This window comes from Streptomyces panacea, assembly GCF_040560175.1.
GTDB classification, from domain to species: Bacteria; Actinomycetota; Actinomycetes; order Streptomycetales; family Streptomycetaceae; genus Streptomyces; species Streptomyces panacea.
The window spans coordinates 1-56,900 of sequence record NZ_JARJHW010000014.1 but is presented as its reverse complement, the minus strand read 5'-3'; the positions used below and the strand labels follow the sequence as shown (position 1 = coordinate 56,900).

Sequence of the window (56,900 nt, the reverse complement as noted above, 5' to 3'; positions counted from 1 at the left end):
AGGAGGAAGCCGATGCCGGGATGGTTGGCGAGGGTCCGCAGCAGCGCGGGGTGACGTTCGTCGATCTGCTCGCGGCTCATCCGCTCCGGGACGTCCGGGAAGGAGATCAGCCCCAGATTCCCCGAGGCGAGCACGATCGGGTCGGAGCCACGCGCCGAGCGCTTCTCGTCACCCTCCTCACCCTCGTCGCCCTCCACGGGGCGGTGGAGGGCCGTCCGTACGGCGTCACGCGCCGCGTCGCGCGCCTCGGCACCGCTTTTCGTACGCACCGCGCGGCGCGGCACGGGCAGCCCGCAGCCGGCCCGGACGAGGTCCCGGAGCGGCAGCCCGTACGCGCCCAGGAAGGTCTCACCGGGGCTCTGGCCGTGGTCCGAGAGGAGCACGAGGCGGTACGAGCGCGGCGCGTGGTCGGCGACCTTGGCCAGCAGCGCGATCGAGCGGTCCAGCCGCTCCAGGACCCGCGTGGCGTCGCGGCTGTGCGGTCCCGAGTGGTGGGCCACCTCGTCGTACGCGACGAGGTCGGCGTAGACGGCGGCGCGCCCGGCCAGCATGTCCCCTATCACCGCCGCGACCACGACGTCCCGTTCGACGACGGTCGCGAAGGCCCGGATGAACGGGTAGAGCCCGCCCCGGCCCACCCTGGGCCGGTCGCCGCGGATACGTGCGTGTGTCGACTGGCCGACCTCGCGGCCGACCTCGGCGACGAAGGAGACGGCCGTACGAACGGCGTTGGCCGGGTCGGTGAAGTACGCGAAGTAGCCGGCCCGGGAGCGGGTGGCCCTGCCGCGCCGCGCGGCCATCGACAGGACGAGCGCGAGCTGGTCGGCGCCGCCGCTGAAGAGGTTGCCGCGGCTGGCGCCGTCGAGGGTGAGGAGCCCGCCGTCACGGGTGTGTTCGACGGCCCTGCGCTGGAGTTCGGCGGCGCTGGCGGGCCGGTTGCTGACCATGATCCGCCCGCTCTCCTTCTCGTACCAGCGGAAGGCGGGAACGTCGTGGTTGCTGCCGTGCAGGATGCCGAGCTGGCTGGCGCCGGTCTGGCTGGACCAGTCGGTGCGCCAGGGGGTGAGCCGGTGCGTGGGGCGCTCGCCGAGCCAGCCCGCGACGGTGGGCATGTGGCCGTCGGCGACCGCGTCGAGCAGCACCTGGTGCCCGACGCCGTCGAGTTGGAGGAAGAGGGTGCCGGGCGATGCCGTGTAGCCGCGACGGGCGCTGGCCTCGCCGCTGCGGCGCCGGCGGCGTTCGGCGAGGCGCGAGAGCCTGCGCCGGTAGGCGTTGTCGTCGCGGACGGCGAGCGCGGTGGAGGTCGCCGACGCGACGGCGGACATGACGGCGGCGACCACGACGGCGTTCTCGGCGTTGGCCGCGCCGCCGCCGTCGGGGGTGAGTTTGAGCGCGACCAGCAGCAGCGAGCCGTTGAGGAAGAAGACCAGCAGACCGAGGACCAGGGCGGGCACGAGCAGCAGGGCGCGGACCAGAAAGGGCCAGACGAGCGCGCTGAGCAGACCGAAGGCCCCCGCTCCCCAGGCGGCGGTGATCGCGGTCCTGGTGAGGCTGTCGTCGGCGCCCTGGAGCTGGAAGTCGGGCAGGATGCCGGCGAGCGCCAGCATGGTCAGCGTGGACACCGCCCAGACGACGACCACCCGCACCAGGGCCCTGCCGGCGGTCCGCCATCGACCCTTGAACACCGCGTCTTCACCTCACGTCCAGGGCCCGCGCACCTCCACGGGCTCGATGCACAGCCTGACACAGCGCGCGGCGGGGCCGGTCTCCTCGAAAGGCTGACGCGTGACGAGGCGGGCGCGAAGGGGCGGGCTGGAAGGGACGTGCTGGAAGGGACGCGGCGGGACGGCCTCAGCAGCCGTCGTAGCCCGCGGTCGGCATGGAGAGCCTGCGATGGACCCTGGCCTTCGACGTCGCGTCGTACGAAGGTTCGTCCATCCCCACGGTCTCCAGGGGGATGCCACGGCGCTCGCACTCGGCGGAGAAGGCGGGGACCGACGCGAACGCCCGGTCGAGCACCCGTTCGCTGGGGACGACGAAGGCGTCGATCTCGCCGGCCTCGACATCGACCCAGAGGCCGCAGTGGTCGGAGCGCATCCCGTAGAGGAGGAGTTGTCGCGTGACGACGTATCCCTTGTCGGCGGCCCAGCGCGCGCACATCGCCTGCTGGCCGCGGATGTCGACCAGGAACGGCTCGCGGTCGAGTTCTTCGAGCGGGGTGAGGCTGGCTATGGCCGCCACTCGTAATTCGCCCATGTTTCTGGCCCCCCGCTTCGCTTCACCCGACCGCTCCCCCGAAGCCGCCCCCTGTCCCCCGGTGTTCGACGACCCTACTCCGATCGGGCCCTCATAAGGAGGCGCGTATCGGGCACAGGCAGGCGCACGGATGTGCCAGAGGCGCACGCCCTCAGGCGTGCGGGGCACGGGCCGGCCACCGGCCGCCGTACGCTGAGAGCTGGATACGGACGGAGCTGAGGTCCCGCTTTGGGAAATGTCATCACCTGGTGGGGTCACGCCACCTGCACGGTCGAGGACTCCGGTGTCCGGGTGCTGACCGATCCGCTCTTCGCCCGCCGCCTGGCGCACCTGCGCCGCCGGCGCGGTGATGTGCCGCCGCCGGAGGCCGCGGTCGCGGACGCCGTCCTGGTCTCGCATCTGCACTCCGACCATCTGCATCTGCCGTCGCTGGCGAAGCTCGCGCCGGGCACCCGGCTGATCGTGCCGCGCGGCGCGAGGCGGGCGGTGCCCGGACTGCGGCGGCTCGACGCCGTCGGACGGACGGGCGGTCTGCGGATCACCGAGGTCGACGCGGGTGACGAGGTGGAGATCGGGCCGCTGTGGGTACGGGCCGTGCCCGCGTGCCACGACGGGCGGCGGCTGCCGGTGGGACCGCAGCGCTCCCCCGCGCTCGGCTATGTGATCACCGGTGAGCGCCGGACGTACTTCGCGGGCGACACCGGGCTCTTCGACGAGATGGCGGATGTCGTGGGCCCGGTCGATGTGGCGCTGCTGCCGGTGGGGGGCTGGGGGCCGCATCTGGGCCACGGTCATCTGAACGCCGACCGCGCGGCCGAGGCGCTGGCCAGGCTGGCCCCCGGCGCCGCCGTGCCGGTGCACTACGGCACGTTCTGGCCGATCGGAATGGACGGGATCAGACCGCACGAATTCCATTCGCCCGGCGACGAGTTCGTCCGCCAGGCGGCCCGGCGCGCGCCCGAGGTCGCCGTGCACCGGCTGCGGCACGGCGAGAGTGTGCGGCCGGGGGCCGCGCTGTGATCGACCAGCTCATGAGCCAGCTGCCGTCGGAGTCCGCGCAGCAGGCCGTCACCTATCCGTCGCTGTTCCTGCTGGTGGCGCTGGGCGCGCTGGTGCCGGTGGTGCCGACGGGCGCCGTGGTGAGTTCGGCGGCCGTGGTCGCCTTCCATCAGACGGCGCCGCTCGCGCTGCTCTACATATTCGTGGTGGCGTCGTTCGCGGCGTTCCTCGGCGACATCACGCTCTACTGGCTGGGCCGGCGCGGGGTCAACTCGAAGAACGGCTCGCGCTGGCTGGCGGCGCTGGAGCGGCGGGTCTCCGACGACACGCTCGAACAGACGCAGCGCAAGCTGCGGGAGCACGGCGTGACGGTACTGGTGCTGTCGCGGCTGGTGCCCGCGGGACGGATCCCGGTGATGCTGGCGTGCCTGCTCACCCGGTGGCCGACGCCGCGGTTCGTCAAGGGGGCGCTTCCGGCCTGCCTGGCGTGGGCGGCGACGTACCAGCTGATCGGGATCCTCGGCGGTTCGCTCTTCGACGAGCCGTGGGAGGGCGTGGTCGCGGCGGTGGCGCTGACGGTGCTGATCAGCGGTGGCCCCGCCGTCTGGCGCGGGCTGCGGCGGCGCGGCAAGGGCGCGGACGGGTCCGCGCGGCCGGACGGGAAGGGCACGCCGGACGGGCCGGCCGCCTCGGACGCGCCGACCGAGTCAGACGGTCAGCAGGCGTGAGGATCCGACGGGCAGGTCCCACAGTTGGCCGCGTGGTCTCCCGGTCCGCTCCCAGGCGGCCCTGACCCGCTCCAGCGGCTCCAGCACGGGTTCGGCCGACAGCACGAACGTCGCCCAGTGCATGGGCGCCATGTTCCGCGCGCCGACGTCCTGGCACGCCTGTACGGCCTCCTCCGGGTCCGCGTGGACGTCACTGAGCCACCAGCGCGGTTCGTACGCACCGATGGGCAGCAGCGCGAGGTCGATGCCCGGGTGGCGGCGCCCGATCTCCGCGAACCAGTGCCCGTAGCCGGTGTCCCCGGCGAAGTAGACACGCTGCCCGGTGGTCCCGTCGCTCAGCACCCAACCGCCCCACAGGGAGCGGCAGGTGTCGGTGAGGGTGCGCTTCGACCAGTGGTGGGCGGGGACGAAATCGAACCGTACGGTGCCGGTGCCGCCGCCGGCCGGCAGTTCGACGGCCTCCCACCAGTCCAGCTCGGTGACATGGGTGAAGCGGCGGCGCCGGCACCAGCGGGCGAGACCGGCGGGCACGAACATCGGGGTGTTCCTCGGCAGCCGTCGCAGCGTGGGCGCGTCGAGATGGTCGTAGTGGTTGTGGCTGATGACGACCGCGTCGACGCGCGGCAGGTCCTCCCAGCGGACGCCGACGGGTGTGATCCGCGCGGGCGTGCCGAGGATCCGGCGCGACCACACCGGGTCGGTCAGGACGGTGAGCCCGCCGATACGGATCACCCAACTCGCGTGCCCCACCCAGGTGACGGCGACGGTGCCGGTGTCCGCGGCGGGCACCGGTCCCGGTTCGAAGGGCAGCAGCGGGACGGCGTCCAGCGCGCCGGGGCCCGGCCGCGCGGCGCCCTCGCGGGCGAGCCTCGCCATCGCGCGTACGCCGGGGAGCGGGGTGGTCAGCCGGTGGGCGAAGGAGCGGGGCCAGTGGCGGCGGACCTCGCCGGGCGGGCGGAGCGTGCCACCGGGCCCGGCGGGTCGGTCGGGCCTGTCGGGGCGTGCGGCCCCGGCGGGTGTCGTGCGGCGGGAGGGGGCGGGGGGCGTGCCGTGCCCGCGCCCGCGTCCTGTGAGGTCCGTCCCATCGGTCTGTTCCGTCATCGAAGCTCCGTTCAGCGCGGTGCGACGCGGTTCGTCGGGGCGGTGCTTCAGGGTCGTCGGGCGCTCGGTCGGTCGTCGGGCGGTCGGCGGTCGGCGGTCGGCGGTCTCAGCGCAGCTCTCCCAGAGCCGCCGTCAAAGCGCTGAGCCCTTCGGCGACATGCGGCAGTTCCAGCGGCTCCACTGCGGTGAGGGACTCCGTCCGCCGCTCCGGGGTTGACCCGAGCAGCGGTCCGGTGTCGAGCCGCACCCGCAGCGCGCCCAGTTCGTCCCCGAACCGGTGCCCGCCGGGCACCGGCACGCCCAGCCGTTCGCCCAGGAACTCTTCGAGTTCCATGGAGTCGCCGACCCCCCGCGCGCCGAGTCCGCGGCGCAACGGCCCGAGGTCCGCGTAGAGATGACGGCCCGCCTGCGGCGGCCTGGCCAGCGCCCCGGCGGTGAGGACGACGTGGTGCACGGCGGCGGCCACGCGCGCGTGCAGCGCCGCCGCCGCGGCGGCCCTCGCCGTCACACCCGCCGGCTCGTCCAGCGCGTGGGCGGCAGCGGCGGCGACCGGCCCGACGACGAGCGCGCCCAGCGCGGTGAGGTGGTCCACCGTCCTGGCCCGGCGGGCGGCGCCGGCGGGCGTGGCGGGGAAGCGGGCGACGGCGGCCGGCCACGACGCCGGGGTGAGCGCGCCCGCCAGGTCGCAGAAGACGGTCACGTCGTCGGGCCACATCTCGGCGGGGCTGAGCGGCACCGTCTCGTGCGGACGGTGCAGGGTGTCGCGCCAGGTCTCGTCGCTGATGATGTGCAGGCCCTCGCCGACGGCGGCCTCGCACGCCTCCCTGAGAAGTTCGGGCGGGGCGACGGTGCCGGTGGGGTCGTCGGCGATCGAGAGCAGCAGCAGCCGTGGGGTGCCTCCCTCGGCCCGTACCCGGCGCACCGTCTCGAGGAGGGCGTACAGATCGGGTACGCCGCCGCACTCCGCCGGGGTCGGCACCGCGAAGACCGGGCGGCCCAGGAGTCTGGCCTGCGGTGCCCAGGACGCCGGGTGCGGGCGGGGCATCAGGACGTCTCCGCCGTACGCGGCGAGCAGGGCGAGGAGCAGCGGCTGCGCGCCGGCCGCCGCGGCGACCTCCTGGGGATGCGCGGGCAGACCGCGCCTCGACCAGTAGCCGCAGGCCGCCTCCCTCAGGACCGGTCCGCCGCCGGGCGGCTCGGGCGAGGTCCGCCCGGCGGCGTCGGCGAGTACCGCGACGAGCTCGGGCAGGGCGGGCAGGCCCGAGTCCGGGGCCAGGGGCCCGAACCGTACGGGACCGCGTCCTTCGTGCACCGCCCCCGCCGTCTCCGTGGACCTCATGCGCGCCACCTCCGGACCGGGGCCGACAGGGCTACGCCTCGCGGCCCAGCATCGCCAGCAGACGGGTCTGGGTGTCGGCGTCCGGTGGGGGATCCAGCGGGGTGTCGAACAGACCGCTCTGCGACAGGCTCACCGCGTACGGCTCGACCTCCTCCAGCGCGAAGTCGACCAGCGGCAGGGGCAGCCGCTCGTTCACGCCGATCCCGCGCGACAGGTCCCAGGTGTGGACGACGGCGTCGAGCACCATCTGCGAGCAGTAGGCGTCGGCCGAGGTCGTGCCGTACGAGAGCTGTACCGGGCGGTCCAGCGCGCCCCGCTCGGCGAACGCGGCGCGCGCGCCCGCCGCCGCGCGGTCCCAGGCGGCGACCGGGTCGTCGCCGAGGACGTCGCCGGCGAAGGCGTCGCCGACCTCGGTCATGGTCCGGCCCTCGCCCACCAGCGGGGGCACCCAGAGCTGCTCGGCCGTCAGGTGGTTCACCAGGTCGCGTACGGACCACGCGGTGCACGGCGTCGACGCGCCCCACTGGTCCGCGCCGACGGCGTGCACCCGGTCGGTGAAGAGGTCGAGCGCCTCACCGTGGCGGTCCAGCAGTGGATTGTCCATGTCCCCCACTCTCCCCGGCCGCCCGGCCGCCCGCGAGTCCGGCCGGTCGCAGCCCGGTTCCGGCCGCTGCTTGGGGCCACGACGTTCGGGGTACCCGCGTTCCATGTCTGACATCTACGCGGGCCGTACCCCGGCCGGTCCCGGTACCCGGTCCAGAATCGCCACGCTGCTCACCGGCTGGGACCAGCAGGTCTTCCGGTCGGCGGCGGACCGGCACTGGCCGGGCGCCGGACCCGTGCTGCCCCGGCTCAGCCGCTCCGCCAACCACGGCCTGCTCTGGTTCGGCGCCGCCGCCGGTATCGCTCTCGTCGGGCGCGGGCAGCGCTCACGGCGCGCCGCCCTGCGCGGGGTGGCCTCGCTGGCCGTGGCCTCGGCCGCGATCAACACCGTCGGCAAGCGGTCCGTGCGGCGCCGGCGGCCCGTCCTGGACGCCGTACCGGTGATCAGGCAGCTGAAGCGGCAGCCGATCACCACCTCGTTCCCGTCCGGGCACGCGGCGTCGGCCGCCGCCTTCGCCACGGGGGTCGCCCTGGAGTCGAAGGGCTGGGGCGCGGTGGTGGCGCCGCTCGCGTTCTCCGTCGCGGCGTCCCGCGTCTACACGGGCGTGCACTACCCGAGCGACGTGCTGGTGGGCGCCGCGCTGGGGGTGGGGGCGGCGTTCGCGGTACGTGGCATCGTGCCGACCCGCTCCCAGCTGCCCTCGCCGGGCCGTCCGCACGCGCAGGCGCCGGCCTCGCCGGACGGCGAGGGCATGGTGATCGTGGTCAATCGCGCGTCGGGCTCGTCGGACTCAGCGGGCGTGCTGCACGACTCGCTGCCGCTCGCGGAGTTCGTGGAGTGCGATCCCGAGGAGGTGAACACGGAGCTGGAGAAGGCAGCGGAGCGGTGCGCCGCGCTCGGCATCGTCGGCGGTGACGGCACGGTCAACCGGGCCGCGGTGGTCGCCGCCCGGCACCGGCTGCCGCTGGCGGTGTTCCCCGGCGGCACGCTGAACCACTTCGCGTACGACCTCGGGATCGAGGACTTCCAGGACACGTGCCGCGCGATCGCGGCGGGCGACGCCGTGCGTGTCGACCTCGGGCGGTTCACCGGGCCCGACGGGGTGAGCGGCCACTTCCTCAACACCTTCAGCCTGGGCGTCTATCCGGAGCTGGTGCGTGTACGGGAGCACTGGTCGCCGCGGATCGGCGGCTGGCCCGCCGGGGTCGTGGCGGCGGTGAAGGTGCTGCGTGGCCAGCATCAGTTGGAGGCGGAGTTCGAGGGCCGGCGAAGGTCGCTGTGGATGCTGTTCGCCGGGAACGGCATCTACCAGCGCTTCGGGTTCACCCCCGGCCACCGGCTCGACCTCGCGGACGGTCTGCTGGACGTGCGGGTCGTGCACGGCGGGAGCTTCCCGAGCCTGCGGCTGCTCGCGGCGGCGGCGGCCGGGCCGCTGAGCCGGTCGCCGGTGCACGCGGCGGAGCGGATGCGGCGCGTACGGATCACGGGGATCGCGCCCGGTACGCCGCTGGCCTTCGACGGCGAAGTGGCTGAGTCCCCGGTCGAGTTGACGATCGACAAGGGGAACGAGGCGCTGACGGTCTATCGCCCGCGCGCGTTCCAGTGACCACCGCGCGTTCCAGTGACCGGCGTGCGTTCCAGTGACCACCGCGCGCATCGGTGACCGCCAGGCGTGTCGGTGACCGCGGCGCGCGTCGGTGACCCCCGCGCATATCGGTGGCGGGGACGGCGGTCCGGAGCCGAGGATCATGGACATGGAATCAGCGCCCACCCCCTCCCGCCCCTTCCTCGAAACGTCGCGACTGCGGTTGCGTGACTGCGTCGAGGCCGACCTCGGCCGGCTCCTCGCGCTGGACAACGACCCCGGCGTGAAGCGCTTCATCGACGGGGGCCTGCCCGCCGCGCCCGAGACGTTCCGGGCCGAGGCCCTGCCCCGGCTGCTCGGGCGCGGCTTCTGGGCGGCCGAGGAGCGGTCCACCGGCGAATGGCTGGGCTGGTTCGAGCTGAGGCCGCTGAACGACGCCGGCTGGGAGGTGGTGGAGCTGGGCTACCGGCTGCACCGGGCCGTGTGGGGTCGGGGGTACGCCACGGAAGGTGCTCGCGCGCTCGTGCGCAAGGCTTTCACCGAGCTGGGCACCGAGCGGGTCACGGCGAACACGATGACGGTCAACGTGGGTTCCCGGCGGGTCATGGAGAAGGCCGGGCTGCGCTTCGTCCGTACGTACTTCGAGGAGTGGCCGGAGACCGTCGAGGGCTCGGAGCAGGGGGATGTGGAGTACGCGCTCACGCGTAAGGAGTGGCGGCCCACGACTCCCGAGTGACCGAGTGACCCACGCCGCTCACATCGCGAGACGCGGGTCTCATATTCCGACATCGCGGCGTACCGTGACGGGACCACTTCACCCGAGGGAGTCCGGATCATGCCGAGAAAGACCGCCGTCTACACCCACGGCCATCACGAGTCGGTCCTGCGCTCGCACCGCTGGCGCACGGCGGCGAACTCCGCGGCGTATCTGCTCCCCGAACTCCGTTCCGGACTGGACGTACTGGACGTGGGCTGCGGTCCGGGCACCATCACGGCCGACCTGGCCGCGCTGGTGGCGCCCGGCACGGTGACCGCCGTGGACGCGGCGGCGGACGTCCTGGAACGGGCCGAGGAAGCGGTCGCGGCGCGCGGCCTGGACAACGTCCGTTTCGCGGTCGCCGACGTGCACGCGCTGGACTTCCCGGACGACTCCTTCGACGTCGTCCACGCCCACCAGGTGCTCCAGCACGTCGGGGACCCCGTACAGGCGCTGCGCGAGATGCGCCGGGTGTGCAGGCCCGGCGGCACCGTCGCGGCACGCGACAGCGACTACGGCGCGTTCACCTGGTACCCGTCGTCGCCGGAGCTGGACGGCTGGCGGGAGCTGTACCGCCGGGTCGCCCGAGCGAACGGCGGCGAACCCGACGCGGGCCGCAGGCTCCGCGCCTGGGCCCGGAGCGCGGGCTTCAGCGGCGTCATGTCCACGGCGGGGACGTGGTGCTTCGCGACGCCGGAGGAACGCGCCTGGTGGAGCGGCCTGTGGGCGGAGCGGACGACCGCGTCGGTCTACGCGGAACTGGCGGTACGCGGTGGCCACGCGGACGAGGAGCGGCTCACCGGGATCGCGGCGGCCTGGCGCGCGTGGGGCGCCGACCCCGACGCGTGGTTCATGGTCCCGCACGGTGAAGTCCTGTGCCGGGTCTGAGGGTTGGCCGGTCGGTTCCGCGAGGTTCATGGTCGCGGGGAACGGTGCTTCGATACCCTCACCGGTATGGAAATCCTGGGAACCACGCTGCGCATCTGCGTCGACGACCTGGAGACCTCGGTCGCGTTCTACGAACGGCTGACCGGTAGCCCCGCGCTCCGTTTCGAGCGCGGCGGGGTCTCCGTCGCCGCCGTCAGTTGCTTCCTGTTGATGAGCGGTCCCGCGGAGGAGATCGAGGTGCTGCGCAAGGTCACCGCCACGATCGCCGTCAAGGACGTCGACGAGGCGTACGCCGCGCTCACCGGCGTCGGCGCCCAGGTCCTCGCGGGCCCGGTCCGCACACCGGCCGGCCGCAACCTGATCGCCGTGCACCCGGACGGTTCGGTCTTCGAGTACGTGGACCGCAACCCGGTCCAGAGCGGCTGACCCGGCGGAGCGCCGGTCCGTCGACCTCCGACGGACCGGCCCCCGGCCAGGCCCTGTTCAGTCCCCCGGCCGCATCCGGTAGTCGTACGCCTCCGGCAGCGGATCGTCCGTCAGGGACGCCCATACCTCGTTGAGCGTCTCCGCGCCCTCCCGCAGGTCCGCCACCTCGAAGCCCGCGTCGAACAGCGCGCGTGCCGCCGCCTTCTCGCCCTCGGCGAGCAGCAGTTGGGCCTCCACCAGCCGGAACGCGCCGCGCTGCCGGATCTCCTCCGGGAGCCGGTCCCAGACCTGGCGCGCGTCGCGCGCGCGGTCGACGGCGAGCAGCGCGGCAATCGCCTCGCGCGCCAGCGCCGCCGTGGCCGCCGCCCAGGACTCGCCGTCGTCCTCCCGCTCCCGGCAGAGGTCGTCGAACGCCTCCGCGTACTGGTCGGCCGCCCGCTCCGGGTTGCCGCCCTCCCGGTCGGCGACGGCCAGGCAGCGCAGCAACGGCCAGCGGGACGAGGCCAGTTGGAGCCCACGTTCCCAACTCCGCACCGCCTGGGCCAGATCGCCCGCGTGCCACTGCGTGACTCCGAGGTGATACTCCGTCAGCGGCTCGGCGGGCGCGGTCTCCAGCATGTCGCGCCAGTGCGGGGCGACGAGCGTCGGCCCCGGCGGCTCGGCCTTGCGCGCCTTCGGGAACGTGCCCTGGGTGAACAGCTCGACCCACGGCTCCTGTTGGCCACCGAGCATGGACTCGTCGAACGGCGTACCGGGCAGCTGGTATCCGCCCCTCATCGTGCCGCGCATGACTTCGAGGGCGCCCCAGCCCGAGCCGGTGGCGAGCCGTTCGCCGGGCTCGGTGTCCGCGTGCGGCAGCCACGCCTCGTACGCGGCATCGACGTCCGCGCGGGGCAGGGCGCGCTCCAGCCGGTCGCCGACCTCGGCGCGGGCCGCGCCCCAGTCGGCGCCGTGGACGGTGGCGGGGTCGGCTTCGAGCGGACCGTACGACTCCAGCCAGCTGAAGTCCTCGTGGCCGTCGAGCTTGACGTGTTCGAGCTGTGTACGGGCGAGCCCGGCCTGGATCTCGGCGTAACCGGGGGTGCCCGGTTCGGTGAGCCACTGCTGCCAGCGCCGGCCGCCGCGCCCGGCACCCCAGAGGAAGAGTTTGCGTCCGCGCAGGAGGTCCGTGGACGTCTGGACCAGCCCGTGGCCGTCCGCGTCGAGTGAGGTGATCCACTTCCGGGCGTCCGGCGGGACCTCGTAGAAGTAGTCCGCGGGGTGTTCGCCGCGCAGCGGGTACGTACGGTCGACGCCGCCGTACTCGGGCACCGGGACCCGGCGCAGGCTCCGTTCGTACCCGAAGTGCCACGCCTCCTCGGCGGGTGCGAGGACACGGGTGCGCTCGTCCTCGGGGACGGCGATGTTGGACCACCAGTAGACGGGCGCGGGCCCCTGGTGCGGATTGCGTATCCGGACGCCGACGTGCAGGAAGTCGGAGTCGTCGGGCAGCCAGAGGTCGACCTGGAACGGCAGGCCGCGCAGCGGCTCCCACTCCCAGAGCCGGACCATCTCGCCACCGTCGGGCGCCGGGACCAGCGCGGCGTGCAGGGGCGCGCAGGAGAGTGTGGTGTGGCCGGTGGCGCCGATGTTCCACTCGATGCCGCCGGAGAACCAGGCGCCGTTGAGCGCGAAGTCGGCGGGCTGGAACACCGGGTTGCTGTACAGCAGTTCGCGCCCGGTGGGCTTGTGACGCAGGGAGTGGATCCGGCCGCCGAGGCCCGGCAGGACGGTGGCCCGGAGCCGGTCGTTCTCGATGACGATCGTGTCGAGTTCGGTGGGCCGGCGGTCGCGTCCGTAGCCGTCGAGGACGCGGACCGGCAGCAGGGTGCGCAGGGGCTCGTACCCGATCTGCCGCGCCATGTCGCGGGGCAGGTCCCGCTTGGCGCGTTCGTCGATGGAGTGCGTCTCGTCGAGCGGCCGGAGCGCCGGCAGGGGGTTCTCCGGCCCCAAGGGGGCGGCAGGCAGGGTCAGTACGGCACGTCGCACGCTCGTGGCCACAGGCAAACCTCGCTTCGCTCGCGGGGGCCGCCGGCGGCTCGGTTGGCCGGCGCGCACCCGATGACCATGGAACACGGTCGAGTGCGCGCCGAACAGAGCACCCAGGGGTCAGTCTTGCGTGAAGGCCGCCACAACGATGTCCGCGAGGAGCGCCCCGGCGGTGCCGTCCGGGTCGAGGTCGGGGTCGTAGATGGTCAGGTTGAGACCGACGCAGCGCTCCGAGCGCACCAGGACCCGCAGGAGCGTCTCCAGCTCGTCGGGGAGCAGTCCCCCGGCGTCCGGGGCATCGACGGCCGGCATCACCTCGGGGTCGAGCACGTCCGCGTCGAGATGCACCCAGAAGCCGTCGGTGGCGGGCGCCTCCAGCGTCCGGAGTACGGCGCCCGCGACGTCGGCGGCGCCCCGTTCGCGGAACTCGCCGACGGTGACGGCGGGGATGCCCAGCCGGGCCAGTTCCGCGCGGTCCTCGTCGTCGTCACGGATGCCGAAGATCCGTACGTCCTCGTCGCGGACGTACGGGCGCAGCCCCTCGATGTCGCTGAGGTCGCTCTGGCCGCGCCCGGTGGCGATGGCCAGTTCCTCGCCGCCCGCCGCGCCGACGGACGGGGAGTTCCCGGTGTGCCGGAAGTCGGCGGAGCCGTCGATCGCGGCGATGCCGTAGCGGCCGAGCCGCCGCAGTGCGAGCGAGGCGCCGAGCTGGATGGAGCAGTCGCCCCCGAGGACGAGCGGGAAGTCGCCGGCCCGCACATGGCGTTCGATCCGGTCGGCGAGCCGGGGGGTGTACGCGGCGATGGCGGCGGCGTTGAAGACGCCGTCGCCCTCCTTCCAGTCGCCCCGGTCGTAACGGGGCGGGACGACGACCCCGCCCTCGACAGCCCCGAGCCGCTGCACGACGCGCTGTTCACGCAGGGCGCCGGCGAGTTTGCAGCAGCCGGGCACGGTGCCGGGGGCCGGGGGCCGCAGGCCGAGGTTGGAGGGGGCGTCGATCACCACGATATTGCGCATGCGGTCCATCCTCGGCGTCGTACTCTCGTTCTTCAAACAGGATCTTCCGGAAGAAGGCGGCACACCCATGGCCACACAGCACACGTACCGGGTGATCGTGCGCGGGACCTTCTCGGAGCTGACGGACGAGGCGCGTACGGGGTTGCTCGACGAGGTCGACGAACACGGGCTGACCCAGATGCGGTTCACGCCCGAGGGATCGCTGACCTACGACCGGGTGCTCAAGCACTTCTCGTACCGCTTCGTGGTCGTGTCCGACGCGGCCGACGGCGAGGAGATGGCCGCGGTGGTCGCCGAGGACCGGGCGGAGGCCGCGCTGAAGGCGCTCGCCGGGGGTGTGGGTGTCGGCTTCGGGGAGCTGCGGTCGACCGTGACGGACATGGACACGATGAAGATCAACCGGAAGGGCCGCTGAGGCCCTCCCGGCGGGGTGCCGCCGTCGGGGTCCGCGGTGATTCGCGGATCGTGTCCGCGGTGATCGCCCGGCGTTCGCGGGCGCGACACGCCCCGTCGGCCGGAGGGCGGCCCTACGTCAGCGCCGGGACGTCCAGCGTAAGTGTCGCCGTGTCGGTGGACGCCTCCAGGACCGCCGGGACGCCCAGCGGCACCGTCAGGTTCGTCGGGCCGTGGCCGAAGCCCAGTTCCTCCACGATGGGGACGCCGAGCCCGCCGAGCCGGTCGAGCATCAGGGCGCGCACGGTCTCGTACGGGCCGCAGCCCGCCCAGGAGCCGAGCGCGACCCCGGCGATCCCGTCCAGGCGGCCGGAGCGCAGGAGTTGAGTGAGGATCCGGTCCAGCCGGTACGGCTCCTCCTCGATGTCCTCGATCAGCAGCAGCCCGCCCGCGGCGGAGGGGCGGGCGTGCGGGGTGCCGAGGTCGGCGGCCAGCAGGCTGACGCAGCCGCCGAAGGTGATGCCCCGGGCGCGGCCGGGGACCAGGACGCGTGCCGTGGCCGGGGCGATGGTCCGCACCGTGTCGGGTTCCAGGAGCGTCGCGCGCAGCGACTCCTGGGTGACGGGGTCCTTGAGGAATGTCGCGGCGGCGACCATGGGGCCGTGCAGGGTGGCGACGCCCGCGCGTACGGCGAACGCCTCGTGCAGCGCGGTGATGTCGCTGTAGCCGACGAAGACCTTGGGCGCCGCCGCGCGTACGGCGTCCCAGTCGAGCAGGTCGACCATGCGCTGGACGCCGTAGCCGCCGCGTGCGCACAGGACGGCGGAGACCGCCGGATCGCACCAGGCGTCCTGGAGGTCGCGGGCGCGTGCCTCGTCCGCCCCCGCGAGGTAGTCGAACTCCCGGTGCCTGTCCAGGACATGGGGTGCCACGACGGGGTCCAGGTCCCAGCCGCGCAGGATGTCCAGGCCCGCTTCGAGGCGGTCTGCGGGCAGTGGGCCGCTGGGGGCGACGACGGCGACCTTCGCGCCGGGCCGCAGCCGGGGCGGACGGACCAGCGGCGACAGAGGCCGCGGAAGGGGCGGAGGTGCCGGAGTCGGGCGGGTCACTTCTTCAGCTCCAGCAGCGGGACATCGGGGCGGCTGATCCCGAACGTCTGGGCGTACAGGGACAGTTCGGCCTCCAGCGCGCGGACCATCGTGTCCGCCCTGCGGAAGCCGTGTCCCTCGCCCTCGAAGGCGATGTACGCGTGCGGGATGCCGCGCCCGGCCAGTTGGTCGAGGAAGCGTTCGCACTGGACGGGCGGGCAGATCACGTCGTCCAGTCCCTGGAGCAGCAGGAACGGCGCGGTGATCTTGTCGACGTGGTTGATCGGAGAGCGTTCGCGGTAGCGGCCCGGTACCTCGGCGAAGGGGCCGACCAGCGACTCCAGATACCGCGACTCGAAGTCGTGCGTGCCGTCGGCGGCCCAGCTCGACAGGTCGAGGATCGGATAGATGACGGTGCCGCACGCGTAGACGTCGGTGCCGGTGAGCGACGCGGCGCTGGTCCAGCCGCCCGCGCTGCCGCCCCGGATGGCGAGCCGCGCGGCGTCGGCGGTGCCCTCGTCGGCGAGGGCGCGGGCGACGGCCGCGCAGTCCTCGACGTCGACAACTCCCCATTGTTCGCGCAGCCGTTCGCGGTACGCGCGTCCGTAGCCGGTGGAGCCGCCGTAGTTGACCTCGGCGACGCCGATGCCCCGCGAGGTGAAGTAGGCGATCTCCAGGTCGAGTACGAGCGGGGCGTGGCTGGTGGGTCCGCCGTGCGCCCACACGACGTACGGCGGCAGTTCGTCGCCGGGCGCGCTGTGGCCGGGGCTGTGCGGCGGGTAGATGTGGGCGTGGATCTCTCGGTCGTCCGGGCCGGTGAACACGCGGATCTGCGGCTCGGGGTAGTACACGGGGTCGACCGGGTCGTCGTGTGCCGCGCCGACGACCCGGGCCCGCCCGGTCGCCGTGTCCAGCTCCACGATCTCGTACGCGCTGCGCGGGCTCGCGCCGACGCCGATCACGCGGGTGCCCCGGACGGCGAGGGTGGCGGCCCATTCGGTCCAGGGCCCCGCCGCGTCGGCGAGTTGGCCGGTCTCGGGGTCGAGTATGCCGAGGGCGGTGGCGCCCTTTCCGTGGACGACGGCGACCATGCCGTCGGCCATCGGGCGGAACCACTGGAGGCCGATCTTCCACAGCGGTCCGCCGAACTCCTCGTCGACGGCGGGGCTCAGCCGGGTGGGACCGGAGAGACCGGCCGACGCGTCGAGCCGCAGCCGGTTCAGCTGCCACCAGTCGCCGGGGTCGGAGACGTACAGGAGGGAACCGTCGAACGCCCAGTCGGCCTGTACGACGGATTCGGTCCGGCCTCCGGCCACCGTGCGGACCCCCGCGAAGGTGCCGGCCGCCGTGACGTCGGCGAGCAGCAACTCCGTGCCGTCCCAGGGCATTCGGGGGTGGTCCCAGGCGATCCACGCGGCGTGCCTGCCGTCCGGCGACACGCGGGGTCCGGTGACGAAGCGGTGCCGGTCGTCGGAGAGTTCCGTCACGGCCGCGCGGTCGTCGGCGGCCGAACCGTCCAGTGGTACGGCGGCGACGACGCGGCGTACGTCGGTGGGTGACTCGCCGGTGAACTCCTCCAGGACGCACCAGACCTCGCCGCTGCCGAGGCGCAGCTGTGGGTCGGCCCAGCGCAGGGTGCCGGTCTGCCGGCCGTCCGGGGCGGGGGCCGGGGTGAGCGGGCGCGGCTGCCCGTCGCCGTCCGGCTCGTACGCGTACAGCCGCTGGTCGGGGAAGTGCGCGAAGACGACGAGGGGGGAGCCGTCGGCCCGTACCGCCCCGTCCCAGGGCCGGCCGCCGTACTCGATGACCCTGCTGCGGACGTTCCACGGGGCGGGCAGGACCGATTCCTCACGGCCGTCCGGCCGTCCGCGCACGAGCGCGCGCCGGCCGCCTTCCGCGGGACGCGGCTCCGTCCACCACACCTCGTCGCCGACGGCGGCGACATACTCCGGCCGCCCGTCGTGCGAGGCGGCCAGCGCGGCGTCGATCGGTGACGGCCATGAGCCGTATGGCGCGATCTGCGGCATGCCCAACTCCCCTACGCGGACTGGAGGTAGTGATCGAGGACGCGGACTCCGAAGTGCAGGGCGTCGACCGGGACCCGCTCGTCCACGCCGTGGAAGAGAGCCTGGTAGTCGAAGTCGGCGGGCAGCTTCAGCGGCGAGAAGCCGTAGCCGGTGATGCCCAGGCGGGAGAACTGCTTGGCGTCCGTGCCGCCCGACATGCAGTACGGCACGACGTGCCCGGCCGGGTCGAACCGCTCGATGGCCGCGCGGAGTTTGGCGTACGTCGGGGAGTCGACCGGCGCCTGGAGGGCCACCTCACGGTGGTGGAACTCCCAGTCGACGTCGGGACCGGTCAACTCGTCCAACGTGGCGCGGAATTCGTCCTCGCCGCCCGACAGGATGCGTCCGTCGACATAGGCGACGGCCTGACCGGGGATCACATTGACCTTGTAACCGGCTTCCAGGACCGTCGGGTTGGCGCTGTTGCGCACCGTCGCCGCGACCAGGTCCGCGGCGGGGCCGAGCTTGGCGAGCAGTTCGTCGGCGTCGAAGTGCTCGGCGTCGACATCGGCGTCGATGTCGTGGAGCACGGCGAGCTCCTTGAGCGCGGCGCGGACGGTCGGGGTGAGCCTGAGCGGCCATTCGTGGTCGCCGATGCGGGCGACGGCCGCGGCGAGCCTGCTGACCGCGTTGGCGCGGTTGACCTTGGAGCCGTGGCCCGCCCTGCCGTGCGCGGTGAGTTTGAGCCAGCCGGTGCCGCGCTCGCCCGCCCCGATGGGGTAGAGCGCCATGCCGGGCCCGGCGTGGAAGGTGAAGGCCCCGGACTCGCTGATGCCCTCCGTACAGCCCTCGAACAGCTCCGGGTGGTGGTCGGCGAGGAAGCCGGAGCCGTCGATCGCGCTGGCCTCCTCGTCGGCCGTGTACGCGAGGACGATGTCCCGGCGCGGCCGGACCCCGGACCGGGCCCAGGCGCGGACGACGGAAAGGACCATCGCGTCCATGTTCTTCATGTCGACGGCCCCGCGGCCCCACACGACGCCGTCCCTGACCTCGCCGGAGAAGGGATGCACGGACCAGTCGGCGGGCTCGGCCGGTACCACGTCCAGATGGCCGTGGACCAGGAGCGCGTCGGCCGTCGGGTCGGTGCCGGGAATGCGGGCGACCACGTTGGTCCGGCCGGGTGTCCGTTCGAGGAGGGTGGGCTCCAGTCCGGCCGCAGCCAGCCGCTCGGCGACGTACTCGGCGGCGGGGCGTTCGTTGCAGTCGCCGTTGCCGCGGTTGGTCGTGTCGATGCGGATCAGCTCCGAGGTGAACGACACCACCTCGTCCAGCGCCACCATGTCGATGGCCCGGGCTCGGTCGGTACTCGCGTCCGCGGGCGTCATGCCGGGGAACCCCGCCGGCGTCTCGCTGGGCGTCATGTCAGCCATATTGCTCCTCCACGGCGGCCGAGACGATCGTGGTGACCGCCTTGAACGTGCGAATGCCCTCATACATCGTCCCGCTCGTGTACGCGACACGGCGTTCCCCACTGCGCCCCACTCCGGGAACGACCGTGGCGGCCGCGGAGAGATGCTCGGCGTCGAACTCCAACTCGACGGTGAACGGGCCGCCGTCGACCGGTTCGTACCGTACGGCCAGTGCCGTCGCCGCCTTGGCCGCCGCCCGGATGTCGGCGGCGGTACGGGCGGGGGTGCGGCAGACCGCGGCGTACCGCGAGACATGGTCCTTCACCGCGACCTTGCGGGCGCCGGGCGCGTAGCCGTCGGCGTCCCGGCAGGTCAGGTCGTCGCCGGTGACGAGGACCACGGGGACGCCGTACTCGGCGACGACAGCGGCGTTGAGCAGTCCCTCGCTCGCTCGCGCGCCGTTGAGCCAGACGCCGGTGATGGAGTTGGCGAGATAGGTGTGCGCGAGGACGCCCTCGGTGCCCGCGCCCGTGTGGTAGCCGACGAAGGCGATCGCGTCGACGTCGCCGTGCTGGACGCCCTCGACCATGCTCAGCGGCTTGTGACGCCCGGTGAGCATCTGGGCTCGTTCGTCCAGCTCCTCAAGGAGCAGATTGCGCATGGTCCAGTGCGCCTCGTTGATCAACACCTCGTCGGCGCCGCCGTCCAGGAAACCGAGGACGGCGGCGTTCACATCCGAGGTGAACAGGGTGCGGCAGCGCTCCCACTGCGGCGTCCCCGGCAGGACGTCGGCCGGCCAGGTCACACCGGTGGCGCCCTCCATGTCGGCGCTGATGAGGATCTTCACCGGACTTGCCCTCTTCCCAGGTCGGGAGCGTTGAGACAACCGTCTCGCAGCAATTGTCGCAGCGGCGAGTGTAGACCGCCTCGGTGGCGTCGGCGTGGCCGCACCCGGGGCCGTTACCTGGGAAGGAAGGAGGGACGACGCCACTTGCCGGACAGTGCCTGGAGCCCGGTCGGCGACCGCCCGCCCTCACGCACGGCGGTCGCGTCGCCCTTCGAGCAGTCGGACGGCGGCGGTCGCGGCTCGCCGGGCCGCCGCCGGGGCGGTCTTGAAGCCCGCTCCCGACCAGCCGGCCGCCACCACGGTGTGCGGCAGGCCGGGGAGCGCGCCCAGCGCCGGCAGCCCGCCATCGACGAACAGGTCCGTGCCGCTCGATCCCGTGAGCAGGCCCGCCTCGGCGAGGAAGGGCAGCCGTGGGGCGAGCCCGTCCCGTATCCACCGCACCTGCTGGTCGTCGGGGATCGTCGCGGGGGCGGCGGGCGCGTTCCACGGGTCCACCAGCGGAAAGCCGGCCAGCAGGGCGTCGCCAACGTCCGGGCGGGCCCAGCCGCAGGGCCGCCCGGCTGCGCGCCGGCCTCTTCGCGCCCGAGGCCGACGCCGTCAAGGACCACCATCTGGCCAACTACCTCGCCGCGTTCGAGAAGAGCCTCGCCAACGCCGGTTGACGGCGGGGCGGTTCCGCCGGACGGCGTCGGGCCGGGACGCACGGCGGCAGTGCTTCGGGTACGGACCCCGTTGCCCGGGCCGGCGAAGTCCCCTCAGACGGCGGCCAGGACGAACCATCTGGCCGGCAGGTCGATCCGGGTGCCGTCGGCCAGATACTCCGTCTGAGGGAGCGTGGTGTCCCCGCTGTCGATGATCCGCAGGCCCGCCTCGCCCAGCAGCCTCGGCACCTCGTCGTCGGCGGCCCCGGCCGGCTTCAGGCCGTATTCGAAGACCCGCCGCAGCTTCGCGGGCGGCCCGCCGGGGGCTTCGGCGGCCCGCTGGAACAGCGTCTTCGAGCCGGAGGTCAGCTCCACGACGAACGCCCGGCCGTGCATCCCCAGCAGCGCGGCCACCGCTCCGGCGACGGCGGGCCGGTCCTGCGGTTCGCTCTGGTGGATGACGGCGCGCATATAGACGTGGGTGTCACCGATCCGCGCCGCCAGTGCCCGGACCGCTTCCTGGTCGACGAGACTGAGCTGTTCGAACTCGGCCACTTTCTCGGTGTCGGCGCGCCTGGCGTGCTCTATCGCCGCGTGCGAGAGGTCCACGCCGACCGCGCGGGGGAAGCGGGTGGCGAGATAGCGGGTCTGGGTGCCGTTGCCGCAGCCGAGGTCGACCACGGGCAGTGCCGGGTCGGCGTGCGGCAGGAGGATCTCGCAGTGCGGTACGGCGGTGAGGGAGGGGTCGGAGTCCCAGATCGCCTCGCCCGGCGCGTCGGAGGTGTCGCGCCAGTAGCTTTCCCACGAGTCCCGGTACCGCTCCGACACGCTCATCCGCGTCCTCCTCAATTCACGCCCACGAGGGACGAACTGACGACGCGTCAGTTCCGCGTCACGCGTGCACCCCTTCCCGCCAGAGCCTGTTCGAACCACACCGTCTTACCGTGCGCCGTACTGCTGCTCCCCCAACCGCGGGCCAGCCGGCTCACGACCCGCAGTCCCCGCCCGGCTTCGTCGTCGGCGGTCGCGCCCAGCAGGCTCGCCGGGGCCGGTTCGTCGTCGGTGACCTCGCAGAGCAGCGCGTCGTTACGGACCAGCCGCAGCCCGACGTGGTGGATGCGGGCGTGCCGTACGGCGTTGGTGACCAGTTCGCTGACCATCAGCTCCGCGTTCTCCACGGCCTGCGGCAGATTCCAGTCGTAGAGCTTGCCGCGCACCAGGCGCCGGGCCCGCGCGACCTCGCGCGGGTCGAGGGCGAGCTGCCACTCGGCGACGTCGTCCTCCGGGATGCCGTTCAGCCGGGCCATCAGCAGGGCCACGTCGTCCTTGCGTCCGCCGTGGGTGTTGAGCGCGCGGATGATGGTGTCGCAGGCGTGGTCCATGGAGGCAGCGGGATGCGCGGCCGACTCGCAGAGCGCCGCGAGGCCCGCGCCGATGTCCTGGCCGCGTACCTCGACCAGGCCATCCGTGCAGAGCACCAGCCGATCGCCGGGAGCGACCCGTACCGTCGCGGTCTCGAACGGCACTCCGCCGACACCGATCGGGGCGCCGGTCGGCAGATCGAGCAGTTCGCTGCGGCCGTCGGCGGCGCGGACCACGACGGGCGGGATATGTCCGGCGTTGGCGATCTGAAGCTCCGAGCGGATGGGGTCGTACACCGCGTAGAGGCAGGTCGCCAGATAGTTCTCACCCAGGCGCTGCGCCAAGTCGTCCAGATTGCGCAGGAGTTGGGCGGGCGGCATCTCCATGGTCGCCATCGTCTGCACGGCGGTACGCAACTGGCCCATCATCGCGGCCGAGTTGAGGCCGTGGCCCATGACGTCGCCCACGACGAGCGCGGTGCGCGAGCCGGGCAGTTTGACGGAGTCGAACCAGTCGCCGCCGATCCGGCCGAGGCGGGCGCCGGGCAGATAGCGGGTGGCGATGTCGCAGCCCGCCATGCGCGCGGCGACCTGCGGCAGCATGCTGTCCTGGAGGGTGTCGGCGACGTTCTCCTGATACGTGTACATCCGGGCGTTGTCGAGCACGAGACCGGCCCTGGCGGCCAGTTCGGCGCCGGTGGTGCGGTCCATGTCGTCGAAGGGCTCGCGCCCCTGACGCCGCATCAGCACCATGAAGCCGAGCACCACGTCGCGCGCCTTGAGCGGCACGAGCAGCATGGAGCGGTTGTTGATGAGCGGGCGCAGGTCGCGCTTCTCGAACTGCGCGGAGATCCGGTCACCGTCCTCCTCGCTGAGCCGCGGGATGAGGACGGGTTCGCCGGTGACCATGCACTGGAAGAACGGGGTGTGTTCGGGGAAGGCGATGGCCTCGCCGACCGGCACGGTGTCGTCCCAGCGGCCCGGTTCGTCGTTGTGCTCGACCCAGACCCGGTGCCAGATGGTGGTCACGTCGGGCCGGCCGGTGGGGAAGCCCTCGCCGGCCAGGACGGCGGCGCGCAGATGGGTGCCCGCGAAGTCGGTGAAGCGGGGCACGGCGGCGCTGGTGACCTCGCGGATGGTGCGTGCCAGGTCGAGGGAGGAACCGATCAGACCGCTGACCTCGTTCAGGAACTCCAGACGCTCGCGGACCGCCGCGTATTCGAGGTCGAGTTCGGGGGCGGGCGAGGGGGCGCCGTCCGGGTGGTGATCGGCATGGTGGTGTACGAGGTCGGAGCCCGGGCCTTCGGGCTCCTTCGTGCCGTACGCGCGGCCCGGTCGTCCGGGCGCCCGGCGCGGCACGCCCCAGTCGGGAGTGACGGGCACCCGGTCGTGGTGGCTGAACTCCAGCACCGGGTAGCCGAGTTCGAGAACCTGGGCGACGATGCGCTCCGCGTCGGCGACGCTCATGTTCGGCAGGATGTGCGGGAGTTGGCCGGCCAGCGACTCGGCGTCCGGGAATTCGGTGTGCAGCGAGAAGCTCGGCGCAATCCGCTCGCTGTCGGCGCCGGCGTCCATGCGGAACTGGGCGACGTCCGCGGCGAGTACGAGATGGCGGCCGGGGCCCGGACCGGCCAGCGGATAGGCCCACCACAGCACGTCGAGCCGGGGGCGCCCCTCGTCGGAGAGCCTCGCCCGCCCGGCGGTGGGGTAGGAGCTGCGCCCGTGCAGCTCCGGACCCAGCTCGTCGTACCCGTCGTACCCCTCGTCGTACGCGTCGTCGACGCCGTTGACCCGCCCGGTCCGGTCCTCGGTGAGTGCCCCGGAGACCGGCATCAGATCACCGGCCGGCTGCCCGACCGCGTCTTCCTTGGAATGGCCGAAAAGCCGCCGTGCGCCACTCGACCAGTGCGACACGAGGCCGTCGGCGTCCACGACGACCACGGCAAGCGGAATCCGGCCGGTCACGGCGCGCTGCCGCCGTGACCGGAGCGGCGGAGTGCCACTGTCCATGGGTGGAAGGCTCCTTCCCCGCCGCCGGGATCTGCGGCTGTGCACCCACGGTACGGCTCCGAACACGCAATGCGCCGGGCAATGAACTATTAGGTTGTGCGCCCGCGTACGCCCCAAAGTTGACTGAAATTCAGTCAACAGGACCGCTCAGTCCTCGTGCCCCAGCTGGAGGTCTCTTTCGGTGCGCCCCCCGCCCGCCATCCGCAGGACCGTGGCCACCGGCGGATACCCCGCGGCGATGACCGTGTACTCGCCCGACGACAGATCGACGAAGCGGAATGTGCCGTCCGCGCCCGTCGTGAGCGTGTCGACGACATTTCCCGCCGCGTCGAGCAGGGTGACACGCGCGTCCTCGACCGGACGGCCGCCCCCTGCCCGTACGGTGCCGCGCAGCACCGCGCCGCCGGCCAGTTCGATGTCCTGTCGGGTCTCGCGCGAGGCCTGGACGCTGACGAGGAGCGCGGCGGGCCGGAAGGCGGGCGCGCTGGCCGCGAGGGTGTACTCCCCCGCCACCAACTCCGAGATGACGTAGCTGCCTTCGCGCCCGCTGCGGGTGGAGGCGACGACGTCGCCCCGTACGTCGGTGAGGGTGACGGCGGCGTCGCGCACGGGTGTGCCGTCGGCGGTCAGTACGGCGCCGGCGAGGCGTCCGGCGCCGCCGAGGACCACGTCCAGCTCGACGGGGCGCTCGCCCACGGTGACGGTGACGGCCTGCGGCTGGTGTCCGCCGGCCGCGGCGATCATCACGTACGAACCGGCCCCCGGCACGCTCAGCGCGTACCGCCCGTCCTCGCCGCTGGCCCCGCGCCCGATCTGGGTGCCCTGTACGTCGATGAGGGTGAGGGCGGCGCGCGGGACGGTGGTGCCGTCGTGGTGCTGGACGGTGCCGCAGACGGGGACGCCCGGGGTGTACGCGGACGACGCGGCGGCGCCGTTCGCGGAACCGGAGCCGGAAGCGGAAGCGGAAGTCGAGTGCGAGGTCGACACCGTGGAAGGCGAGGTGGCGCCGCGGGCGGCCGGGACGGCGGTGGACTCGGCGGCGGAGGCGTTGTGGGACACCAGCGGTTTCTCCTTGAGGAAGAAGGCGATGAACAGGCCGAGCAGGAGCACCGGCACGAGGTAGAGGAAGATCCGCGGCATCGCGTCCGCGTACGCCTGGATGTAGCTGTCCCGCAGGGCCGGCGGCATCGCGTGCACCATCTGCGGCGTGATGGATTCGGCGCTCGGCAGCCCGGCCCCGGCCGGGATGCGGTCGGCGAGGGCGTCGGTCAGCCGGTCGGCGAAGAGGGTCCCGAAGATGGCGGCGCCGACGCTGCCGCCGATCTGCCGGAAGTAGGTGTTGGCGCTGGTGGCGGTGCCGAGGTCGGAGGGCTGGACGGAGTTCTGGACGGCGAGGATCAGCACGGGCATGACCAGGCCGACGCCGACGCCGAGCACGGCCTGCCAGACGCTGTATTCGAGCCGGGAGGTGTCGGTCTCCAGCTGGGACAGCAGCCACATGCCGACGGCGGAGATCGCGGCGCCGAGGATGGGGTAGATCCGGTAGCGGCCCGTACGGCTGATGAGCTGGCCGGAGATGACGGAGGCGACGACGATGCCGCCCATCATCGGGATCATCAGCAGTCCGGACTCGGTGGCCGAAGCCCCGTCGACCATCTGGAGGAAGGTCGGCAGATAGCTGGCGGCGCCGAAGAGAGCGACCCCGATGACCGCGCCGACCAGACCGGTGACGTTGAAGATCGAGTCGCGGAACAGCCGCAGCGGGATGATCGGTTCGGCCGCGAAGCGTTCGACGACCACGAACAGGACCGCCGTCACGACGGCGCCGGCGGCGAGGCCGAGGATGACGCGCGAGCCCCACTCGTACTCCGTACCACCCCAACTGGTCAGCAGGACCAGGCAGGTTGACGCGGCGGCGAGCAGTACGGCGCCCATGATGTCGAGGCGGGCCTTGCTGCGGTGCTTGGGGAGCTTCAGCACGGCGGTGACGACGGCGAGCGTGAGGAGGCCGAAGGGGACGTTGAAGTAGAAGCACCAGCGCCAGGAGACATGGTCGGTGAAGAAGCCGCCGAGCAGCGGTCCGGCGACGGAGGCGAGGCCGAACGCGCCGCCGATGAGGCCCATGTAGCGCCCGCGTTCACGGGGCGGCACGATGTCGGCGATGATCGCCTGCACACCGATCATGAGTCCGCCGGCGCCCACGCCCTGGAGGGCGCGGAAGGCGATGAGTTCGTTCATCGTGCGGGACCAGCCGGCCAGGGCGGATCCGACGACGAAGACGACGATGGCGAACTGGAAGACGCCCTTGCGGCCGAAGAGGTCGCCGAGCTTGCCGTAGATCGGCAGGCCGATGGTGGAGGTCAGCAGATACGCGGTGATCGCCCAGGACATCCGGTCGAGGCCCTGAAGCTCACCGACGATCTTCGGCAGGGCGGTGGCGACGATCATCTGCTCCAGCGCGGCGAGCAGCAGCGCGAGCATCAGTCCGACGAAGACCAGGCGCACCCGGCGCGGGGAGAGTTCACCGCCCGGGGCGGCGGCGCCGGAGGCGGGTGGGGGCGGGTTGATCGTGGCCGGAGCGGGCACGGTGGCCTGCCCGTCGTCCTTCACCAGCGTGATCCCACCCACGAATTGCTCCCCTTCGTCGCGTCTGCGCGGCGTAATTCTTCACATTGCACGCAGAGCGGGAGCAAGTTGGGCGCTTGGCGGAGACGAGTGCGGCGCACGGAGGCACGGGGTTGTGAGGGTTGGTCAGGGGGCGCCCATCAGGGGCTTTCCCGTGACGTGTGGTGCGCGGGCGCACGTCACGCGTCACGGGGAAACCACCCGAATCGGTGACCCCGGGGAGGTCGGGAGTGGACGCCGGGTCCGCCCTGGGATCAAGGGACTTGACGGTCCAGGGGCGCCCCGGACGCGAGGGCCCGAGACCGGGACGCCCGCAGCTTCAGGACGGCCCCGGCCGACTCACGACAGGCCCGGACGGCTCAGGACGCCTCGGGGGCCTTCTCCGTCTCGGTCGCGAGCTTCGCGAGCAGTTCGTCGTAGATACGGGCGAGCCCCTTGGGCGCGAACGTCCTCTCGAAGAAGCCGCCGATGCCGCCCGCGCCGTCCCAGACGGTGGTCACGACGGCCTTGGAACGGCCCTCTCCCGCCGGGGTGACCACCCAGGTGGTGACCATCGAGGAGTTGCGGTCCTTCTCCACGAGCTGCCCGTCCGTGGGCTCGGTGACTTCGAGCAGGCAGTCGCGGACGCGCTTGCTGGTCGCCTGGAGCTTCCAGTGGACGAGCGTGCCCTCGCCGTCGCCGCCCTCGCGGACCTCGTATTCGCTGAAGTGCGCGGGCAGCACCTTCGGGCGGGTGTCCTGGTAGTCCGCCAGCGCGTCGAACACCGTCTCCGGGTCCGCCGCGATGATCCGCTCCGTCGTGGCTTCGACCTGCGCCATGGCTTCCTCCAGCATTCGGTTCTCCGGGCGGCCAGCCAACCATCTCCACGAGGCGCGCCCAAATCCGGGGTTGCATCGATCATGGGAACAAGTGTTCTATTCTGTGGTCAGTACAACTGAGGAGGCGCACATGCGCTGGGACAATCTGGCCGAGAACCCCACGTCGGCCCGCGACGCCGCGCTCTTCGGTACGGACGTGGTGACCACCAGGACCTTCGACACCCCCGAATTCCGGGGCATCACCTTCCACGAGATCCGCGCCCGTTCGATCGTGAACCGGGTGCCGGGGGCGTCCCGGATGCCCTTCGAGTGGACGGTCAATCCGTACCGGGGTTGCTCACACGCGTGCGTGTACTGCTTCGCACGCAAGACGCACAGCTATCTGGACCTCGACACCGGCATCGGCTTCGACTCGCAGATCGTTGTCAAGATCAACGCGCCGGAACTGCTGCGGCGCCACCTCGCGTCGCGCCGCTGGCAGGGCGCGCACATCGCGATGGGTACGAACGTCGACTGCTACCAGCGGGCGGAGGGCCGCTACCGGCTGATGCCGGGCATCATCTCGGCGCTGCGCGACCGCGCGAACCCCTTCTCCATCCTGACGAAGGGCACGCTGATCCTGCGCGACCTCGAACTGCTGAGGCAGGCCGCCCAGGTCACGGAGGTGGGCGTGTCCGTCTCCGTCGGCTTCACCGACCAGGAGCTGTGGCGCACGGTGGAGCCGGGCACGCCCTCGCCGGAACGCCGCCTGGACGCGGTCCGCACACTGACGGACAGCGGCATAGCCTGCGGGGTCCTGATGGCCCCCGTCATACCCTTCCTCGGCGACAGCGCTGACCAACTGCGGGCCACGGTGCGGGCGATAGCCGCGTCCGGGGCGACGTCGGTGACCCCGCTCGTGCTGCACCTGCGGCCGGGCGCGCGGGAGTGGTTCATGCAGTGGCTGCGGGAGCACCACGCGTATCTGGTGCCGCGGTACGAGCGGCTGTACGCGGAGGGCGCGTACGCGCCGAAGTGGTACCAGCGCCGCATCACGCGCCAGGTCCACGAACTGGCGGACGAGTTCGGCATCGGCCCGGCGGGGCGGGCGGGCCGGCGGCGCGTCCTGGTCGCGGAGACACCGGAGACGACGGAGGTGCCGGACGCTCCGGACGTGGCGCCGGAGCCGGGTCCCACACAGTTGACGCTGTTGTAGCGCCGGGTGCGATCATCCGGACATGACAGTGATCGAGGTCGTACGGGGCGACATCACACGCCAGGACACGGAAGCCATCGTCAATGCCGCGAACGAGTCGCTGCGGGGCGGGGGCGGCGTGGACGGCGCGATCCACTGGGCGGCGGGGCCCCGCCTGGCCGAGGCGGGCGCGGCTATCGCGCCGTGCGCCCGCGGCGACGCGAAGGCGACGCCCGGCTTCGACCTCCCTCCGCCGATCCGCCATGTGATCCACACGGTGGGCCCGACCTGGAAGGGCGGCGACCGGGGCGAGCCGGACGTCCTGGCCTCCTGCTACCGCCGCTGCCTGGAGGTGGCGGACGAACTGGGCGCCAGGAGCGTCGCGTTCCCTGCGATCTCGACGGGCATCTTCGGCTTCCCACCGGCCCGGGCGGCCCGGATCGCGGTCGACACGCTGAGGTCGACGCCGACGTCCGTGGACCGGGTCAGGCTGATGGCGTTCGACGACCAGTCGTTCCGCCTGCTGACGTCGGCGCTCGCCTCGGAGTAGAGCTTTTCGGCCCGTCCGGCGTTTGAGGACGAACCGGCCACCGGACGGACCCGATGACACCAACTCGGCCCGGCTCCCGGCCGGGTGGTACGCCGCCGGCGTTCACCCCCTCTCGGCCGCGTGGTACGCCGCCGGCGTTCACCCGCCCCCGGATACCGGGCGGCAGGCCCAGAGCATCCACCCTCCCGGCGGCTGCCGACCCGCACGCCCCGCCGGCGAAAAGCCCTCGTCGCGCGGTGGGCACGTCCGCGAGGATGGCGGCATGACTCGACTCACTCATGTGCGCTCCCCCGCCGGCGTCGCCCCCGGCAACGGCTACAGCCACGTCGTATGGGGCACCGGTCGGTTCGTCGCCGTGTCCGGGCAGTGTGCCTTCGGCGTCGACGGGGAGGTCGTCGGTGAGGGGGACGCCGGGGCGCAGGCGCGGCAGGTGTTCGAGAATCTGCGGCTCTGTCTCGCCGAGGCGGGCGCGTCCTTCGAGGATGTCGTGAAGCTGACGTACTTCGTGACCGATGTCGCGCACCTCCCCGCCGTGCGTGCCGCGCGCGACGAGGTGATCGACACAGCGCGGCCCCCGGCCAGCTCCGCCGTCCAGGTGGCCGCGCTGTTCCGGCCCGAACTGCTCGTCGAGATCGAGGCGTTCGCGATCGTCGGCGAGGGCGCCTGAGGCATGGGCCTTCTCGTCCGGACGATGACCGTCGAGGACTGCGACGCCGTCGCCGCCGTGCGGATCGGCGGCTGGCGATGGGCGTACGCCGGGATGATGCCAGGGGCGTACCTCGACGCGATGAGCGTCGAGGAGAACGCGGCCCGCCTACGCGACCGGCTCACCGGCGCCGAAAGCACCGAGAGCACCGAGAGCACCAAAGGGACCGAAAGTACCCAAGGCACCGAAGCCGGCGCCGGCACCCACCGCACCGCCGTGAACCTCGTCGCCGAGCGCGACGGCACGGTGGTCGGCTGGGCCTGCGTCGGACCCCGCCGGAACCAGGACGTGCCCGACACCACGGGTGAGCTGTACGCCCTTTACGTACGGCCGGAGCACATCTCCACCGGCGTCGGCCGCGCGCTGACGGAGGCGTTCGTCGAACGCGCCACGACGGACGGTTTCTCTCGGCTGGTGCTCTGGGTGCTGAAGGAGAACGCCCGCGCCAGGCGCTTCTACGAAAAGGCCGGATTCACACCCGACGGCGCCCAGGAATCCTTGGACGTCGGCGGGGTCCGCGTGCCCGAGGTGCGCTACGTCCGCACCCTCACGCCAGCCGGCTGAGCGCCTCCGACGCCGCGCCGGAGAGCCGGGGGTGCGCGCGGGCCGCCCGGAGCAGGGTCAGCGCGCGTCTGTCCCCCAGCCGTCCCAGGCCCTCGACGCACGCGAGCGCCACCCGCCAGTGCGTCTCGTCCGGCGCCAGCAGGCGCTCCAGGGTGGCGATCAGCGCCGGTACGGACTCCGGCGCCCGCAGCCGGGCGAGCAGCCGTACCGCGTGGAGCGCGTACGCGGTGCGCAGCACGTTCGTGGCGAGCGCGGCGGCGGCGCGCGGCGTACGCGGGTCGGCCAGCCGAACCAGCGCGTGCGAGGCCGACACGCAGCGCTCGGGATCCCGGTGGTTCAGGAGCAGCACCAGCGCCTCGAACGCGCGCCGGTCACCCGCGCAGCCGAGCCGGAAGGCGGCGATCTCCCTTGCCCACAGGGGGTGTTGGGGGGCGACGAGGACATCGGCCAGTTCCTCGTGGTCCTCGGTGGCGATCAGTCGCCGGTACGTGGCCGAGTCACCGGACTCGTCCCGTACCCGGTCGGCCAGTGCACGCAAGTCCTCGTCGGCGACGGCCCGTTCGGCACGGGCGGTGACCGACGCGCGGGGTCCGGTCACCCCCACCGCCTCGGCCGCCGCCGACGCCGCACCCGACGTATCCGCAGGTCCTGCCTGCCGTTCCAGCTCGCTCATGCCCGGCAGAGTATCCGCGCTGTGTGTCCGCGAGGGCGCTCTCCGTGACCGGCCGGGCCGGGAACGGCCGGTTTCCGCCGGTGACGTACCGCACATCTCCCCAGGGCTGGCGCGCTCATTACCCACCGGTTAATCTCAAGTGAGCGGGAAACCCCCGCGGCTCCCGGTGGCCTGGTGACGCAGCCACCGTGAGTGTCCGTCGGTTCGGCAACACGTGGTTCGGCAACACGCGGTGCGACAACACCGCACGGCGCGACTCCGGGACAGGGTCCGCCAGTTCTCCCTTCTCCACGCCATCGACGCACGCGCGGCCAGCGGTACTCGGCCGCCGCGCTCCTGTCCCCTCTTCAGTCGTCACTCACCCCTGGAGTCCCGTGATGGACATCCCTCTCTCCACCATCGCCGTCGTCGGCCTCGGCACGATGGGCACCGGTATCGCCGAGGTGCTCGCCCACGCCGGCCGCGAGGTCATCGGCATCGACATCGACGAGATCGCCACCGCCCAGTCGGTCGCCGCGCTCGAAGCGTCCACCGCGCGCGCCGTGGAGCGCGGGCGGATCACCGAGGAGGAGCGGCGCGGCATGCTCGCCCGGTTCCGCCCCTTCACCGATCTCCAGGCCGCCGCGGACGCCGATCTCGTCATCGAGGTCGTCCCGGAGTCGTACGAGATCAAGCAGCAGGTCTTCCGCGCGCTGGACGCGATCGTCGGTCCCACCACCATCCTGGCCACCGGCACGAACGCCCTGTCGGTGACCCGGCTCGCCGCCGATTCCTCGCACCCCGAGCGCGTGCTCGGCATGCACTTCTTCAACCCCGCCCCCGCGATGAAGCTGGTCGAGGTCGTGTCGTCGGTGCTGACCGCGCCGGCGGCCGTCACCGCCGTCACCGCGCTGGCGCGCGAGCTGGGCAAGGAGCCCGTCGCCGTGGGCGACCGGCCCGGCTTCGTCGCCGACGGGCTGCTCTTCGGCTATCTCAACCAGGCCGCCGCGATGTATGAGGCCAAGTACGCGACGCGTGAGGACATCGACGCCGCGATGCGTCTCGGCTGCGGTCTGCCGATGGGCCCGCTGGCGCTGCTCGACCTGATCGGCGTCGACACCGCCCGTACGGTCCTGGAGGCCATGTACGCCGCGTCGCGTGACCGGCTGCACGCCCCGGCGCCGGTCCTCAGGCAGCTCAGCGAGGCCGGGCTGACCGGCCGCAAGTCGGGGCGCGGCTTCTACACCTACGAGGCGCCGGGCAGCGGCACGGTGGTGCGCGACGCGCTGACCCCGCTGGACGACAGGCGCGGCACGCGCGGCGACCGGCCCGCCGTCCGCTCGGTCGGTGTCGCCGGCTCGGGAACGATGGCGAGCGGTATCGCCGAGGTCTTCGCCAAGGCGGGTTACGTCGTGGTGCTCGCCGCCCGCAGCCGGCAGAAGGCGGAGGCGGCCAAGGCGCGCGTGGCCAAGTCCCTGGGCCGTTCCGTCGACAAGGGACGGCTGACCGGTGACGCGCGCGACGACGCCCTGGCGCGGATCACGCCGGCCGCCTCGCTCGACGCGTTCGACGACGTGGATCTCGCGGTCGAGGCGGTGGCCGAGGACCTGGAGGTCAAGCGGCAGCTGTTCGCGACGCTCGACAAGGTCTGCAAGCCGGGCGCGGTGCTGGCCACCACGACGTCGTCGTTGCCGGTGGTCGCCTGCGCCCGCGCCACCACGCGCCCGCAGGACGTCATCGGCATGCACTTCTTCAACCCGGCTCCGGCCATGAAGCTGGTGGAGGTGGTCCGTACCGTCCTCACGTCGGACGAGGTCCACGCGACGGTCCGCGAGGTCTGCGCGACGCTCCGCAAGCATCCGGTGGACTGCGGCGACCGGGCCGGTTTCATCGTGAACGCGCTGCTGTTCCCGTATCTGAACAACGCGGTCAAGATGGTGCAGGAGCACTACGCGACGCTGGACGACATCGACGCGGCGATGAAGCTGGGCGGCGGCTATCCGATGGGGCCGTTCGAGCTGCTGGACGTGGTCGGACTGGACGTCTCGCTGGCCATCGAGCGGGTCCTGCACCGCGAGTTCCGCGACCCGGGGCTGGCACCGGCGCCGCTGCTGGAACACCTGGTGGCGGCGGGCTGCCTGGGCCGAAAGACGGGGCGCGGCTTCCGTGAATACGCGGCCCGGGGCTAGGGCCCCGGAGCCGCCCCCACAGGCGCGCTCTCCTGCACGGATGCAGTACGTTCGGGACATGGCTCAGCCCGCTGACTCCGCCCGACGGCCCGCCCGTACGAACCCGACGACCGACGCGCCGGAGAGCGCCGCCGGCGGCCGCGCGGCGGCCCAGCGGCTCAAGATGCGCCGGGAACTGTCGGCGGCGGCCATGGAGTTGTTCTCGACCAAGGGGTACGAGGCGACGACCGTCGACGAGATCGCCGCGGCGGCGGGCGTCGCGCGGCGGACGTTCTTCCGGCACTTCCGCTCCAAGGAAGAGGCGATCTTCCCCGACCACGACGACACCCTCGTCCGCGCGGAGGCCGTCCTGAACGCGGCGCCCGCGCACGAGCACCCGCTCGACACCGTGTGCCGGGGCATCAAGGAAGTCATGCGGATGTACGCGGCTTCACCGACCCTGTCCGTGGCGCGCTACCAGCTCACCCGTGAGGTGCCCACGCTGCGCGAGGCGGAGATCGCCTCGGTGGCCCGCTACGAACGCCTTTTCACCCGCTATCTCCTGGGCCACTTCGACGAGCACGACCACCCCGACGGCAACGACGACCCGCTGCTCGCCGAGGTGGCCGCGTCCGCCGTGGTCACGGCGCACAACCATGTGCTGCGGCGGTGGCTGCGCGCCGACGGCCAGGGTGACGTGGAGACACAGCTCGACCATGCCTTCGCGATCGTCCGCGACACGTTCGGCTCGGGCATCGGCGCGGGCCGGACCATGGGCGGCGGCCCCCGGCCGGCGGCCACGGTGAGCACCAGCGGCGAGGTCCTGGTGGCGGTCGCCCGTACCGACGCGCCGCTGGACGAGGTCATGCGCACGATCAAGCAGGCACTCAAGGACGCGTGACACGCCTCAGCTGAGACACCCCGCCACCAAACGGCCACTTAAGGTGACATTTCACCTCACAGAGTGGACCGATGGTGCTCATGCGTGCCTCACGGATGACAACTGAGACAAATTCTTGGCACGCAGTGCCTTGTCGTATGACACGGCGTGCCATACGTTGTGGGTGTCCGGGCGGCCGGCGCACCGAGACCTCTCGTGTGCCGACTGTCCCCGCAAGCCACCCGGCCTGCGTGCCCGGACGCCTGCGTCACAGGCACTCCGCACGCCCACCCGGCGTCGCCACGCACCACCACGCGTCGAACCACCCGCCGAACCGACGGCACACCTCCATCGCACCACGCGCACAGCGCGGCCCCTCGTCCCATCCCTCAGGGACCTGTTCAGCGTTCCCGCAACACGCTTCGCCGGAGGCCACACCGTGAAGGACATCCTGGACGCCATCCAGTCGCCGGACAGCACGTCCGCCGACTTCGCCGCACTTCCCCTGCCCGAGTCGTACCGCGCGGTGACCGTGCACAAGGACGAGACCGAGATGTTCGCCGGTCTCGACTCCCACGAGAAGGACCCGCGCAAGTCACTCCACCTCGACGACGTGCCGGTGCCCGAACTCGGCCCCGGCGAGGCCCTGGTGGCGGTCATGGCCAGCTCGGTCAATTACAACTCCGTCTGGACCTCGATCTTCGAGCCGATGTCGACCTTCGGCTTCCTGGAGCGCTACGGCAAGCTCAGCGAGCTGTCGAGGCGTCACGACCTGCCGTACCACGTCATCGGCTCCGACCTGGCCGGGGTCGTCCTGCGGACCGGACCCGGTGTCAACACCTGGCACCCCGGCGACGAGGTCGTCGCGCACTGTCTCTCCGTCGAGTTGGAGAGTTCGGACGGGCACAACGACACGATGCTCGACCCCGAGCAGCGCATCTGGGGCTTCGAGACCAACTTCGGCGGCCTGGCCGAGATCGCACTCGTCAAGTCCAACCAGCTGATGCCCAAGGCCGCGCACCTGAGCTGGGAGGAGGCCGCCGCCCCCGGCCTGGTCAACTCCACCGCGTACCGCCAGCTGGTGTCGCGCAACGGCGCCGGGATGAAGCAGGGCGACAACGTGCTGATCTGGGGGGCGAGCGGCGGACTCGGCTCGTACGCCACCCAGTTCGCGCTCGCCGGCGGCGCCAACCCGGTCTGTGTGGTCTCCAGTGACCACAAGGCGGAGATCTGCCGGCGCATGGGGGCCGAGGCGATCATCGACCGCACCGCCGACGACTACCGGTTCTGGCGGGACGAGCACCACCAGGACCCGCGCGAGTGGAAGCGGTTCGGCAAGCGCATCCGGGAGCTGACCGGCGGCGAGGACGTCGACATCGTCTTCGAGCACCCGGGCCGGGAGACCTTCGGCGCCAGTGTGTATGTCACCCGCAAGGGCGGCACGATCGTCACGTGCGCGTCGACGTCCGGCTACACCCACGAGTACGACAACCGCTATCTGTGGATGTCGTTGAAGCGGATCATCGGCTCGCACTTCGCCAACTACCGCGAGGCGTGGGAGGCCAACCGGCTCGTCGGCAAGGGCAGGATCCACCCCACGCTGTCGAAGGTCTATCCCCTGGAGGAGACCGGCCAGGCCGCGTACGACGTGCACAGCAACCGGCACCAGGGGAAGGTCGGCGTGCTCGCGCTGGCGCCCCGCGAGGGCCTGGGCGTCAGCGACCCGGAGACCCGCGCGCTGCACATCGACGCCATCAACCGCTTCCGGGACGTGTGACATGCCCCGACCCGAATCCGAACCCGGGGCGGGCAACAGGCCGTCCAGGGACCGGCCCTGGCTCATGCGGACCTACGCGGGCCACTCGACCGCCGAGGCGTCCAACACGCTGTACCGGAACAACCTCGCCAAGGGCCAGACCGGTCTCTCCGTCGCCTTCGACCTGCCGACGCAGACGGGTTACGACCCCGATCACGTGCTCGCGCGCGGCGAGGTCGGCCGGGTCGGCGTGCCCGTCTCCCATCTCGGTGACATGCGGCGGCTGTTCCAGGACATCCCGCTCGACAGGATGAACACCTCGATGACCATCAACGCCACGGCCATGTGGCTGCTGGCGCTCTACCAGGTGGTCGCCGAGGAACAGGGCGCGGACAGCGATCTGCTCCAGGGGACGACGCAGAACGACATCGTGAAGGAGTACCTGTCGCGCGGGACGCACGTCTTCCCGCCGGTGCCCTCGCTGCGGCTGACCACCGACATGATCACGTACACGGTGGCGCACATCCCCCGGTGGAACCCGATCAACATCTGCAGCTACCACCTCCAGGAGGCGGGGGCGACCCCGGTCCAGGAGATCGCGTACGCGATGTCGACGGCGATCGCCGTACTGGACGCGGTGCGGGACAGCGGGCAGGTGCCGGCCGAGCGGTTCGGCGATGTCGTCGCCCGCATCTCGTTCTTCGTGAACGCCGGGGTGCGCTTCATCGAGGAGATGTGCAAGATGCGCGCCTTCGGCCGCATCTGGGACCAGGTCACCCGCGAGCGGTACGGAGTGACCGACGAGAAGCAGCGGCGCTTCCGTTACGGCGTCCAGGTCAACTCCCTCGGTCTGACGGAGGCGCAGCCGGAGAACAACGTGCAGCGCATCGTGCTGGAGATGCTGGGCGTGACGCTCTCCAAGGACGCGCGCGCCCGCGCCGTACAACTCCCGGCCTGGAACGAGGCGTTGGGACTCCCCCGGCCCTGGGACCAGCAGTGGTCACTGCGTATGCAGCAGGTACTCGCCCTGGAGAGCGACCTGTTGGAGTACGAGGACATCTTCGCCGGGTCGCATGTCGTGGAGGCGAAGGTGGCCTCGCTCGTCACGGACTCGCTGGCGGAGATGGCCCGGATCGAGAAGATGGGCGGCGCGATGGCGGCCGTCGAGTCCGGCTATCTGAAGTCGCGGCTGGTCTCCTCGCACGCCGAGCGCCGGGCCCGTATCGAGTCGGGCGAGGAGAAGATCGTCGGCGTCAACTGCTTCGAGTCGACCGAGCCCAATCCGCTGACCGCCGATCTGGACACCGCGATCATGACGGTCGATCCGGCGAACGAGGCGCGGGTGGTGGCCGCGCTGCACGAGTGGCGGGCGGGCCGCGACGACACGCGGGCGGGCGAGTCGCTGGCCGCCCTGAAGCGGGCCGCGGCCGGCACCGACAATCTGATGGCGGCGACCGTGGAGTGCGCGCGGGCCGGGGTGACGACCGGCGAGTGGTCCTTCGCGCTGCGGGACGTCTTCGGCGAGTTCCGGGCGCCGACGGGGGTGGGCGGCGCGCCGGTCGCGGTCGCCGCCGAGGCGGGGACGCCACTCGCCGCCGTACGGGAGAAGGTGGACCGGACGGCCGCCGAGCTGGGCTCGGGGCGGCTGCGGCTGCTGGTGGGCAAGCCGGGGCTGGACGGCCACTCCAACGGGGCCGAGCAGATCGCCGTACGGGCGCGGGACGCCGGGTTCGAGGTGGTCTACCAGGGCATCAGGCTGACGCCGGAACAGATCGTGAACGCCGCCGTCGCCGAGGACGTGCACTGCGTCGGTCTGTCGATCCTGTCCGGCTCGCACGCCGCGCTGGTGCCGGACGTGCTGGGCCGGCTGCGGGAGGCGGGGGCCGGGGACATCCCGGTGATCGTCGGCGGGATCATCCCGAGCGCCGACTCGGCCGTGCTGCGGGCCGCCGGAGTGGCCGCCGTCTTCACCCCGAAGGACTTCGGGATCACCGAGATCATCGGTCGTATCGTCGACGAGATCCGTCACGCCAACAAGCTCGAACCCCTGGACCCCCTGGAGGTCTCCACATGACCACGTCGCCGCAGTCCACCGCGTCGGACACACCCGCGAACAGGCTCCGGCCGCGGCGCTCGTGCCTGGCGGTCCCCGGCTCGAACCCGCGCTTCCTGGAGAAGGCCCAGGGCCTCCCCGCCGACCAGGTCTTCCTCGATCTGGAGGACGCCTGCGCGCCGCTCGCCAAGGAGGGCGCCCGGCACACCGTCGTCGACGCGCTGAACAAGGGTGACTGGACGGGCAAGACCCGGGTCGTGCGCGTCAACGACTGGACGACGCACTGGACGTACCGCGACGTGATCACGGTCGTCGAGGGCGCCGGGCACAACCTCGACTGCCTCATGCTGCCCAAGGTCCAGGACGCGCAGCAGGTGGTGACGCTCGATCTGCTGCTCACCCAGATCGAGAAGACGATGGGCTTCGAGGTCGGCCGGATCGGTATCGAGGCGCAGATCGAGAACGCCAAGGGCCTGGTGAACGTGGACGAGATCGCGGCCTCGTCGCCGCGGCTGGAGACCATCGTGTTCGGCCCCGCCGACTTCATGGCGTCGATCAACATGAAGACGCTGGTGGTCGGGCAGCAGCCGCCCGGCTACGGCGCGGACGCCTACCACTACATCCTGATGCGGATCCTGATGGCGGCCCGTACGCACGATCTCCAGGCGATCGACGGGCCGTTCCTCCAGATCCGGGACGTGGACGCGTTCCGCGAGGTCGCGGGCCGCGCCGCCGCGCTGGGCTTCGACGGCAAGTGGGTCCTGCACCCGGGCCAGATCGACGCGGCGAACGAGATCTTCTCGCCGTCGCAGGAGGACTACGACCACGCGGAGCTGATCCTCGACGCGTACGACTACGCGACGTCCGAGGCGGGCGGCAAGAAGGGGTCGGCGATGCTCGGCGACGAGATGATCGACGAGGCGAGCCGCAAGATGGCGCTGGTCGTCTCCGGCAAGGGCCGGGCGGCGGGTCTGCGGCGGACCTCGAAGTTCGAAGCCCCGGAGGCGTGAGAGATGCGATTCGGACGCACCTTTGAGGAGTTCGAGGTCGGGGCCGTCTACAAGCACTGGCCGGGCAAGACCGTCACCGAGTACGACGACCACCTGTTCTGTCTGCTGACCATGAACCACCATCCGCTCCATCTCGACAGCAACTACGCGGAGAAGACCACCGATTTCGGCAGGAACGTGGTGGTGGGCAATTACATCTACTCACTGCTGCTCGGTATGTCGGTGCCCGACGTCTCCGGAAAGGCCATCGCCAATCTGGAGGTCGAGTCGCTGCGGCACATCGCGCCGACCTTTCACGGCGACACGCTTTACGGGGAGACGACCGTTCTGGACAAGACACCGTCACGGTCCAAGGACGACCGGGGGGTCGTCCATGTGGAGACCCGGGGCTACAAGCAGGACGGCACGGTCGTGTGTGTGTTCCGCCGCAAGGTGATGGTGCCGACCGCGGCCTACATCGACGAACGCGGCGGTGAACAGCCCGGCCGGCCCGAACCGGGAACGACGCCCAAGCAGCCGGGACCGACGAAGCAGAAGACGCAGGAGAGCTGACTCATGAGCCGTCTCGCCCAGACCGCGGATCTGACCGACATCCAGCGGGAAATCCTCTCCACGGTAAGGGACTTCGTCGACAAAGAGATCCTTCCCGTGGCCACGGAGCTGGAGCACCGCGACGAATACCCGACCCGGATCGTCGAAGGGCTCAAGGAACTCGGTCTGTTCGGGCTGATGATTCCCGAGGAGTACGGCGGTCTGGGCGAGTCCCTCCTCACCTACGCGCTCTGCGTGGAGGAGATCGCCCGCGGCTGGATGTCCGTCTCGGGAATCATCAACACGCATTTCATCGTGGCGTACATGCTCAAGCAGCACGGCACCCAGGAGCAGAAGGACACCTTCCTGCCGCGCATGGCGGCCGGCGAGGTGCGTGGCGCGTTCTCGATGTCCGAGCCGGGGCTCGGCTCGGACGTGTCGGCCATCACGTCGAAGGGCGTGAAGGACGGCGACGACTACGTGCTCGACGGCCAGAAGATGTGGCTGACGAACGGCGGCACGTCCACGCTCGTCGCGGTTCTGTGCCGCAGTGACGAAGGCCACCCCGAGGGCACGGCCCGGCACAGGTCGATGACCACGTTCCTGGTCGAGAAGGAGCCCGGCTTCGGTGAGGTACGGCCCGGTCTCACCATCCCCGGCAAGATCGACAAGATGGGGTACAAGGGCGTCGACACCACTGAGCTGATCATGGACGGACTGCGCATTCCGGCCAATCGGGTACTCGGCGGCATCACCGGCCGAGGGTTTTACCAAATGATGGACGGTGTCGAAGTCGGCCGCGTCAATGTCGCCGCGCGCGGCTGTGGCGTGGCACAACGCGCCTTCGAGCTGGGCGTCTCGTACGCCCAGCAGCGCCAGACTTTCGGCAAACCGATCGCCCAGCACCAGGCGATCCAGTTCAAGCTGGCCGAAATGGCCACCAAGGTCGAAGCGGCGCATGCGATGATGGTGAATGCGGCGCGCAAAAAGGACTCCGGGGAACGAAACGACCTGGAGGCAGGGATGGCGAAGTACCTCGCCTCCGAATACTGCAAGGAAGTCGTCGAGGACGCCTTCCGTATCCACGGCGGTTACGGCTTCTCCAAGGAGTACGAGATCGAGCGTCTCTACCGCGAGGCGCCGATGCTGCTGATCGGCGAGGGTACCGCCGAGATCCAGAAAATGATCATTGGTCGGCGACTGCTGGAGGAGTACCGATTCCAGGGTTGATCGCGGCCTATGGTCCCATTTGACCGCCCTCGACATCACACCGCGTCATCGTCTTCCGGCCGCCGACTCGGCTTCTGCATTGCCCAGTTGCACCCGGCAACCGATACCATCGACGGAAAGCCGCCGTCCCCGTTGCCCGTGCGGCATCATCCGCTACGAAGGTCATCCATGCCCCACAGCCAAACCTCCGCACCACGCGGCAGCGTCCGCCTCGCGCGCGGAGCATCGCCGTGGCTTCTGCCGACCGTCGCCACCGCAGCACTCAGTCTGGTCCGCGCGCGCCGCTCGAAGCGCGCCGCCGTCATCGCCGTGCCCGCCACCGCTCTCGCGGCGGGCATGCTGTGGTTCTTCCGCGACCCCGAGCGAGAGATCACACAGGGCCGGGTCATCTCACCGGCCGACGGAGTGGTGCAGAGCATCATGCCGTGGAAGGACGGGCGCACCCGCGTCGCGATCTTCATGAGCCCGCTGAACGTCCACGTCAACCGCGCCCCCCTCGCGGGCACGGTGACGTCCGTCGAGCACATCCCCGGCGGTTTCGTCCCGGCGTTCAACAAGGAGAGCGAGAACAACGAGCGCGTTGTCTGGCACTTCGACACCGAACTCGGTGACATCGAGATGGTGCAGATCGCCGGCGCCGTGGCGCGGCGGATCGTGCCGTACGTACCGCAGGGGACCAAGCTGGAGCAAGGCGAGCGCATCGGCCTGATCCGTTTCGGCTCGCGCGTCGACATCTACCTTCCGGAAGGTGTCGAGGTCGCTGTCGAGGTCGGTCAGGCCACGACCGCAGGGGTGACTCGAATTGACCGTGATTGATCCCGACACACAGGCCGGCTGGGCCACGGAGACCGAGGAGGAGGACGAAGCCGAAGACATGCCGCTTTCCATGCGGCTGTCGATAGCGGACACCCTCACCCTCGGCAACGCCACCTGTGGCTTCATGGCCGTGTACTTCACCACCACCGGCATCCTGATCCCGCACCTCCAGGGCAGCGAAGAGTCCGGCATGGCGCGGCATTCCGCGGCCACCGCCGTGATCCTCATGCTGTGCGCGGCGGTCTTCGACCTGTTCGACGGCCTCGTGGCGCGCAAGCTGCGCAGCTCCCCGATGGGCGCGGAGCTGGACAACCTCTCCGACCTGATCAGCTTCGGCCTGGCGCCCGCGTACTTCGTGCTCGTCTACGGCATGGTCGCCGACGACGCGCACCAGCGGGTGTCGGCGCTGGCGGCGATCGTGGTGCTTCTGGCGGTGGTCCTGCGGCTCGCGAGATTCTCCTGCGTGACGCTGAAGGACGGCATGTTCCAGGGCATGCCGAGCCCCTTCGGCGCGCTCACGGTCGTCTCGATCGTGCTGCTCGAACTTCCCTTCGTGCCGACGCTGCTCGCCATCATGGGCGTGGCGTGGCTGATGGTGAGCCGGGTGGAGTATCCGAAGCCACGAGGTGTCCTCGCGGTGGCGATGCTCAGCTGGATCGTGGCCGCGATGGGGCTGCTGGCGGCCTGGGCGTTCGACGCGCCCGGTGGCCAGCTGCTGCTCCAGACGGGCTGTGCGCTCCAGGTGGTGACGGGCGCCGTGATTCCGCTCTTCGCCACGGCGCGACGGGTGAACACGTTCCGTGACAACCGGCGTGAGGCGCGGGCGGCGCAGCTGCCGTAGCGGTACGTATCGACAGATGAAGGGCCCGGACGCCTGAGGCGTCCGGGCCCTTCTCGTATGCGGGTGAGCGGTCAGTCGCCGAAGGTGAACGACTCCGCGGGCTTCGCCACCCGCGCCTCCTGGACGACCTTCAGGCCGCCCGGCACCTTCGAGTCCGGCTTCATGATCACGGACTGCCGGGTGGAGGGTGCCGCCGGGTCCGAGAAGTCGTGGGTGATCCCGAAACCGGTGGAGAACCCGTCGAGCCCCAGGAGCACCTTGTCGATGCCCGCCCGGGTCAGGTCCTTGTTCTCGCACGCCTTCTTCAGCAGCTCGCCGTAGAGCGAGGCGGCCGTGTAGCCGGACACGACGCCGTTGTCGAGACCGTCGTCCGGGTAGGCCGCCGCGTACTCCGTGGCCAGCTTCTTCGGCGCCGGCTCGTCCGAGCCGATGGGCAGGGTGGAGGAGGCGATGTAGTAGTCCTTCATCAGCGCGGGGCCCGCCGCCGTGGCGAGGAGCTGCGGGGCGAAGGCCGAGTTGTTGCCGACGACCGGCACATTGAACCCGCCGGCCGCCGCCACACCCACCAGCGAGGCCGCCTGGCGCGGTCCCGCGCTGATGACGATCGCCTTGACCCCGGCTTTCTTGAGCGCGGCGACCTGCGCGGACATGTCGTTGTCGGTCGGCTTGATCTTCTGCTCGACGACCGTGAGCCCGGCCTGCTCGGCCGCGTACTCGGAGCCGACGAGGGCGTTCTCGCCGTAGTCGCCCTCGAAGTACACGTGGCCGATCTTGTCGCCCTTGGTGATGCGCTTGTTGGTGAGGAGGTAGTCGATCGCGTTGATGGTCTCGATGTCGTACGTGGCGCCGACGACCCGGATGTACGGGCTGCCGAGCAGACTGGCCGACCAGGCCTGCGGCAGCACCAGGCCCTTGTCCTGGCCGTCGATGCGCTTCTCGACGGCGGCGACGAAGGGCGAGCCGATGAACTGGGCGAAGCCGAGCACGTCCGGTGCCAGCTCCGTGTAGGCGGCGACGGCCTTCTGCGGGTCGTAGCCGTGGTCGCGTACGGTCAGCTCGATCGTGCGGCCGCAGATACCGCCCGCCTTGTTCGTCTGGTCCGCCCACAGCTGCTGGGCCTGGGTGACGCTCTTGCCGAGCGAGGCGTAGACACCGGTCATGTCGGTGAGCACACCGAGCGAGATCGTCTTGTCGCTGACGCCCTCCCCGGTCTTCACTCCTCCGGCGCCCCCGCCGTCGGCCTTGTCGTCGCCCTCGGTGGCCTTGCCGCTGCATCCGGCGAGCGCGAGGGCGAGCACGACAAGCAGCGCCGCGCCGGCCCTCGGTGCGTTCGTGTGACGTGCGCGTCGCTTCATGTCTTCTCCCGTGAGAGCCGTCGAACCATCGGAACTGACAGGCGGGTGAGTCCGCCGGGCAGGAACAGGACCACCGCGACGATCGCGGCGCCGTACAGATAGCGGGAAGCCTCGCCCGGTGTGACGCCGCCCGAGCCGGGGTCGGCGACCAGCGGCAGCGAGTCGCTGTAGTGGGTGAGGAGCTGCGGCAGCAGGGCGACGAAGGCCGCGCCGACGACGGCTCCGGCGACCGTGCCGAGACCGCCGATGACGATCATGGCGAGATATTCGAGGGCCAGGATCATGCCGAAGTAGTCGGGGACCGTCCGCTGGAAGATCAGCGCGATCAGTACGCCGGCCAGCCCCGCGTACATCGAGGAGAGGACGAACACGGCGGCCCGGTAGCGGGCGACCGGCACGCCCATCACACCGGCGGCGATGCGGTGGTCGCGGATCGCGTTCATGGCCCGGCCCGGCCGGCCGCGCAGCACGCCGCGGGCGAAGAGAGCGCCGACGAGGAGGGCGAACAGGCCCGCGTACCAGAGCTTCTCCGACGAGCCGAAGGGGACGGCGGCGATCACGACCTCGGTGTCGTCGAAGTCGAAGCCGAAGAGGGAGAGTACGGGGACGTCGCGGCCGTTGAACCCGCCGGTCAGTCCCCCGGCGTTGAAGAGGACGTGCTGCCCGATGAAGATCAGCGCGAGGGTCGCGATGCCGAGATAGGCACCGCGCAGCCGGCCGGCGATGGGGCTGAAGAGACCTCCCGCCGCGCCCGCGAGGAGCACGGCGAGCAGAGCCGCGAGCCAGGTGGGCAGGCCGAGTCCGGTGAGCTGCCGGCCGTTCTCCTCGCCGCTCTCGCCGGCCAGGACGCAGTAGCCGTAGGCGCCGACGGCGAGGAAGAAGGAGTGGCCCATGGAGAGCTGGCCGGTGGCGCCGGTGAGGAGGTTGAGGCCGATGGCTCCGATGGCGGCGGCCATGGCGAAGAGGCCGGCCTGGAGCCAGAAGCGGTCGAGGTAGAAGGGCAGGGCGAGGAGCAGGAGGGAACCGGCGAGCCAGGCGTAGGCGCGGGGACGGAAACGGGTGGCCGCCGTGGGTGGTTGGGTCGCGGGTGTCTCTGCCGGGGGTGCTTCCGTCGTGTCAGACACGGGCGAGCTCCTTCGTACCGAAGAGGCCGGCGGGCCGGATGAGCAGCACCACGACCATCACGAGATACGGCGCGAGATCGCCGAAGCCGCGCCCGAGGAAGGTCAGATCGCTCTGGTAGCCGGTGGCGAAGGACTCCGTGACGCCGACGATGAGCCCCCCGGCGAGCGCTCCGGTCGTGGAGTCGAGGCCGCCGAGTATCGCGGCGGGGAAGGCCTTGAGCGCGGCGAGGGATGTGGCGCGTTCGAGGCCGGGGGTCGGGAAGACCGTGAGGAAGAGGGCGGCGACGGCGGCGAGCGAGCCCGCGACCGCCCAGGCGGAGAGCGAGACCCGGCCCAGGCGAACGCCCATGAGCGCGGCGGTCTGCGGGTTCTCGGCCGCCGCGCGCATCGCGACGCCCCAGGTGGTGTAGCGGAAGGCGAGCAGGAACGCGGTGATCAGGAGCGCCGCCGCGACGAAGGCCGCGACGCGCGTCTGGGCGATGGTGATGTCCCCGATGGTGAGGACCTTGTCGCCCCACGGGTCGCCGAGCGCCAGGACGTCGGTGCCGATGCGTCGGGTGAGTTCGGTGGTGAGGAGGATGTCGACGCCGATGGTGACGATGGCGAGGACGCTGTGGTCGGAGCCTCGGTAGCGGCGCATGACGGTGTACTCGACGGCCGATCCGACGACGGCGGCGCCCGCGACGCCCACGGCGAGCGCGGGCCAGAAGCCGATGTCCTCGTGGAGCACGGCGGTGACATAGCCGCCGGCGAGGAGGAGCGAGGCGTGGGCGAAGTTGACGACCTCGGTGGCTTTGAAGATGACGACGAAGCCGAGGGCGATGAGGGCGTAGACGGAGCCCATGGAGAGCCCGCCGAGGAGGAGTTCGACGAAGGTGGTCATGACGTGGCCTCCTCGTTGGTGGCGGTGGGGTCGGGGGTGCGGTCGTCGCAGTCGGCGCTCTCGCCGAGGTAGGCGCGGACGACCGCCGGATCGCTCTGCACCTGGGTGGGCGTACCGCCGGCGATACGGCGTCCGAAGTCGAGGACGGTCACGGCGTCGGCGAGCCGCATCACCACCCCCATGTCGTGTTCGACCAGCACGATCGAGATGCCGAGGCTGTCGCGTACACCGGCCACGACGGCGGCCGTACGGCGCCGCTCGTCGGCCGTCATCCCGGCGACGGGTTCGTCCAGGAGCAGCACGGTGGGCTCCATGCACAGGGCGCGGCCCAGCTCGACGAGCTTCTGCTTGCCGTACGGAAGGGCTCCCGCCGGCCGGTCCAGATCGCCGGCCAGCCCCACGAACTCGGCTATCTCGCCGACCCTGGCCCGGTGCCGGCGCGCCTCACGGGCGGCGGACGGCAGCCGGAGGCCGGTGGCGAGGAACCCGGCGCGGGTGAGGCGGTGGCGGCCGAGCAGCATGCTGTCGGCGACGGTGGCGTGCGGCGGGAGGGCGAGGTTCTGGAAGGTGCGGGCGACGCCGAGCGCGGCGATGCGGTGCGGGGCGAGGCCGGTGAGTTCGGTCGCGCCGAGGCGGACTTGGCCGGAGGTGGCGCGGTAGACGCCGGACAGGACGTTGAAGCAGGTGGACTTGCCCGCGCCGTTGGGGCCGATGACGGCGTGGACGCTGCCGGGTTCGACGGTGAAGGAGACCGAGTCGAGGGCGGTGAGTCCGGCGAAGCGGACGGTGACGTCGGTGACGGTGAGGGGCGGCGGGGAGTCGTGGTCCGGGGTGGCGCGGCCGACCGTCCGTTCGGGATGTCCGTCCGCCGCGTGGCCGTCGGTGCCGGCCGGGCTCGTCTCGAAGTCCGTCACGCGGTCCACCTCCGGAGCACCGGTGCCGATTCCTGTGCCCGGCCCGCGTCCTCGGCGGCCGTCTCGTCCACGACTCCGAGGTAGCGGCGGCGTACCTCGTCGGAGGCGGCCAGTTCGGCGGCGTCCCCTTCGAGCGTGACCTCGCCGACCTCCAGGACGTACGCGCGGGACGCCAGCCGCAGGGCCATGGACGCGTTCTGCTCGACCAACAGGACGGAGGTGCCGGTGGAGTTGATCTGCCGGATGGTCTCGCCGATCCGGGCCGCCATCAGGGGGGCCAGCCCGAGGGAGGGTTCGTCCAGGAGGAGCAGCCGGGGGCGTGCCATCAGGCCCCGGCCGAGCGCGAGCATCTGCTGCTCGCCGCCGGAGAGGAGTCCGGCGCGCTGGCCCGCGCGGTCGGCGAGTACGGGGAACAGCGCGTGCACCTCGGCGAGGGAGGCCAGGTACCGCTTGCGACCGCCGCGCGCGCCGAGTGCGCCGGCCCGCAGATTGTCCGCCACCGTCATCCGGGCGAACACCTGCCGCCCTTCCGGGACTTGGACGACTCCGGCCGCCACCACCCCGGCGGCGCCGAGCCCGCCGAGGGACCGGCCGTCGAAGTGGACGGTGCCGGCGCCGGCCGTTCCCCGGTGGAAGCCGAGGGTGCGGGAAATGGCCCTGAGCAGGGTGGACTTGCCCGCGCCGTTGCCACCGAGCACCGCAGTGATCCCGCCGGACGGTACGTCGATGGACACCTCGTGCAGGGCGCGTACCGGGCCGTAACCGACGGACAGGGCACGCACTTCGAGCGCGGCCATGCATTCTCCTCTGCGTTGAACTCCGCTTGATTCGGATGTCCTGACATGCCGTGGAGGCACACCTCAGCACCGGGCCCGGGCACCGTCCACGGCGTACGGCCGAATCGCTGCCGATGACCAGCGGCGCGGCGGCCGGATTGTGCACGCGCACAAGGGGTGTCGCGGCGCGCCTCCCGGTGGCATCCTCACCAGCAATGAGTGGCCGCAGAGCGCGCACTGATCGTGAGTGGTCGGTCCTGGTGACCGCGTCCCGGATGCTGCTGGAGCGCGTACCGGCGCTGACCGACCAGCTGATGGACGAACTCACGCACCACTCCGAGCAGTTCGAGGCGGCCGTGCCGCGCGACGAGCACTGGCGGCAGATCAACGAGGCGATGCGGTACGGGATCGAGGCCATCGCGGCCCCGCGCTCGGCACCGCGCCGCGACCTGGCGTACGCGCGGGAGCTGGGACGGCGACGGGCGGAGCAGGGGCTGGCGCTGGACCTGGTGCTGCACGCGTACCGGCACGCCGGCTATCTGGTCTGGGACGAACTGCTGCGCATCGTCGGCGAGAAGGACCCCGACGACGTTTCGATGCTCGTGCACACGGCGTCCCACATGTGGGCGGGTGTCGACCGGCAGGCGACGACGGTCGCGGAGGCGTACCGCAGCACGGAGCAGTCGATGCACCGGCGGAGCGACGAACGGGTGCAGGCGCTGCTCGACGCGCTGCTCGAAGGCCGCTCGACCCCGGGCCTCGCGGCCCGGGCGGCGGCCGGGCTCGACCTGCCCGAGCAGGGGCGTTACGTGGTGGTGGTCGTCCGGGTGGAGCGGCGGGACGGGCGGGAGCCGTTCCAGCGGGTGGCCGTGGCGGACGGGATGCGCTTCTTCTGGCGGATGCGTACGGACTGCGAGATCGCGGTGGTCGCGCTCGACGGGGAGACGGGTCTCACGGAGCTGGCGGCGCTGCTGTTACGGCTCTGCCAGGGCCCCGGCGGCATCAGCCCGGTGGTGGACAGCCTGGCCGAGCTGGGCCGGGCGCGCCGGCTGGCCGAGACGGCGCTGCGCACGCTCCCGCCGGACGCGCGCAGCATCGTCCGCCTGGACGAACGCCTCCCGACGGCCCTGGTGGTCAGTCAGCCGGAACTCGCGGCCCGTCTGATCGCGGACGTGTTCGGCCCGCTGCTGGACCTGGACCCGGCGGACCGCGCGATCCTGCTGGAGACGCTGGACGCCTGGCTGGAGTACGGCGGCTCGGCGGGCCGCGCGGCGACGCGCCTGTACTGCCACCGCAACACGGTCTTCAACCGTCTGCGCCGCCTGGAACAACTGACGTCACGTTCCCTGTCCCGCCCACGGGACCTGATCGAGATGACACTGGCACTCGACGCGTTTCGGCTGACGCCGGGGTGAAGGGGCGTCGGCGGGTGGTGAGTTGTGTCCTCGCTCGCCGGACGGGCTGGATGTGCCCGGCGATCGAGGAGAGACCCGGTCGCGGCTGGACGTGTCCCGAGCGCGCCCGGCGACAACGCGACGTCGGTGTCCACGTCCGCACACGGCGAACGTCGCCCGTCGCAGGCCGCCCATCGCGGCGATGACCGACCGCTCGCGCCCCGGGCCCGTCCGGCGGTTGAGGACTCCTCCCGCGCGGCGTGAGCATGTCGGAGCCGTCCGGCGATCGAGAACGAACCGGTCGCGGCGGGCGGCGCCTTGAGCCCGTCCGGCGGTTGAGGACCAGCCCTGCCCGCGGGGCCGCGCGGCGGCGGGTCCAGTCCGTCGGGACGGGACCCGCCGCGGCGTCAGACCAGGAAATCGCGCGCGATGCCCGCCGACATGCGTTCCAGCAGTGGGCCCGCCTCCGCCATGCAGCGTGCCGGGTCCGGTTCCAGGTCCGTCAGGGCGTACGCGCGGCGGATGCCCGCGCGGCCCAGGGCCTCCGGGCGCAGTGCCAGTCGGCCGCAGACCGCGATGACCTCGATGTGCCGCGCGCGGGCCGCCGCCGCGACGCCCGCCGGGGCCTTGCCGTGCAGGGTCTGTTCGTCCAGCGAGCCCTCGCCGGTGATGACGAGCGTGGCGCGGGACAGCGCGGGACCGAAGCCGAGCACGTCGAGCATGACCTCGATGCCGGGCCGGAAGCTCGCGTCGAGGCCGACGAGCGCGCCGTACCCGATACCGCCCGCGGCCCCGGCGCCGGGTGAGAGCGCGGACTCGGCCGCCTTGGCGCCGAGCGTCTTCTCCAGGACGCGCGCGTAGTGCGCGAGCGCGGCGTCGAGCGTGCCGACGTCCTCGGGGGACGCGCCCTTCTGCGGCCCGTAGATCGCCGCGGCGCCCTTCGGCCCGGTCAGCGGGTTGTCGACGTCGCTGGCGAGGACGATGTCCGTCCCCGCGATGCGGGGGTCGAGCCCGGACAGGTCCACCGTCGCGAGAGCGCGCAGTCCGCCGCCGCCGGGTCCCACCGGCCGCCCGTCCGCGTCCAGGAAGCGCCCGCCGAGCGCGGCCAGCATGCCCGCGCCGCCGTCCGTGGTGGCGCTGCCGCCGACGCCGAAGACGATGGTGCGCGCGCCCGCGTCGAGCGCGGCGCGCAGCAGTTCGCCGGAGCCGTACGTACCGGCCGTGAGGGGTGCGAAGACTCCGTCGGGCAGGTGCTGGAGGCCCGACGCCTCGGCCATCTCCACGACGGCCGTGCCGTCGCGCAGCGCGTACGCCGCGGTCAGCTCGTCGCCGAGCGGCCCGGTGACCCGTACCTCTCGCCGTTCGAATCCGGCCGCCACCGCCGCGGCGACGGTGCCGTCGCCGCCGTCGGCGACGGGAAGTGCCTCGACCGTCACGTGGGGGGCGACCAGTCGCAGCCCGGCCGTCACCCGCTCGGCGACCTCTACGGCCGTGAGCGAGCCCTTGAACTTGTCCGCCGCGACGAGCACGTGCGCGGCCTCGGTTACTGCTCCGTCCGTCACCTTGTCATCCCTTTGCTTTCGAACAGGCAGTCGCGCCGCACCGACCCTATCCGGCCGGGCCTCTTCCTGCCCACGGGCGGCGGCCCGCCACCGGGGCCGCAAAAAATTGGACAAACCTCCGATAGACATGGGAACGGTCCCAGTGCCCCGGAGGGGCCACTGATCTAGGCTTTCCGCGTGACCTCTCGCGACGCTGACTACCTCGCCTACCTCGCCGGGCTCCCCCGCGTACTCTCCGGCGCCGCCGCGCTGTTCCGGGACGAGGAGGGGCGGGTGCTGATCGTCGAGCCCAATTACCGGCCAGGCTGGGCGCTGCCCGGCGGGACCGTCGAGTCGGACGAGGGTGAGACGCCGCGTCGGGCGGCGCGGCGCGAGACGCTCGAAGAGATCGGGCTGGACGTCGAGTTGGGGCGGCTGCTCGCGGTGGACTGGTCACAGGCGCCGGACCGGCCGCCCGTGGTGGCGTATCTGTACGACGGCGGAGTCCTGGCCGAGGAGCGGCTCGGTGAGATCCGGCTCCAGCAGGAGGAGTTGCTCTCCTGGCGGCTGGTGGACCGTCACAGGATTCCCGAGCTGGTGATCGGGTCGCTCGGGGCCCGCATCCTCGCGGGGCTCGACGCGCTCGAAGCCGGCACCGGGGCCGTGGAGTTGGAGAACGGCCGCCGGGTCGAGTGATCCACTTGATCCGTATGTACGCGGTGGTGACGGGTGCGGCCGGAGCTGCTCTCATATGCCATGTACGCGCCACTCGATGGGCCGCCCCCGGCTGACGCCGATTCACCTCGCGTCGGCCCGCCGTGCACGAGCGCCCTGCATGATCCAGAATCCCAGGCCCAGGACACCGGAGGGAACATGCGACGTCAGATTCGCGGCTGGCTGACAGCCCTGCTCACCACGGCGGTTGTGGCGGCGGGCGCGGGAACCGCTTCGGCGGGCACGGAGGACGCGGGCACAGTGGACGTGGGCACGGCGGATGCGGGCACTGCGGACGCGAGCACGGCGGAAGCGGGCACGGCCGTCATGCCCGCCGTGTCCGCCGCCCCGGCCAAGAGCCCCGGGCTCCCGACGACCGTGGACGGCGGCGCCTGGAAGTCCGGCCATGTCCAGGGCATGGCCGTCGACCGCCGCAAGGGCTTCGTGTACTTCTCGTTCACCAATCTCCTGGTCAAGACCGACCTCACCGGCGCGCCCGTCGGCTCGGTCACCGGCTTCACCGGGCACCTCGGGGACCTGGACTTCAACACCCGGGACGGCAGGGTCTACGGCTCCCTGGAGTACAAGGCGGCCAAGGCCTTCTACATCGCGATCTTCGACGGTGACCGGATCACCGAGATGGGCATGGACGCCGAGACGACCGGCGTCGTGTCCACCGTCCACCTCAAGGAGGTCGTGGACGACTACACGGCCGACATGGACGGGAACGGCGTCTTCGACGGCGACACCGCGAAGACCGCCGACCACCGCTACGGATGCAGCGGCATCGACGGCGTCGCGTTCGGCCCCGGCTTCGACGACAAGCGCGGCAAGAGGCACACCCAACTGCTCACCGTCGCGTACGGCGTCTACGCCAACACCACCCGGCAGGACAACGACAACCAGGTGCTGCTCCAGTACGACATCCGGCGCTGGAAGAAGTACGAGCGCCCGCTCACCCAGGCCGATCCGCACACCAGCGGCCCCGGATCGCCCGACGGCAAGTACTTCAGCTACACCGGCAACACCACCTACGGCGTACAGAATCTCGACTACGACGCGCACACCGGCAACTGGCTGCTGGCCGCGTACAAGGGCACCAAGGCGCAGTTCCCGAACTACTCCCTCTTCGTCCTCGACGGTTCGAGGCATCCGGTCTCGGGCCCGGTCAGCGGCCAGCCGCAGCCCGAACGCGGCCGGCTGCTGCCGCTCCTCACGCGGGGGCTGCACCACCCGGCGTCCGGTACGTACGGCTGGGAGTCGACCGGACAGTACGGGCTGGTGTCGCTCGACGACGGCCGCTACTACCTCGCCGAGGCGGGCACGGTCGTGGAGGACGGCGTCACCAAGCAGACGGGCAGGGCGGTCCTGAACCGCTGGACGGGCCGCGTGCCGACGCCCTTCACCCCGGTCACCGCCGTCATCGCCGACGGCACGACCGAACCCTCCGACTACGTGGGTCACACGCCGCACCCCGATCCCCCGGCGACTTCCACCAGAGGCACCGCCACCGCTGACCACTGACCGCCGGTCGCCGGTCGCCGGCCGTTGGCTCCTGGCTCCTGGTGGGTATTGGGTCGCCCATCCCGGCTTCGCCGCATAGCCTCGCGGCATGACTCTCGTCGCGATCCTCAGCGGCGCCGGGATCTCCACGGACTCCGGCATCCCCGACTACCGCGGTCCCAACGGCCTGTGGCGGCGCGATCCCGGGGCCGAGAAGCTCGTCACGTACGACGCGTACATGAGCGACCCGGACGTCCGCCGCCGCTCGTGGCGGATGCGCCGGGACAGCCCCGCCTTCCGCGCCCGGCCGAACGTCGCGCACCGCGCCGTCGCCGAGCTCGACCGCGCGGGCGGCGGCGCGGTCCGGGTGATCACGCAGAACGTCGACGGCCTCCACCAGCTCGCGGGGATGCCCGCCCGCAAGGTGCTCGAACTGCACGGCACGGCGCGGGCGGTGGTCTGCACCGGATGCGGGGCGCGCTCCACCATGGCGGAGGCGCTGGCCCGGGTCGAGGCGGGCGAGGAGGACCCGCCGTGCACCGTGTGCGGCGCCGTTCTCAAGTCGGCGACGGTGATGTTCGGCGAACGGCTCGACCCGGAGGTTCTCGGGCAGGCCCTCACGATCGCCAAGGCGTGCGAGGTCTTCATCGCCGTCGGTACGACCCTCCAGGTGCAGCCGGCCGCCTCGCTGGCGGGGATCGCGGCCGAGCACGGCGCGCGGCTCGTCGTGGTGAACGCCGAGCCGACGCCGTACGACGCGCAGGCCGACGAGATCATCCGCGAGCCGATCGGCACGGCGCTGCCCACGCTGCTGGAGCGGTTCCACGAGAGCTGATCACGTCGGTGAGGCGTCGGGCGGCTCAGGCCGTGGCCGCCCGCTCGCGCCGGGTCCGGCCGAACCCGGCCAGGACATGGAAAGCCGCCTTCGGCTGCCAGCCCAGCTCCGCGTACGGCCCTTCGGCGCCGCCCGGCGGCAGGACCCTGACCACCCCGAAACTGGCGGCGTCGAAGTCGTGTTCCAGGTCGCGGCGGGCGAAGGTGTAAACGAACGCCGCGTCGACACCGGCCGCTTCGTAGATGTCGAGCATCTCCCCCACGTAGACGGCCTGTTCCGCCTCGTCCCGCACCGTCCCGGCGGCGATCCGCACCGGTCGCGCGTTGTCGTCCCACTCGACGATCGAGTCCCCGCGGCCGCCGAGGTCGGCGGCGCCGCGGAAGGTCCCGCAGCCGAACTCGGTGACACCGAACGGCTTGCCCCGTGCCACCTGCGCGCGCAGGGCGTCGGGGAACGTGTCGGCGTTGGTGGCGTCGCGATAGCCGGCGTCCGTGGCGATGACGTCGTACGGAGTCCAGTCCACGCCCTCGAAGGCGAGGGACGCGTAGCCGATCCGGCCACGGAAGCGGGCGCGGACCTCGGTGACAACCCGCGCGAGGAACACGTTGAGCGTGGCGTGCAGTTGGGGAAGCAGCGCGCGGAACGCGGCGGGGTCGGCCAGGGTCGCCGCCCGCTCCTGGAATGTGGCGCCGGGCAGGAAGCCGGCGGTGAACAGGCTGATCTCGGATCCGGTCAGGAACACGACGCGGGCGCCGTCCCGGCGCAGGAGTTCGGCGCGGTCGGCGGCGTCGACGAGGAACGCGAGGAGTTCGTCCTGGGTCAGACCGTTCGTGAACGGCGAGTACCAGACCTCAAGGCCCACGTCGGCGGCGGCACGGGCCGCGGTCTCCAGCCGGTCGGCGTGGCCGCCGGTGACGCGTACGGCGTCGCAGTGCAGCACGTCGTGGATCACCCGCATCTCACGCCGGACAATGTCCGGGCGGAACGGTTCGTGCGTGGTGGTGGCGCCTGAGGTGAAACCGGTGTCGTAGTTGATGCCGAGAGCGCGCATCGCTGTCTCCGTTCCCGCGATCATGGTTGATTTAGGGTACGACGCGTACCCTAATACGGAAAGGGGGGTCCCATGACGGCCGACGAACAGCGCGACCTCGCGACCCGGCGCCGGGGCGCGGCGCTGGAGGACGCGATCCTGGGGGCGGCGGCCGAGGAGCTGCGGGCCACCGGCTACGCGGGCATGACGATGGACCGCGTCTCGCGGCGCGCGGGCACCAACAAGAACGCGATCTACCGGCGTTGGCCGACACGCGCGGCGCTCGGCGTCGCCGCCTACCGCCGGTCGGCCGACGCGGAGTTGACCGTCCCGGACACGGGGACGCTGCGCGGCGACGCGCTGGCGCTGCTGCGCGCGGCGAACACGCTGTGGTCCTCACCGCGCGGCGCCGTGCTGCGCGACCTGCTCTCGGCGGCGGGCGACGACCCCGACCTGCTGACGCTGCTGCGGGAGCAGGCCGGCGGCAGCGGTACGGACGGGGCGTGGCTGACGCTGCTGGAGCGCGCGGTGGCGCGGGGGGAGGTTGCGGCCGGTGCGACGCATCCGCGCGTGGCGTCCGTTCCGATGACGCTGCTGCGCGGGGAGTACGCCCTGCGGGGGCTGCCCGAGGTCCCCGACGAGGTGCTGACGGAGATCGTGGACGAGGTGTTCCTGCCCCTGGTGCGCGGACGCGCGACCGGCCGCTGAGATCAGAACAGCGTGTCGGACTCGGTGGCCTTGGTCGCCCCCGCCGTCTTCGTACCGGCGGGCGCCGGGCCCGCCGCGCCCTCGAAGACCAGCAGGCGCTGCTTGCGGTCCAGCCCGCCGCCGTATCCGGTGAGGCTGCCCGTCGAGCCGATCACCCGGTGGCACGGCACGATGATGCCCACCGGATTCTTGCCGTTGGCCAGTCCGACCGCGCGCGACGCCCCCGACTTGCCGAGCGCGTCGGCCAGTTGGCCGTAACTGCGGGTCTCGCCGTACGGGATCGTCAGCAGCTGGTCCCAGACGCTCCGCTGGAACGGCGTGCCGTGCAGCCGCAGCGGCAGGTCGAACTCGGTGCGCCCGCCCGCGAAGTACTCGTCGAGCTGGTCGATCACGCCGCCGAACGGGCGGGTGTCCACCTCGCCGAAGGTCTCCTGCGGCGGGCGGTGGCGCTGCTCGGTCATGTAGAGCGCGCTCAGCACGCCGTCGGTGGCCACGAGCGTCAGCGGCCCGTACGGGCTGTCGACCACGGTGTGCGATCTGCTGGTCATGCGGTGAACTCCTCTACGCGGGAAGTACGTTGATGGCGTGGTCCTCGGTGGCCCAGAGGTACTGCACGGCGTACGCGCGCCAGGGCCGCCAGGCGGCGGCGCGCGCCGTGAGCGCGGCGGGTGTCGACGGCAGGCCGAGTGCCCGCGCGGCACGGCGGATACCGAGGTCGGCCGGCAGGAACGCGTCCGGGTCGCCGAGCGCGCGCATCGCGATCACCTCCACGGTCCACGGCCCGAATCCGGGAAGCGCGTGGAGCCGGGCCCTGGCCTCGTCCCAGTCGCTGTCCGTGCCGAGCGGCAGCGTGCCGTCGGCCAGTGCGGCGATCAGGGTCATGAGCGTGGTGCGGCGGCTGCGCGGCAGCGCGAGGGCCTCGGGGTCCAGCGCGGCCAGCGCGTCGGGCGTGGGGAAGAGATGGGTGAGGCCGCCCTCGGGATCGTCCACGGGTGTGCCGTACGCGGTGACGAGACGGGCGGCGTGCGTGCGCGCGGCGGCGGTCGAGACCTGCTGGCCCAGTACCGCGCGTACGGCGAACTCGGCGGCGTCGACGGTGCCCGGCACCCTGCGTCCCGGCGCCTTGCCGACCAGCGGGGCGAGCAGCGGATCGGTACGCAACTGCTCGTCCACGGCGACCGGATCGGCGTCCAGGTCGAGCATGCGTCGGCAGCGGCTGATGGCGACGGTGAGATCGCGCGGGTCGGTCAGCGCGAGCCGGCAGCGGATGTGGTCGGGCTTCGGTGTCAGGGAGACGATGCCGTGCCCGTACGGGAGGGAGAGCGTGCGCCGGTACGCGCCGTCCCGCCACTCCTCGACGCCCGGGACCGCCGTCGCCGCCAGGTGTCCGAAGAGGTTGTCCGGGTTGAGCGGTGCGCGGAAGGGCAGCCGCAGGGAGATCACTCCGGGCGTCCGGGGGCCTGCGGCGGTGTCCGACCGCCGGGCGCCGCGTGCCCGCAGTTCGGTCGGGGCGAGTGCGAACACCTCGCGGACGGTGTCGTTGAAGGTGCGGATCGACGAGAAACCGGCGGCGAAGGCGACCTCCGCCATCGGCAGCGCGGTCGTCTCGATGAGCAGCCGCGCGGTCTGGGCCCGTTGGGCGCGCGCCAGCGCGAGCGGGCCCGCGCCGAGTTCGGCGAGCAGCTGCCGCTCGACCTGCCGCTCCGAGTAGCCGAGGCGCCCCGCGAGTCCCGTGACGCCCTCGCGGTCGACGATCCCGTCCTGGATGAGGCGCATGGCGCGGGCCACGGAGTCGGCGCGCGCGTTCCACTCGGGGGAGCCGGGGCTGGTGTCGGGCCGGCAGCGCTTGCAGGCGCGGAATCCGGCCTGCTGGCAGGCGGCGGCGCTCGGGTGGAAGACCATGTTCTCGGCCTTGGGGGGCACGACCGGGCAGCTCGGACGGCAGTAGATACCGGTGGTCAGAACGGCCGTGAAGAACCAACCGTCGAATCGCGCGTCCTTGGACCGGACGGCACGCAAGCAGCGCTCGGTGTCGGTGTGCATGGGTCAAGCATCCGTCACACGGGGTGGCGGAGCTGGCGAGAATCCGACATCAACCTCGCGCTGCCTGCGCGTACGCCGTGCCCCGCCGTACGCCTCTGGGTCGTGTCTTCAAAGCAGCGCCGTCCGCCCGCAGGGCGGGGCCCGCGGCGGCTGGTGCGGTACATCGCAAGGCGAAGGATCGGTCTCGTACCGGGCGTACTCGGCCGACTCCGACAACGCGGCG

50 protein-coding genes and 1 pseudogene (1 of these 51 running past the window's edge) are annotated in these 56,900 nt (G+C 71.9%); 25 read left to right on the top strand and 26 right to left on the bottom strand.

All coding sequences use genetic code 11. The features are described 5' to 3' along the window. Together P3L51_RS06060 and P3L51_RS06055 are read right to left on the bottom strand one after the other, a co-directional pair. On the bottom strand, positions 1 to 1,685 hold the 5' portion of the coding sequence (locus P3L51_RS06060) for a phage holin family protein (protein ID WP_354604005.1). 487 nt of this gene lie to the left of the window's left edge; the window shows 1,685 of its 2,172 coding nt (coding positions 1-1,685); its start codon is at positions 1,683 to 1,685; the stop codon falls past the left edge of the window. A 166-nt stretch (positions 1,686 to 1,851) separates the two neighbouring features. After that, positions 1,852 to 2,256, bottom strand: a complete 405-nt coding sequence (locus tag P3L51_RS06055; protein WP_354604004.1) for a hypothetical protein — start codon at positions 2,254 to 2,256, stop codon at positions 1,852 to 1,854. Between the two features lie 228 nt (positions 2,257 to 2,484). Between P3L51_RS06055 and P3L51_RS06050 the strand changes: the two genes are divergently transcribed. Continuing rightward, a complete protein-coding gene (locus P3L51_RS06050) occupies positions 2,485 to 3,276 on the top strand; it encodes an MBL fold metallo-hydrolase (RefSeq protein ID WP_354604003.1) in 792 nt (263 codons plus the stop codon). An 11-nt stretch (positions 3,277 to 3,287) separates the two neighbouring features. Then, on the top strand, positions 3,288 to 3,983 hold the full coding sequence (locus tag P3L51_RS06045) for a DedA family protein (protein ID WP_354604002.1): 696 nt from the start codon (positions 3,288 to 3,290) through the stop codon (positions 3,981 to 3,983). Here P3L51_RS06045 and P3L51_RS06040 read toward each other — a convergent pair. The 3 genes from P3L51_RS06040 to P3L51_RS06030 form a co-directional block, all read right to left on the bottom strand. Continuing rightward, positions 3,963 to 5,084, bottom strand: a complete 1,122-nt coding sequence (locus P3L51_RS06040) for an MBL fold metallo-hydrolase (RefSeq protein ID WP_354604001.1) — start codon at positions 5,082 to 5,084, stop codon at positions 3,963 to 3,965. The genes P3L51_RS06045 and P3L51_RS06040 overlap by 21 nt on opposite strands. A gap of 106 nt (positions 5,085 to 5,190) precedes the next feature. Continuing rightward, entirely contained in the window at positions 5,191 to 6,423 is a 1,233-nt protein-coding gene (locus P3L51_RS06035) for an aminotransferase class I/II-fold pyridoxal phosphate-dependent enzyme (RefSeq protein ID WP_354604000.1), read from the bottom strand. A gap of 31 nt (positions 6,424 to 6,454) precedes the next feature. Beyond that, positions 6,455 to 7,027, bottom strand: a complete 573-nt coding sequence (locus P3L51_RS06030) for a TIGR03086 family metal-binding protein (RefSeq protein WP_354603999.1) — start codon at positions 7,025 to 7,027, stop codon at positions 6,455 to 6,457. A 103-nt stretch (positions 7,028 to 7,130) separates the two neighbouring features. On the opposite strand from P3L51_RS06030, the gene P3L51_RS06025 reads away from it, so the two are divergent. From P3L51_RS06025 to P3L51_RS06010, 4 genes are all read left to right on the top strand, one after another. Then, positions 7,131 to 8,633 (top strand): bifunctional phosphatase PAP2/diacylglycerol kinase family protein, encoded by a 1,503-nt coding sequence (locus tag P3L51_RS06025; protein WP_354603998.1) that lies wholly within the window; start codon positions 7,131 to 7,133, stop codon positions 8,631 to 8,633. 142 nt (positions 8,634 to 8,775) lie between these two features. Next, positions 8,776 to 9,348: a GNAT family N-acetyltransferase gene (locus tag P3L51_RS06020; protein WP_435594385.1), complete on the top strand. Its 573-nt coding sequence runs from the start codon at positions 8,776 to 8,778 to the stop codon at positions 9,346 to 9,348. Positions 9,349 to 9,447: 99 nt separating this feature from the next. After that, entirely contained in the window at positions 9,448 to 10,257 is an 810-nt protein-coding gene (locus P3L51_RS06015) for a methyltransferase domain-containing protein (protein ID WP_354603996.1), read from the top strand. 66 nt (positions 10,258 to 10,323) lie between these two features. Further along, positions 10,324 to 10,683 carry a VOC family protein gene (locus tag P3L51_RS06010; protein WP_354603995.1) on the top strand — a complete coding sequence of 120 codons (360 nt, stop codon included), beginning with the start codon at positions 10,324 to 10,326 and terminating at the stop codon, positions 10,681 to 10,683. Positions 10,684 to 10,740: 57 nt separating this feature from the next. On the opposite strand, the gene P3L51_RS06005 is transcribed toward P3L51_RS06010, so the two are convergent. Beyond that, a complete protein-coding gene (locus P3L51_RS06005; RefSeq protein WP_354603994.1) occupies positions 10,741 to 12,723 on the bottom strand; it encodes a DUF5107 domain-containing protein in 1,983 nt (660 codons plus the stop codon). Between the two features lie 108 nt (positions 12,724 to 12,831). Then, the gene (locus P3L51_RS06000) at positions 12,832 to 13,728 is read right to left on the bottom strand and encodes an arginase family protein (protein WP_354603993.1); all 897 of its coding nucleotides are present in this window, start codon (positions 13,726 to 13,728) and stop codon (positions 12,832 to 12,834) included. Positions 13,729 to 13,795: 67 nt separating this feature from the next. On the opposite strand from P3L51_RS06000, the gene P3L51_RS05995 reads away from it, so the two are divergent. After that, complete coding sequence (locus P3L51_RS05995; protein WP_354604025.1) at positions 13,796 to 14,143, top strand: DUF6204 family protein; 348 nt, start codon at positions 13,796 to 13,798, stop codon at positions 14,141 to 14,143. Positions 14,144 to 14,255: 112 nt separating this feature from the next. Here the strand turns inward: P3L51_RS05995 and P3L51_RS05990 are convergent, their stop codons facing one another. From P3L51_RS05990 to P3L51_RS05950, 9 genes and pseudogenes are all read right to left on the bottom strand, one after another. After that, positions 14,256 to 15,230: a S66 peptidase family protein gene (locus P3L51_RS05990; RefSeq protein WP_354603992.1), complete on the bottom strand. Its 975-nt coding sequence runs from the start codon at positions 15,228 to 15,230 to the stop codon at positions 14,256 to 14,258. Then, positions 15,227 to 17,236 carry a S9 family peptidase gene (locus P3L51_RS05985; protein ID WP_354603991.1) on the bottom strand — a complete coding sequence of 670 codons (2,010 nt, stop codon included), beginning with the start codon at positions 17,234 to 17,236 and terminating at the stop codon, positions 15,227 to 15,229. The genes P3L51_RS05990 and P3L51_RS05985 overlap by 4 nt, the downstream gene beginning before the upstream one ends. An 11-nt stretch (positions 17,237 to 17,247) precedes the next feature. After that, positions 17,248 to 18,600 (bottom strand): M20/M25/M40 family metallo-hydrolase, encoded by a 1,353-nt coding sequence (locus P3L51_RS05980; RefSeq protein ID WP_354604024.1) that lies wholly within the window; start codon positions 18,598 to 18,600, stop codon positions 17,248 to 17,250. Positions 18,601 to 18,637: 37 nt separating this feature from the next. Then, positions 18,638 to 19,471, bottom strand: coding sequence for a M55 family metallopeptidase (locus P3L51_RS05975; RefSeq protein WP_354603990.1), 834 nt, complete (start codon positions 19,469 to 19,471; stop codon positions 18,638 to 18,640). Positions 19,472 to 19,657: 186 nt separating this feature from the next. Further along, positions 19,658 to 19,996: pseudogene (locus P3L51_RS05970) on the bottom strand (FAD-dependent oxidoreductase); the annotation flags it as partial. A 230-nt stretch (positions 19,997 to 20,226) separates the two neighbouring features. Then, a complete protein-coding gene (locus P3L51_RS05965; RefSeq protein WP_354603989.1) occupies positions 20,227 to 20,946 on the bottom strand; it encodes a class I SAM-dependent methyltransferase in 720 nt (239 codons plus the stop codon). 47 nt (positions 20,947 to 20,993) lie between these two features. Continuing rightward, a complete protein-coding gene (locus P3L51_RS05960) occupies positions 20,994 to 23,483 on the bottom strand; it encodes an ATP-binding SpoIIE family protein phosphatase (RefSeq protein WP_354603988.1) in 2,490 nt (829 codons plus the stop codon). A 147-nt stretch (positions 23,484 to 23,630) separates the two neighbouring features. Then, positions 23,631 to 26,111 (bottom strand): MFS transporter, encoded by a 2,481-nt coding sequence (locus P3L51_RS05955; RefSeq protein ID WP_435594384.1) that lies wholly within the window; start codon positions 26,109 to 26,111, stop codon positions 23,631 to 23,633. A 356-nt stretch (positions 26,112 to 26,467) separates the two neighbouring features. Further along, complete coding sequence (locus P3L51_RS05950) at positions 26,468 to 26,926, bottom strand: SRPBCC family protein (protein WP_354604022.1); 459 nt, start codon at positions 26,924 to 26,926, stop codon at positions 26,468 to 26,470. A gap of 130 nt (positions 26,927 to 27,056) precedes the next feature. Here P3L51_RS05950 and P3L51_RS05945 point away from each other — a divergent pair, with 130 nt between their 5' ends. The 4 genes from P3L51_RS05945 (at position 27,057) to P3L51_RS05930 (ending at position 29,920) form a co-directional block, all read left to right on the top strand. Then, on the top strand, positions 27,057 to 28,121 hold the full coding sequence (locus tag P3L51_RS05945; protein ID WP_354603987.1) for an Rv2578c family radical SAM protein: 1,065 nt from the start codon (positions 27,057 to 27,059) through the stop codon (positions 28,119 to 28,121). 22 nt (positions 28,122 to 28,143) lie between these two features. Continuing rightward, positions 28,144 to 28,650, top strand: a complete 507-nt coding sequence (locus tag P3L51_RS05940) for an O-acetyl-ADP-ribose deacetylase (protein ID WP_354603986.1) — start codon at positions 28,144 to 28,146, stop codon at positions 28,648 to 28,650. A 262-nt stretch (positions 28,651 to 28,912) separates the two neighbouring features. Then, entirely contained in the window at positions 28,913 to 29,317 is a 405-nt protein-coding gene (locus P3L51_RS05935) for a RidA family protein (protein ID WP_354603985.1), read from the top strand. 3 nt (positions 29,318 to 29,320) lie between these two features. Continuing rightward, the gene (locus P3L51_RS05930; protein WP_354603984.1) at positions 29,321 to 29,920 is read left to right on the top strand and encodes a GNAT family N-acetyltransferase; all 600 of its coding nucleotides are present in this window, start codon (positions 29,321 to 29,323) and stop codon (positions 29,918 to 29,920) included. Here P3L51_RS05930 and P3L51_RS05925 read toward each other — a convergent pair. Next, complete coding sequence (locus P3L51_RS05925; RefSeq protein ID WP_354603983.1) at positions 29,904 to 30,593, bottom strand: HEAT repeat domain-containing protein; 690 nt, start codon at positions 30,591 to 30,593, stop codon at positions 29,904 to 29,906. The two genes, P3L51_RS05930 and P3L51_RS05925, sit on opposite strands and share 17 nt — an antisense overlap. A 377-nt stretch (positions 30,594 to 30,970) precedes the next feature. Between P3L51_RS05925 and P3L51_RS05920 the strand changes: the two genes are divergently transcribed. The 9 genes from P3L51_RS05920 (at position 30,971) to pssA (ending at position 41,857) form a co-directional block, all read left to right on the top strand. Continuing rightward, positions 30,971 to 32,761, top strand: a complete 1,791-nt coding sequence (locus tag P3L51_RS05920; RefSeq protein ID WP_354603982.1) for a 3-hydroxyacyl-CoA dehydrogenase family protein — start codon at positions 30,971 to 30,973, stop codon at positions 32,759 to 32,761. 40 nt (positions 32,762 to 32,801) lie between these two features. Then, positions 32,802 to 33,641: a TetR family transcriptional regulator gene (locus P3L51_RS05915; protein ID WP_354603981.1), complete on the top strand. Its 840-nt coding sequence runs from the start codon at positions 32,802 to 32,804 to the stop codon at positions 33,639 to 33,641. A 418-nt stretch (positions 33,642 to 34,059) separates the two neighbouring features. Next, the gene (gene ccrA / locus P3L51_RS05910; protein WP_354603980.1) at positions 34,060 to 35,397 is read left to right on the top strand and encodes a crotonyl-CoA carboxylase/reductase; all 1,338 of its coding nucleotides are present in this window, start codon (positions 34,060 to 34,062) and stop codon (positions 35,395 to 35,397) included. A 1-nt stretch (position 35,398) separates the two neighbouring features. Beyond that, positions 35,399 to 37,450 carry a protein meaA gene (locus P3L51_RS05905; RefSeq protein WP_354603979.1) on the top strand — a complete coding sequence of 684 codons (2,052 nt, stop codon included), beginning with the start codon at positions 35,399 to 35,401 and terminating at the stop codon, positions 37,448 to 37,450. After that, positions 37,447 to 38,439, top strand: coding sequence for an HpcH/HpaI aldolase/citrate lyase family protein (locus tag P3L51_RS05900; protein ID WP_354603978.1), 993 nt, complete (start codon positions 37,447 to 37,449; stop codon positions 38,437 to 38,439). Before P3L51_RS05905 ends, P3L51_RS05900 begins: the two co-directional genes overlap by 4 nt. Before the next feature lie 3 nt (positions 38,440 to 38,442). After that, positions 38,443 to 38,991: a MaoC family dehydratase gene (locus tag P3L51_RS05895; protein ID WP_354603977.1), complete on the top strand. Its 549-nt coding sequence runs from the start codon at positions 38,443 to 38,445 to the stop codon at positions 38,989 to 38,991. A gap of 3 nt (positions 38,992 to 38,994) precedes the next feature. Further along, a complete protein-coding gene (locus P3L51_RS05890; protein ID WP_354603976.1) occupies positions 38,995 to 40,200 on the top strand; it encodes an acyl-CoA dehydrogenase family protein in 1,206 nt (401 codons plus the stop codon). 168 nt (positions 40,201 to 40,368) lie between these two features. Then, positions 40,369 to 41,016 (top strand): phosphatidylserine decarboxylase, encoded by a 648-nt coding sequence (locus P3L51_RS05885; protein WP_354603975.1) that lies wholly within the window; start codon positions 40,369 to 40,371, stop codon positions 41,014 to 41,016. Next, complete coding sequence (gene pssA / locus P3L51_RS05880) at positions 41,003 to 41,857, top strand: CDP-diacylglycerol--serine O-phosphatidyltransferase (RefSeq protein WP_354603974.1); 855 nt, start codon at positions 41,003 to 41,005, stop codon at positions 41,855 to 41,857. The genes P3L51_RS05885 and pssA overlap by 14 nt, the downstream gene beginning before the upstream one ends. A 71-nt stretch (positions 41,858 to 41,928) precedes the next feature. Here the strand turns inward: pssA and P3L51_RS05875 are convergent, their stop codons facing one another. Genes P3L51_RS05875 through P3L51_RS05855 form a run of 5 tightly spaced genes read right to left on the bottom strand, consistent with a single transcriptional unit; the run spans position 41,929 to position 46,930 of the window. Next, positions 41,929 to 43,212 (bottom strand): ABC transporter substrate-binding protein, encoded by a 1,284-nt coding sequence (locus P3L51_RS05875; protein ID WP_354603973.1) that lies wholly within the window; start codon positions 43,210 to 43,212, stop codon positions 41,929 to 41,931. Continuing rightward, complete coding sequence (locus P3L51_RS05870; protein WP_354603972.1) at positions 43,209 to 44,336, bottom strand: branched-chain amino acid ABC transporter permease; 1,128 nt, start codon at positions 44,334 to 44,336, stop codon at positions 43,209 to 43,211. The genes P3L51_RS05875 and P3L51_RS05870 overlap by 4 nt, the downstream gene beginning before the upstream one ends. Further along, positions 44,329 to 45,219: a branched-chain amino acid ABC transporter permease gene (locus P3L51_RS05865; RefSeq protein ID WP_354603971.1), complete on the bottom strand. Its 891-nt coding sequence runs from the start codon at positions 45,217 to 45,219 to the stop codon at positions 44,329 to 44,331. Before P3L51_RS05865 ends, P3L51_RS05870 begins: the two co-directional genes overlap by 8 nt. Further along, complete coding sequence (locus P3L51_RS05860) at positions 45,216 to 46,133, bottom strand: ABC transporter ATP-binding protein (RefSeq protein WP_354603970.1); 918 nt, start codon at positions 46,131 to 46,133, stop codon at positions 45,216 to 45,218. The genes P3L51_RS05865 and P3L51_RS05860 overlap by 4 nt, the downstream gene beginning before the upstream one ends. Beyond that, a complete protein-coding gene (locus P3L51_RS05855) occupies positions 46,130 to 46,930 on the bottom strand; it encodes an ABC transporter ATP-binding protein (protein WP_354603969.1) in 801 nt (266 codons plus the stop codon). Before P3L51_RS05855 ends, P3L51_RS05860 begins: the two co-directional genes overlap by 4 nt. Positions 46,931 to 47,124: 194 nt before the next feature. Between P3L51_RS05855 and P3L51_RS05850 the strand changes: the two genes are divergently transcribed. Next, positions 47,125 to 48,324, top strand: coding sequence for a PucR family transcriptional regulator (locus P3L51_RS05850; protein ID WP_354603968.1), 1,200 nt, complete (start codon positions 47,125 to 47,127; stop codon positions 48,322 to 48,324). A 386-nt stretch (positions 48,325 to 48,710) separates the two neighbouring features. Here the strand turns inward: P3L51_RS05850 and P3L51_RS05845 are convergent, their stop codons facing one another. After that, positions 48,711 to 49,865, bottom strand: a complete 1,155-nt coding sequence (locus P3L51_RS05845) for a glycerate kinase (RefSeq protein WP_354603967.1) — start codon at positions 49,863 to 49,865, stop codon at positions 48,711 to 48,713. A gap of 177 nt (positions 49,866 to 50,042) precedes the next feature. Between P3L51_RS05845 and P3L51_RS05840 the strand changes: the two genes are divergently transcribed. The 3 genes from P3L51_RS05840 to P3L51_RS05830 all read left to right on the top strand — a co-directional run bounded on the left by P3L51_RS05840 (position 50,043) and on the right by P3L51_RS05830 (position 52,896). Beyond that, positions 50,043 to 50,540, top strand: a complete 498-nt coding sequence (locus tag P3L51_RS05840; RefSeq protein WP_354603966.1) for an NUDIX domain-containing protein — start codon at positions 50,043 to 50,045, stop codon at positions 50,538 to 50,540. Positions 50,541 to 50,885: 345 nt separating this feature from the next. Next, positions 50,886 to 52,082, top strand: a complete 1,197-nt coding sequence (locus P3L51_RS05835; RefSeq protein WP_435594386.1) for a hypothetical protein — start codon at positions 50,886 to 50,888, stop codon at positions 52,080 to 52,082. Between the two features lie 88 nt (positions 52,083 to 52,170). After that, a complete protein-coding gene (locus P3L51_RS05830) occupies positions 52,171 to 52,896 on the top strand; it encodes an SIR2 family NAD-dependent protein deacylase (protein WP_354603964.1) in 726 nt (241 codons plus the stop codon). A gap of 25 nt (positions 52,897 to 52,921) precedes the next feature. Here the strand turns inward: P3L51_RS05830 and P3L51_RS05825 are convergent, their stop codons facing one another. Continuing rightward, positions 52,922 to 53,947: a glycoside hydrolase family 113 protein gene (locus P3L51_RS05825; protein WP_354604021.1), complete on the bottom strand. Its 1,026-nt coding sequence runs from the start codon at positions 53,945 to 53,947 to the stop codon at positions 52,922 to 52,924. A 72-nt stretch (positions 53,948 to 54,019) separates the two neighbouring features. Between P3L51_RS05825 and P3L51_RS05820 the strand changes: the two genes are divergently transcribed. Further along, entirely contained in the window at positions 54,020 to 54,634 is a 615-nt protein-coding gene (locus P3L51_RS05820) for a TetR/AcrR family transcriptional regulator (RefSeq protein ID WP_354603963.1), read from the top strand. Positions 54,635 to 54,636: 2 nt separating this feature from the next. On the opposite strand, the gene P3L51_RS05815 is transcribed toward P3L51_RS05820, so the two are convergent. Further along, on the bottom strand, positions 54,637 to 55,182 hold the full coding sequence (locus tag P3L51_RS05815; RefSeq protein WP_354603962.1) for a methylated-DNA--[protein]-cysteine S-methyltransferase: 546 nt from the start codon (positions 55,180 to 55,182) through the stop codon (positions 54,637 to 54,639). Positions 55,183 to 55,195: 13 nt separating this feature from the next. Continuing rightward, a complete protein-coding gene (locus P3L51_RS05810; protein WP_354603961.1) occupies positions 55,196 to 56,677 on the bottom strand; it encodes an AlkA N-terminal domain-containing protein in 1,482 nt (493 codons plus the stop codon). Positions 56,678 to 56,900 lie beyond the last annotated feature (223 nt).

Coding starts and splice junctions, on each gene's coding strand:
- P3L51_RS05865 (WP_354603971.1), bottom strand. CDS start 45,219: ATGACCACCTTCGTCGAACTCCTCCTCGGCGGGCTCTCCATGGGCTCC.
- P3L51_RS05940 (WP_354603986.1), top strand. CDS start 28,144: ATGACAGTGATCGAGGTCGTACGGGGCGACATCACACGCCAGGACACG.
- P3L51_RS05965 (WP_354603989.1), bottom strand. CDS start 20,946: ATGAGCGTGTCGGAGCGGTACCGGGACTCGTGGGAAAGCTACTGGCGC.
- P3L51_RS06010 (WP_354603995.1), top strand. CDS start 10,324: ATGGAAATCCTGGGAACCACGCTGCGCATCTGCGTCGACGACCTGGAG.
- P3L51_RS05935 (WP_354603985.1), top strand. CDS start 28,913: ATGACTCGACTCACTCATGTGCGCTCCCCCGCCGGCGTCGCCCCCGGC.
- P3L51_RS05950 (WP_354604022.1), bottom strand. CDS start 26,926: ATGGCGCAGGTCGAAGCCACGACGGAGCGGATCATCGCGGCGGACCCG.
- P3L51_RS05825 (WP_354604021.1), bottom strand. CDS start 53,947: ATGCGCGCTCTCGGCATCAACTACGACACCGGTTTCACCTCAGGCGCC.
- P3L51_RS05960 (WP_354603988.1), bottom strand. CDS start 23,483: ATGGACAGTGGCACTCCGCCGCTCCGGTCACGGCGGCAGCGCGCCGTG.
- P3L51_RS05995 (WP_354604025.1), top strand. CDS start 13,796: ATGGCCACACAGCACACGTACCGGGTGATCGTGCGCGGGACCTTCTCG.
- P3L51_RS05925 (WP_354603983.1), bottom strand. CDS start 30,593: ATGAGCGAGCTGGAACGGCAGGCAGGACCTGCGGATACGTCGGGTGCG.
- P3L51_RS05905 (WP_354603979.1), top strand. CDS start 35,399: ATGCCCCGACCCGAATCCGAACCCGGGGCGGGCAACAGGCCGTCCAGG.
- P3L51_RS05890 (WP_354603976.1), top strand. CDS start 38,995: ATGAGCCGTCTCGCCCAGACCGCGGATCTGACCGACATCCAGCGGGAA.
- P3L51_RS05900 (WP_354603978.1), top strand. CDS start 37,447: ATGACCACGTCGCCGCAGTCCACCGCGTCGGACACACCCGCGAACAGG.
- P3L51_RS06020 (WP_435594385.1), top strand. CDS start 8,776: ATGGACATGGAATCAGCGCCCACCCCCTCCCGCCCCTTCCTCGAAACG.
- P3L51_RS06025 (WP_354603998.1), top strand. CDS start 7,131: ATGTCTGACATCTACGCGGGCCGTACCCCGGCCGGTCCCGGTACCCGG.
- P3L51_RS05830 (WP_354603964.1), top strand. CDS start 52,171: ATGACTCTCGTCGCGATCCTCAGCGGCGCCGGGATCTCCACGGACTCC.
- P3L51_RS05895 (WP_354603977.1), top strand. CDS start 38,443: ATGCGATTCGGACGCACCTTTGAGGAGTTCGAGGTCGGGGCCGTCTAC.
- P3L51_RS05850 (WP_354603968.1), top strand. CDS start 47,125: ATGAGTGGCCGCAGAGCGCGCACTGATCGTGAGTGGTCGGTCCTGGTG.
- P3L51_RS05815 (WP_354603962.1), bottom strand. CDS start 55,182: ATGACCAGCAGATCGCACACCGTGGTCGACAGCCCGTACGGGCCGCTG.
- P3L51_RS06030 (WP_354603999.1), bottom strand. CDS start 7,027: ATGGACAATCCACTGCTGGACCGCCACGGTGAGGCGCTCGACCTCTTC.
- P3L51_RS05820 (WP_354603963.1), top strand. CDS start 54,020: ATGACGGCCGACGAACAGCGCGACCTCGCGACCCGGCGCCGGGGCGCG.
- P3L51_RS05930 (WP_354603984.1), top strand. CDS start 29,321: ATGGGCCTTCTCGTCCGGACGATGACCGTCGAGGACTGCGACGCCGTC.
- P3L51_RS05920 (WP_354603982.1), top strand. CDS start 30,971: ATGGACATCCCTCTCTCCACCATCGCCGTCGTCGGCCTCGGCACGATG.
- P3L51_RS06015 (WP_354603996.1), top strand. CDS start 9,448: ATGCCGAGAAAGACCGCCGTCTACACCCACGGCCATCACGAGTCGGTC.
- P3L51_RS06040 (WP_354604001.1), bottom strand. CDS start 5,084: ATGACGGAACAGACCGATGGGACGGACCTCACAGGACGCGGGCGCGGG.
- P3L51_RS06000 (WP_354603993.1), bottom strand. CDS start 13,728: ATGCGCAATATCGTGGTGATCGACGCCCCCTCCAACCTCGGCCTGCGG.
- P3L51_RS05875 (WP_354603973.1), bottom strand. CDS start 43,212: ATGAAGCGACGCGCACGTCACACGAACGCACCGAGGGCCGGCGCGGCG.
- P3L51_RS05980 (WP_354604024.1), bottom strand. CDS start 18,600: ATGACGCCCGCGGACGCGAGTACCGACCGAGCCCGGGCCATCGACATG.
- P3L51_RS06045 (WP_354604002.1), top strand. CDS start 3,288: ATGAGCCAGCTGCCGTCGGAGTCCGCGCAGCAGGCCGTCACCTATCCG.
- P3L51_RS05985 (WP_354603991.1), bottom strand. CDS start 17,236: ATGCCGCAGATCGCGCCATACGGCTCATGGCCGTCACCGATCGACGCC.
- P3L51_RS05855 (WP_354603969.1), bottom strand. CDS start 46,930: ATGGCCGCGCTCGAAGTGCGTGCCCTGTCCGTCGGTTACGGCCCGGTA.
- P3L51_RS05810 (WP_354603961.1), bottom strand. CDS start 56,677: ATGCACACCGACACCGAGCGCTGCTTGCGTGCCGTCCGGTCCAAGGAC.
- P3L51_RS06055 (WP_354604004.1), bottom strand. CDS start 2,256: ATGGGCGAATTACGAGTGGCGGCCATAGCCAGCCTCACCCCGCTCGAA.
- P3L51_RS05835 (WP_435594386.1), top strand. CDS start 50,886: ATGCCCGCCGTGTCCGCCGCCCCGGCCAAGAGCCCCGGGCTCCCGACG.
- P3L51_RS05885 (WP_354603975.1), top strand. CDS start 40,369: ATGCCCCACAGCCAAACCTCCGCACCACGCGGCAGCGTCCGCCTCGCG.
- P3L51_RS06035 (WP_354604000.1), bottom strand. CDS start 6,423: ATGAGGTCCACGGAGACGGCGGGGGCGGTGCACGAAGGACGCGGTCCC.
- P3L51_RS05945 (WP_354603987.1), top strand. CDS start 27,057: ATGCGCTGGGACAATCTGGCCGAGAACCCCACGTCGGCCCGCGACGCC.
- P3L51_RS05915 (WP_354603981.1), top strand. CDS start 32,802: ATGCAGTACGTTCGGGACATGGCTCAGCCCGCTGACTCCGCCCGACGG.